The organism is Roseivirga misakiensis, from assembly GCF_001747105.1.
In the GTDB taxonomy this organism is placed as follows: Bacteria; Bacteroidota; Bacteroidia; order Cytophagales; family Cyclobacteriaceae; genus Roseivirga; species Roseivirga misakiensis.
This window is the reverse complement of the sequence record NZ_MDGQ01000005.1, coordinates 1,672,475-1,730,145: the sequence shown is the minus strand read 5'-3', so window position 1 is coordinate 1,730,145 and position 57,671 is coordinate 1,672,475. Positions and strand designations below refer to the sequence as shown.

The window sequence follows — 57,671 nt, the reverse complement described above, 5'->3', positions numbered from 1 at the left end:
GCATGGACTTTAGGCAGTCAATGGCTCAACGAATTCACTCATAGAATTGAACTGACCAGTGCTATTCCTATAAAGGTAGCAGTCGGAATGTCCGTGTTAGGGCTTTTAACAGTTTGTTTCTGCATGCTGAAATTTACCCGAAAAAACCCAGTAGACACTTTACGAGAAAATTGATATGTGGACTAACTATTTGAAAATAGCATTAAGACGATTAATCGGTAATAAGCTCTATACCCTAACAAACCTAGTTGGTTTATCTATAGGGTTTGCGGCCGTTCTAATCATCTTCCTATTTGTTCAAAAAGAAAAGTCCTTCGATAAATTTCACGATGGTAATGACCGACTCTACAGATTAATCAGAGTTACAAATTCCGAGAATGCTGATACGCGTTCAGTACGTACTTCAGCAGCAATTTCAACTTTCATAAAAAGCGATTTACCGCAAATTGAGGCAGTCACCAGATATTCCAATGGTGGGGTAGTAACTTACCCAGATTCATTGACTTACAACAAGCAAAATGTCAAACTGAATATAAAACGAGTTGATACCGACTTTTTTAATGTGTTCTCTTTTGGTTTACTACTTGGTGAATACCCAGATTATGAGTTACAGCCGAATAGCACCGTTTTAACAGAGTCGTTAGCCAAAGACATATTTGGATCAACTAAGAAGGCATTAGGAGAAAAAATAAGCATAGGTAAAAGTCAATGGACAATTGTGGGAGTACTCGAAGATGTTCCTACGAATTCATCGATTCAGTTCAACATAGCTTCTTCTTATGTAGAGGCCAATAAACAATTCCCTTTCAAATTCACTGATTGGCGGGTGCCCTCGATTGAAACCGTCTATAAGTTTTCAAAAGGCATAACTGACGAACAAAAAGCTGAAGTACTTAAAAAAATCACTGAAGAACATAACCTTCAGGATAAACAGGGATCGAATATCCAATATGCTAGCCAGGCGGTTAAAGACATCCATTTCGATGTAAAACTTGTGGATGGCGTGGCCAACAAAATAGACCCAAGTTATCTCACCATATTTAGTCTAATTGCTCTGATTGTTTTGATCAGTTCGGTTACTAATTATGCATCCCTAACACTTTCTCAATCGGTAGAAAGAGTTAAGGAAATTGGTATTAGGAAAACTATTGGTGCTGAAAAATGGCAGCTTCTGCTCATTTATTTTGTCGAATCGTTGGTTTTAACAAGCCTGTCTTTTGTTTTAGGGCTGATTATAGTCGAAGCATTGGTTCCTCAGCTAGAATTGTTGCTAGGCAGAAACTTGGGCATTGATTTATTCGGGTCGCCTAGCGTTTTGTTTGGGGCATATTGCGTGGCTATTTTAACGGCATTAATATCTACGGCTTACCCAGCGCTGATCGTCTCTAGTAAGAACCTGACGGATCTTAGGGGTTCGGCAAAACGATCCAGTTTATTCAATAAGTCGTTTTTTATTGACTTGGTCAATGGATTTCAAGTGGCAGTGTTCCTATTCTTAATTTCTGCCACTGTATTTATCAATAAACAGTTTCATTTTATACAAAATGAGAACCTTGGTTTTGACAAAGATCAAGTGGTAGTAGTAAATGTGAATACACGTGAAAGTATCTTTAAAAAAGAGGCCTTAAAGGCTGAATTTGCTAAAAGTCCGTATGTTTCATCACAGAGCTTGGCTACAACATTTCCCTCACAATCACGTGCGGTCTTCTATAATAAGGAATTGGATATTAACTATGCTGAATATCAAGTAGAAGCGGACTACGTAAATGTACTAGACTTAGAACTCATTGAAGGCCGGATGCTTGAAGATATTCCATCTAACAAGGATTATGTTTTGATTAACGAATCTGCGGCCAAGGTCTTTAGTAATGCCAGTGCTATTGGTAAAAAGTTTAATGGAAAAGAAGTGATCGGGATCGTAAAAGACTTTCACTTCGAATCAAAGCAATCGCCTATTCGACCTTTGGCTATTCGACTTTTCGACAATGATGGATTTGGAAATTTATTAGTCAAGTTGAAGGGAGAGAGTCCAAAAGAAGCGCTTGCCGATCTGTTGGATCGATTCGATAAAGTCACGGGCTCAACAAACTTTAAATATTCGTTTTTAGACGAACGCTATGACAGAATGTATAGCAGTGAAATGGTCATTTTGCGTGTTATAGGCATATTTACAAGTGTCGCGTTGCTCATCGCTGTGATGGGAATACTCGGTTCCAGTGCTTACACAGTGAAGCGAAAAATTAAAGAAGTAAGCATTAAAAAAGTACTAGGTGCCAGTTTGCTTGATATTACGAGCTCGATAAATGCTCGAGGGCTTCTGAGAATGATACTCGGTGCGCTGGTTGCTGTGCCTTTGGCTTACTTATGTATCAACAATTGGCTAAATGATTTCGCTTACCATATCGACTTGGAGTTGATAGCTTTTGTACCAATAATAGGCCTTGCAGCACTTGTTATTTTGCCTGCCATGGGTATACATACAACTCGAGCCTTTTTTGCCAACACAATTGATCACTTAAAAGAAGACTAAATTTATGTGGAGAAACTACCTTAAAGTCGCTTTACGCAACATTCGTAAGAATAGAATTTACACGATAACCAATATCATTGGATTGTCTTCGGCTATGATGGGCTTTATCATCGTAGCCTTATATATCAATTATGAGATTTCTTATGACAAATTTCATGATGATGTTGAGGATATAAAGGTTGTCAAATTAAAGTATTCCGATCGATATGGAGGTGGCTTCAATGTTTTTACTCCAGCTGTTTTCGCGGATGCCATTGAAAAGGAAGTACCAAATATTGAGGCCATTACAACCACCTCTACTGGCGTCGCTAATTTAAAAGTCATCAATGATAAAAATGAGTCGATAAGCGAGCCATATTATCAATTTCAAGAGTCGTTTTTCGATGTATTTTCATTCACGGCTGCATACGGTGACTTAGAAGGGGCCTTAAGCGATCCAAAAAGCATAGTCATTTCTAAAGAAACGGCTTTAAAGTATTTCAATGAAACTAATGTTGTTGGCAAGTCTCTAAAAATCGAAAAACAGGGTGAGTTTGTGGTCAAAGCGGTTTTGAATGACTTTCCAGCCAATTCTCAGTTTCAACCACATATAGTCATCCCATTAGTGGCGCGAAACTCAAGACAAGCTTTGCAGTCATGGGATATGAACACCTATTTCATTTACCTAAAAACTTCGAAAGGCGCTAACGAAGATGAAATTAAGGCCCAACTAGAGGCGCTATATGCTAAAAATGTACCTGAAGGCGGGATGTATAAGAGCGAGGTTCAATTAACTCCTTTTGCTGACTCATATTGGGATTGGTCGAGAAGTGGTGCATCCATGAACAACAGAAACAAAGGCCTCGGAGCCAATAAAGATGTCATGTTGATTTGCGGAATTCTAGCCGCTATCCTGATGATCATAGCCCTTACAAATTATGTGAATATGGCTGTGTCTAGAGCCATTCAAAGGGCGAAGGAGGTGGGCATAAGAAAGGTTAATGGTGCTCTGCCAAAACAGTTGATCGCTCAATTTCTGTCCGAGTCAGTTGTATTCTCTTTGATCAGTTTGGTGGTAGCCGTCATAGCATTAGAACTGATAATACCATCAGTTTCAAACCTTATGGGCATAGAAATGAGTATCGACTATTTGAAACCACTTCAAATTGTGATGCTTATTGGTTATGCAGTGCTTTGTGGCCTTTTAGCAGGAATTTATCCAGCATTTTTTCTTTCTCGTTTTGAACCGAGTAGGATATTAAAAACACGCATGATGGGTAACACGAGGAGTAAAACGCTCTTTAGAGTACTGCTTTGGTTTCAGTTTACGCTGTGTGCTTTCTTGATTACTGTCATGTCAATGATGAATGGCCAAATAGACCATTATTTCAATTACGATTTAGGCTTTACAAAGGAGCAAGTTGTCGCTGTACCATTTCCTAACCAGAATGAAGCGGAAGCCGAAAGGTTTCTAAATGCTGTCAATAGTAATTCACTGGTACTCGGAACAACGATCGGGCCTTTACCAGCTGGGGCGGCAGGCGCGAACCATGTCTTTTATGGTGAAAAGTCGGTTCGCTATGCTGAAAGTTTTCAAACGGATGAAACCTTTATCTCTACGCTCGGAATCCATATCACCGCAGGCCGAAATCTAGCCCCAGCGATCTCTACTGATTTTTCTGAAGGCGTAATCATTAATGAATTGCTTGCCAAGAAGCTCGAATTAGAGCAACCTGTCGGGGCTACGGTTCAGTTAGATATTTATGGTCAGGGTAAAGTGAATAAACGTGTCATCGCGGTTATAGAAGATGTCTTCCTCAAAGGACCTTCATCGCCAGTACGGCCACTGACTATTCTGCCTACTAAAAAATTGATATCACCACGGCAAAACTTACTAGTAAAACTAGATAAGGACAATATGAAAGAGGGACTCTCTTCTGTTGAAGCGGCTTTTGCAGGTATTTATAAAGATGAAGTGATGGCCTTTGAGTTTTTGGATGCTGCTTATGCTAAAAACTATCACCGAATACAGCGGTTGACGACAATCATCAGTGGCGTGACTACCTTAATCATAGCCGTATCTCTTTTCGGACTGTTTGCCATGATTGCCTTTAATATTTCATTCCGTATGAGAGAAATTGGTGTTAGAAAAGTACTTGGGGTTTCCTTTTTCGAATTACAATGGACGCTATCCAAACTATATCTAGCGGTCATCACCATAGCTTTGATTTCAGCTATACCAGCTGCCTATTTATTGATGGATAACCTATTAAATGCCTATTTCAACAGACTTCCACTGACATCTAGTCATGGCCTGTACGCTGGTCTGGCCATCTACTTGTTAGCAACCATTACGGTACTAGCCAAAGGCTTGTCGACCCTAAAGCTCAATCCAGTTAACATTCTTAGAAACGATTAAAAATTGCTATGCTCAAGAATTATTTAAAAGTTGCCTACAGGAATATTAAGAACAATAAGCTCTATGCAAGTCTGAATATTTTAGGCTTGGCTATCGGATTAGCGTCGTTTTTTACTATTGCGCTGTTTATTAGTAATGAATTGGCCTATGATCAGTTTCATCCTAAAAAAGATCAGGTCTTTAGAATTATTGAAAACATAAATCGAGATACAGGAATAGAGAAGAGTGGAGGGCTCAATTCTGCTTTAGCACCTGCTGCCGCCGAAGAAATTCCAGAAATTCTAGCGTTTACAAGACTAGAGAATTTCCCGAAAGGAGTGACCATCCCTGGGATTGCCGACTCCACCGATCGTATTGAATCTGCTGGAGTTGATGAGGGCTTCTTTGAATGGTTCGATTTGAAAATTATAGAGGGAAATCCAGAGAAAAAGTTTCAAACACCCAATCATATCTTACTAGCCGCGACAAAAGCACAAGCATATTTTGGGGAGGCAAGGGATGCCTTAGGTCAAATAATAAAGATTAGGAACAATGAATTCATTGTTCAAGCGGTTTTCGAAGATTTACCAAATACCAGTTCTATCAAGGCTGATATGATCGGGAACATAAAATCGATTAATTCATACAGGGGCGAAAGAGGTTTCAATCAATGGAATGCCAGCTATAGCGATCAAAGTTACTTTTTACTCAGTGAAACTGCGGATGTAGCATCAGTCGAAAAGAAGATAGACGATATAATGAATGAAAATAGCTACAAAAACCCTCAAAGGAGTATGTCGCTACAACCTTTGGCAGACATTCATTTTTCGCTGGACGTAAAAGGCCCAGTGAAAGAAAAAACAGATCGGCAATATATCTTCACTTTCACCTTAGTAGCGATTTTTATACTTGTTTGCTCCGTCTTCAATTATGTTAGTTTAGCCCTTTCTCATTCTTTAGAAAGAACAAAAGAGGTTGGCGTAAGGCGGGTCATAGGTGCTCGAAGAAACTCATTATACCAACAGTTTATTTCAGAGTCGATTATCCACGTATTTATCAGTTTCATTTTGGCAACAGTATTAGTCGAATTACTGATGCCTCAATTAGAGTTACTCATCGGACGTCAGTTGGGGAATGGCGTGCTTAGCCAACCATTATTATTGCTCAAAGGACTAGGATTCAGCTTGGTTGTGGCTGTATTATGTGCTCTTTATCCTGCTTATTTAAGTACTAGACTCTCAGTCGTTAAGATTTTTAAAAATGCGAAAGGAGGTTTTTCTCAAAAGAGGTTCATCGGAGTCATCAGTATATTTCAAATCGCCGTTTTTGTGACCTTAATCTGTGTGGCCTTTACAGCCAACAAACAGATGCATTTTATGCGAGAAGAAAACCTTGGCTTCGATAAGGAGTCTCAATTAATCATTAATCGGTTTTCAAGGGCAATGAACCTGAAAAAAGAGTCGCTAAAAAATGACCTATTAAACCTTCCGGGTGTAGTTTCTGCGTCTTACGCTACATCTATACCCTCAAGAACCTTGGGTATGAGCTCCTTCGGAGAGTACGACTTCCAATGGATAAATTTCGATATCGATGAAGACTATTTTGAGACGCTAGGAATGAAACTTCTTGAGGGAAGGAATTTCCTGCCAACAGATACGGAGGATAGCAAAGCGATTATAATTAATGCTACAGCAGCCATGAAACTAGGTTTTGAAGATGGCGCAGTGGGTAAAACTATTGAACGTAACCCAGGCGAAACACTCAGGATCATTGGTGTAGTAGATGATTTTCATATCGCTTCCAAAAAGCAACCGATTGATGCTGCCCTTTTTGAGAAGATAACCGGGTACTCGGCAGTATTAGTACTAAAACTAAGCGAAGCCAGCATAGTGAATTCAGTAGATCAAATTAAGTCCGTTTATCGTGACTTGAGCGGAGGTGAGGAGGCTAATTATATCTTTTTGGAAGATCAAATCAATTCCCAATACAAACAAGAAAGCGTAATGATCACCATGATTAATACATTCATGCTGATAGCCGCAATAGTTGCTTTTATTGGGTTGTTTGGCATTGCAGGTTATTCTACAAAGCGTCGCGCAAAGGAGATGGGAATAAGAAAAGTGCTGGGCGCAGGCTTTGTATCAATACAGAAGACGCTCAATAGAGCAAGTTTTGGCAGACTATTCTTGGCCATTGGTATTAGTGTGCCATTAGTCATCTATTGGATGGATAATTGGCTCAGCTCATTCGCATATAGAATCGAAATGCCCTTTGCTATTATCGTCGCGGCGATTCTGATCGCCTCCGTAATCATGCTATTAACAGTTTCATTCCATAGCATCAAAGCCTATTTCATCAATCCAGTTGAAATCCTAAAAGACGAATAAGGAGAAATTATGCTCAGAAACTATATAAAAATTGCTTTCAGGAATACGCTCAAGAATAAACTCTATACTGGGTTAAATATTTTGGGTATATCAATTGGATTAGCCTCCTTTTTTATCATTTACTTATTCATAGAAAATGAGTTGGCCTATGATCAATTCCATGATAAAAAGGACCGAATCTATCGGTTAGTGAAACATGAAGCGAATGGTGATGTATTGAGCAAAAGTAGTACATCCACGGCTGCATTGGCTCCTTTGGCCGCAGAACGAACACCTGAAATTGAAGCATATTCTCGTATCACGAAGAAATTCCGCTTTTTCAATTTTGAAGGCTTACAAGATTCCGTCCAACGCGTCGATTATTACGATGTTGATGAGTCATTTCTAGACATTTTCGATCTTGAGTATCATGCTGATAGAAAACCTGTTTTTCCAGATGCTCCTTCATCCATTTTAATCAGCGAATCAAAAGCGATCGCATATTACGGTTCATTGGATATTGTCGGTAAAACGATGAAGACATCGCGAGAGCAATATATCATTTCAGGTATTTTCAAAGACATACCGGAAACATCGTCTATTAAGTCAGATGTTTTCCTTTTAATTCACGATCCCGATAGCTACCGAGGTGGCAAATGGTGGAATGTTGATCTGCAAACTCAGTCTTATTTTCTACTTTCTGAAGGAGCCGACATTGAGACGGTTGAGAACAAATTGACTACAGCTTACCTAGAGAATCGGGCTGTAGAGAATATCGATTTCAGGCTTCAGGCCCTTTCAGAGGTTCATTTCTCCTTAGATGTAGATGGCCCCATTTTAGAGAAAACAGATCAGCGTTATGTACTGATATTTAGCCTTGTAGCAATTTTCATCTTGGCTTGCGCAGTTTTTAATTATGTCAGTCTGGCACTGTCGCAATCGCTAGAGCGGGTCAGAGAAATTGGTGTAAGAAAGGTTGTTGGTGCTAGGCGTTATGCACTCTACATTCAATTTACAGTAGAATCAATTTTACACATATTGATCAGTTTTGTATTGTCCATCGTTTTAATCGAAGTGCTTATGCCAAGGCTTGAAGTTTTGGTGGATAGAGAGCTGGATATCAGAGTATTTACTTCTGAAATACTAGTATTGAAAGGGTTGGGTTTTAGTCTGTTAATTGGCGTTATAGCGTCAGCTTATCCTGCCTTTGCTAGTGCAAAGAGTAGAGTAGTTTCGCTTCTGAAAGGTGGGTTTTCCTCGCCAGTGGCAAAGCGTTTTATAGATGTTGTCACGGTGTTCCAAATTATCGTTTTTATCGGTTTAGTCTGTTTGGCAGTAACTGCAAATCGTCAAATGCACTTTATGCGAAACGAGAACCTGGGTTTTGACCAAGATCAACTACTAGTGCTTCCGCAAATTAACTATCGAATGGAAAGTGTTCTCAAAAATGAGGTTCAGAATATTAGTGGTGTCAAGTCCGTAAGCCACACGGCAACACTTCCTACAAAACCGGGAAATATTACGCGTTTGACGAATTCAGGCCCCAGATATTTCATGTTCGATGTAGACGAGGATTATCTAGAAACAATGGGTATGACTTTAGTCGAAGGACGAAATTTTAATCTGCAAGACATAGAAACATCTTCTGTTGTAATGGTCAATGAGACCGCGGCTAAGGAACTCGGTGTAGACGAGAGCGTCTTGGGTAAAAATATACCCTTTGGAAGGGATAGCATGCTTTATTTTAAAGGTGGTGATAAGCGGATCATTGGTGTAGTCAAAGATTTTCACTTTGCCTCAAAAAGAGACAAGGTAGAACCAGTAATCTTTCATCCGATTGAGGTTGATGCACATCTAGTGGTCAAACTTTCTTCAAAAGAATTGACCAAGACAGTAACTGCATTAGTCGATGCCTATAAAAAGGTGAATGACGGGAGAGAACCGAAATACTACTTCCTAGACGAAGAGGTAGAGGCCCAATACAAGCAAGAACAAGTTATGATATCCATGGTCAACACATTTATGGTGGTGGCATCACTAGTGGCATTTATAGGATTGTTTGGCCTAGCGGGCTATTCGACAAAGAGAAGGACTAAGGAAGTGGGGATTAGAAAAGTATTAGGAGCGGGTTTTATGGCCATTCAAAGCACACTAAATAGTGTGAATTTGATGCGAATGCTTTTGGCCATCTCCATTAGTGTTCCTTTAGTAGTTTATTGGATGAATAGCTGGTTGAATGAATTTGCGTATCGTATACAAATACCCTATGCCTTCATATTCTTGGCTGTCATCATTGCGGCGATTATCCTATTATTAGTCGCGTCATTTCATAGTGTCAAAGTTTATTTATTGAATCCAGTGGAAGTTTTAAAAGACGAGTGATATGTTCAAGAATTACCTAAAAGTATCTTTTCGAAACCTATTAAGAAATAAGCTTTTTACCCTGCTTAATTTGTTGGGCCTTTCTGTTGGGTTGGCTTCTTTTTTTGTGATTTACTTGTTTGTTCAAAATGAATTGAGTTTTGACACGTACCATAAAAATTCAGATCGAATCTTTCGGATTACTGAATGGAAAGAAGACGGACACGGACATCATGATGGTGGACTCACAGCAGCTTTGGCAGTGCCGTTAGCTGAAAATTTTCCAGAAATTGAAGCGTATACGAGAATCGAGTTATGGAATAAAACTGTGGTTTTTCAATCACTCAACGATTCGTCAGCCACATTTAAGAACTTATCCGTTGATCCAGGGTTTTTTGATGTTTTTGATATAACAGTCGTAGATGGCAAAAAACCAGATTTTATAAATGAGCCAAACACCGCGTTGATCTCCCAACGAATGGCAACCAGGTTCTTCAATAATCAAGCGGTAGGTGAAATCATTTCTGTTCGGAAAGTGCCGTTTACCATTGTAGGCATTTATCAGGATTTACCCGCAAATAGTAGTCTTCAAGGAGATTTCATTTTTGACATCGAAGGCGTAAACCAATGGAGGAAATCGTCATTTACTAACTATTTTGAGGGATATGGCGATCAAACCTACCTATTACTGAAAGACACGGAGAACACCGAAAGTCTTACGGCTCGCATAGAGACTTTTTTTAATAATCAGTACGACATTTCGGTAAAAAGCTTGATTGGTCTCCAGCCGATCGCGGATATTCACTTTAATAGTGAAATCGAGGATGATCTTGGCCAAAAAACGGATCGTCAATACATTTATATCTTCTCAAGTGTCGCATTATTCATCTTAGTTTGCTCTTTTTTTAATTATGTGAGCATGTCAGTGGCCCAATCCTTTGAGCGCACGAAAGAGATCGGTATTCGTAAGGTGTTAGGGGCAAATAGGCAATCGGTATACAAGCAATTTCTCCTAGAATCATTAATTCTCATTATTGTTGCTACAATAGTTAGCTTGGTGCTTGTAGAGGTATTGGTACCCGAGTTAGAGACATTGATTAACCGTGAGCTGGATACTTCAATTACTAACTCCGTAATGCTTTGGGCTAAAGCCTTTGGGTTTATTCTCCTTGCCATGATAGCTTCAGCAGCTTACCCCGCATTAATTAGTGGAAAGTCACAAATTTCTACTTCACTCAGAAACTCCAATAGTCAAAGTAAGCATCTCTGGCTTAGAGGGTTCAGTATTTTCCAGATTGTAATATTCATGACGCTCACCTCTATAGTTTTTGTGTCTCAAAAGCAGTTGAAGTTCATGCAAAATGAGAATCTAGGGTTTGATAAGGATAACCAAATGATTATTCCCGCTTTCAAGACTAAAATAACCAAGTACGCAGATGTATTGAAAAATGACTTCCTGAAAATACCAGGTGTAGCGTCTGTGACTCGTGCTAGGAGTATACCAGGAAATGTTTTCGGTACGATGAGTATCAACGGTTTTGATGACGTCGAGCTTTATAACTTCCCGATCGGCATAGACTATTTCAAAACTATGGGCATGGATATAGTCGAGGGAAGAGGTTTTAAGGAAGGCGATGTGGGACTTAATAGAATCTTATTGAATGAATCTGCAGTGAGGTCACTTGGACTTGGGGAAGATGTAATCGGCAAAGTGATAAAAACTTTCAATCGAGAGTTCACCGTGATTGGAGTTGCTTCAGATTTTCATGCCATGTCAAAGAAAGAGCCTATTAAACCAATCATGTTTAATCAGATTGGCATAAATCAGGGATCTATGATTGTAAAAATCTCTAACAATAATTTTTTAGAGACTACTGAGGCTATCAAGTCTCAATATGAAGCCGTTACTGGTGAAACATTGACTTTTTCCTTTTTGGAGGAGAAGGTTGGAGCGCTATACCAGCAAGAAATGGTTATTATGAAAATGATTCAGGCAGGCACGCTCATGGCGGCTATAGTTGCTTGTTTAGGCCTGTTTGGAATGGCAGGTTATGCAACTAAAAGGCGACTCAAGGAAATGGGAATTCGAAAAGTACTAGGAGCAAGTTTCATTGATATTCAAAGCGTGCTCAACTATAGTAATCTTTTAAATCTCGCGTTGGCAGCGTTAGTGGCAATTCCTCTAATTTATTTAAGTGCCAATGATTGGTTAGACTCATTTGCTTACCGTATAGATTTTCCAATTGTCCTAGTTCTAGTAACCTTAATTATAGTGGGCGTAGTCACATTGTCAACGGCTATTTTTCATAGTATGAAGGCCTATTTGGTCAATCCAGTTGAGATTTTGAAAGACGAATAAGATGATATTATCAAAGCACTATTTCAGTTCTGCATTTACAAATTTTAAGAGTAATAAGTGGTATACCAGTCTTATGGTGTTGTCCTTAGCGGCGGGCATGTTTTGCTTTATTCTAGCCTCATCTTACATAAGTTTTGAATACACTAGGAATAGTAGCCATACGAATGCGGATCGCGTTTTTCTAATCAGTCTGGGAAAAGGAAACCCCAAGATTGGTGAGTCATTGACGGCTGATTTCGCGGAAAGACTCCAGACTATCAATCCAAATATTGAGGCGGTCAATGTGATGGACAGTGATGGTAGTTTCTATTTAAGCGCCAATGGAAAAGATTACATAGAGGAGGAACAAGCATTTTTTTCCAATAGTGAACTGTTCGATGTTTTTACCTTCCCACTCAAATATGGTGATCCGAAAACTGCCCTCTACGGTAGTAGAAAGGTGGTCATTTCAAATCAAATTGCAGAAACACTGTTTGAAGGGGTTAACCCAATTGGCAAAGAGTTGATCGTCCATGAAAAGGGAACTTACCTTATTTCGGGTGTTTTGGAAAAGGGGAGCGATAAATCGCTGATCAACCCAAAACTAATATTCCCAAGACCTCAAATTCCTGAAGAATATAAAGAGGAAGCGGGCAGTTTTGAAGTGGGCATGACGCACATTAAGATAGCAGAAGGTGCAGATATAGCCGATGTTAAAGCATCAATATTCAGTGATTATCAGAGTGTTTATAAGAATGAAAGCATCAAGGAGGTTTTGGCTGAATCTTTGACAGATACTTATTGGGGATACTCGCATAATAACTATGGTCGCGATCATTATTCGTTAACTGGAGCGAATAAAAGTATGATTAAGACAATTGGTTACATTTCAATTGGCATTCTAGTATGCTCATTTGTCGGCTACTTATCTCTTTCTTTAGGGTTATCTGTAAAACGTGCCAAAGAAATAGGGATTAGGAAAGTAAATGGCGCGAGAAAATCGGATATCAAACTACAATTACTTAGCGAATCGATTTTCTACTCCTTGTTATCGTTGGCAATTGTTTTAGTGTCTCTAGAATTATTTGGGAGCTATTTTTCAGCGCTATTTGGAATTCCTATTGGGCTGTCATATAACAGCCCTTTGGTAGTCGGTGGTATGGTCATTTTTGCTGTTTCAACCGGTTTACTGGCAGGTATTTATCCTGCTTTTGTGGTTTCAAGATTAAATCCGGTAAAAGTTCTGTCTGGTTATAATAGTCGCTCTGGGGCTGGTTTCAGACTAAAGCAAGGCTTGTTGCTTTTACAGTTTGTTATGACGATTACGCTGGTCTTTTTCGTGTATAGTCAGAACATGCAGGTGAAAAAGATGCAGCAGTTCGATTTTGGTTATGAAAAAAATGGGATTGTGGCGTTTCAGTTACTTCGCAATAAAAACCTCATTAATAACTTCGAATCTGTACTCGATGAAATAAAAAATATTCCAGGTGTTAATGAAATTTCTGGCGGACCATTTCCTTTTTCATACAATGGATTTTCAAGCTATCAGTACGATAGAGGTGATTCTCTAATTCGAAATTCGGTTTCTAAGGTGTTGGTGGAGGATAACTTCTTCGAAGTCATGCAAGTGAAATTGTCATCTGGTAGCTCTTTTTCTAATAGTAATGTCCCTTCAAGCCAAGCATGCTTAATAAACGGGCCTTTTGCGAAGGCACTAGGTGGTGATGTCGTGGGAACGGTCCTCAATGTGAGAGGACAACCATTCACGATCATTGGTGTAGTCGATAATTATGTCGATTTGGGTATTAATCATCTCGGTGTCGACCCAAGGCTTTTTTTAGTGACAAATAAACCAAGTTATCATAGTCTATTAATTGATCATGATACCGAAACCACAGCTAATTTGATCGCTCGATTAGAAGGTATTTGGCGAACTTATGAGCCAGTAATTCCTCCGAGCGTTAGCTCTCTTTTGGACAACAAGGACCCAGCAACAAGTAGTTTTCAGGATAAAACAGCTCTTTTTACATTTTTAGCCACTGTTTTACTAACCCTGTCGTTGTTTAATCTGCTTGGTGTGTCTGTAAGTCATGCAACTGATCAAATAAAGAATATCAGTATCCGAAGAGTGTTGGGAGCAGAGACATTTTCACTCTTTCTCAAGCTGCTAAGTCCATTTTTCAAAGTACTAGGAATCGGGATTGGCTTGGCTATGCCATTGGCGTATTGGTTTACAAATCAATATTTAGCTGATTACAAGGTAAGAATAGAACTAACACCAGCTTATGGTATTGCAGTAGCCGTTTTGATGGCTGTAATTCTGTTTTTTATGATCGGTTATCAACTGTTTAGAATTAGTCGCATTAACCCCGTAGAAACTTTAAAAGAGCAGTAATGAAATTATCGCTTCATTATCTTCAGTGCACATTTAAAAACTTCAAGCGAAACAAGCTATATAGTGTTTTAATGATCTTTTCGCTTGCAGCAGGGATGTTCTGTTTTCTGTTGGCAGCGATCTATATGAAGTATGAGTTTTCACGAAATTCAAATCATAAAGATGCAGATAAAATTTACCAGCTTTCTCTCAATTTTGGTGAGGAGGGAAGACATATTTATATGCCGATCGACTTTGCCGAAAAGTTAACCGAGTGGAACCCTAATATTGAAGCTGTCAGTACTTTAGATAGAGGTAAGGAAGAGTATCTAAGTGTTGATAATGAGTCTTACATCAAAGTAGACTTGGCATTATACGGAGAGCCAGGATTTTTTGAGGTTTTTACGTTTCCTCTTCTGTATGGATATGAGAAAACCGCACTGTCGAATACAAAAGATGTTATTATTTCTTCTAGGCTAGCGGAATTGCTTTACCCTAAAGTGAACCCTGTTGGAAAAAGTCTCCTTGTTCATAAAAAAGGCACTTTTCAGATAGCAGGTGTATTGGCACCGGTCTCGAATCAATCATTACTCAAGCCAGAGCTTATATTCTCCAAAGAACAGCGATACTTAGAAAGGCCAAGAACTCTGAAGTCAAATGTGTTCTTTACGCATATTCGATTAAAAGAGCCAGAGAATGTGGTCGATTTAGAGAATGCTCTTTATACCGAGTATAAAAGGCTTTATGATAGAGAGGATGTTACTGGTGTTTATGCCGAAAACTTATTAGATGCTTATTGGGGTTATTCACATTATGATTATGGTGCGCAGTATAGTGCTTTGATTGAGAACGATAAGGCCATGATTAAGAATGTAGGTTATGTGGCTTTTGCTGTGCTTAGTTGTGCCTTAATTGGGTATTTGTCGATGGCACTGAGTCTTTCTTTAAAGCGAACTAAAGAAATTGGCGTTAGGAAAGTTAATGGAGCAAATAAAAGTGACATCAAAAAACAATTACTATTAGAATCAATCGCCTATGCCTACTTGGCATTGTTAATCACACTTATCGGTCTGGAGTTATCATCAGACTATTTTTCAAACCTCTTTCAAGTTCCAATTAACGTTGATTTAACGAATTTGGAGTTTATAATTCCAGTTCTAGGATTTACACTTTTAGCTGGGGTTCTTGCAGGCGTTTATCCAGCATTTATCGTATCAAGACTAAATCCAGTAGCAATACTTTCAGGGTTAAGAGCCCCTGTAGTAGGAGGTTTTACATTAAAAAGAATGTTGCTCATTGGACAATTCGCTATTACCTCAATATTGGTGTTTGGCGTGTTGATTCAACGTTTACAAGTTCAAGAGTTAACCAGTTTTGATATTGGTCTTAACAAACAAAGCCTGCTTAGTTTTGCCATTGACAATGAACCAATGCAGCAAAATTATCAATCCGTTTTGGCGGATATTGAGAGTATTGATGAGATTGAGCAAATATCTGGAGGCCCCTTTCCTTATAATTTCGACGGTTTTTCTTCTTTACGTTTTGTTAACGGCGATACTTTGATTGAAGAAAGTTTGGCAAGAGTGTACGTCGCCGATAATTTCTTTGAAACACTAGATGTTACATTGGTATCAGGAATTGACTTTAACCCTTCTAATAACATTCCTATTGATAAGTCGTGCGTCGTGAACGAGACGACAGTTAAAAGCATACCAGGTCTTGAGTTAGGGTCTCGGATAGAATTGGACGGGAACCCTTTGACGATCATTGGAATTGCCAAGGATTATTCCGATTGGGGGGTAAGTAGTCCTGAAGCAGAACCACGCGTATTCTTGACAAATAGCGGAATACCGAAATTCGGAAGTTTCCTACTGAAGACTGAGAAAGGAAGCGAAGCAAAAGTAATGGCTGACTTACAAAATGTTTGGAGAAAGTATGATAGTGTTACAAGCCCTTTAATTCAAGATTTAGGAGCAGAAGAAGATGAAACGATAATAGACCTCAAAAAGGTTTCGCAACTCTATGGGTTTCTGGCGGTGGCTGTACTTATATTGTCTCTTTTGAATCTTTTAGGTGTGACGATCGCTTTCGGTGATGCTCAGCGTAAATCTATCAGCATTCGGAAAGTATTAGGCGCAAAAACAATAGGGCTCTTTAACCAATTGGCATCACCCTTTATTTCAGCATTGCTTTTAGGGCTACTCGTAGGATTACCAATTGCATATTGGTTAATGAAGTCTTATCTAAATGAATTTGCCATTAGAATGGAAATGAACTTGTGGCATGGCCTGGCAATATCTTCAGCATTGATGGTGATCATATTTTTGGTTATTGCCCGACAAGTTCTTCAAGTTAGTCGCATTAACCCCGTAGAAACTTTAAAAGAGCAATAGTCGACTTGTTTTTAAGCGCTGCTTAGTAACTTACTTTCTTTAAAGTATTCAACCATGCGCTTAAGGATTATTCTCACACTTGCCTTACTCGGTCTGTTCAGCCTTGTTTCGGCACAGCAATTAGATGTTTCTAAAATCACCAACCTGAACATTCGTAATGTAGGTCCCGCAAATATGAGTGGGCGGATCACAACAATTGCTGTGGAGGAGAAAAACCCCAAAGTAATGTATGTAGGTGCTGCCTCTGGTGGCGTTTGGAAATCAACAAACGGTGGATCGGCATGGGCACCAATCTTTGATGATCAGCCTACACAGAATATCGGTGCTTTGGCCATTGATCAAAAAAATCCGAGTATAATTTGGGCCGGCACAGGGGAAGGAAATCCACGAAACTCGATGAATTTAGGGATGGGCATTTTCAAGAGTCTCGATGGCGGTTCTACTTGGCAGCATATGGGGTTAAAAGATACCAAGACAATCCACAGAATCATCGTTGATCCGCGAGATGGAAACATAGTTTATGTGGGAGCTATGGGTGATCCCTTTACGCCAAATAGTCATCGAGGACTATATAAGACAACCGATGGTGGTAAAACTTGGGAGAAGATTCTTTATAGCAATGATAAGTCTGGAATTGCTGATTTAGTCATGGACCCAAAAAACCCGAATAAGCTGATTGCCGCACTTTATGAACACAGACGGACCCCATATTATTTTACTTCTGGCGGAAGTGGTTCTGGACTTTTTGTGTCTTACAATGGCGGGGAAGATTGGAAACAATTAACAGAGGATACAGGATTACCAGCAGGTGATTTAGGTAGGATAGGAATTGCAATTGCCCAAAGTGATCCAGATAGAATTTATGCAAAAGTAGAAGCTAAAAGGAACGCGCTATATCGCAGTGATGATGGTGGTTCTTCTTGGCAAATGATTAATAATAATCCTCGATTCACGAATAATCGACCCTTTTATTTCCAAGAATTGGCTGTAGATACTAAAGATCCAAATCGATTGTATAACATCTATCAACCACTTTCGGTGAGTTATGACGGCGGAAAGTCCTTTGATCCTGTACCCATGATTCCCGCGGATGAGACGAAGGGTATTCATGCAGATTTTCATGCCTTTTGGGTAAACCCTAAAGATCCAGAGCATTTCATTATCGGTGGCGATGGTGGTATTGGTATTACATATGATCATGGTAAAAGTTGGTACTTCCCCGAAACGATCCCAGTCGCCCAGTTTTACCATATTAATGTTGACAACGATAGGCCATATAATGTCTACGGTGGCATGCAGGACAATGGCAACTGGTCTGGACCTGGATATACGTGGAAAAGGGGCGGAATCAGAACTTTATACTGGCAGTATTTAGTCGGTGGCGATGGTTTTTATATTGCTCCTGACTTAGATGACTCAAGGTTTGGTTATGGAACCTCTCAGAATGGAAATTTATATCGTTATGATAAACTTACGGGTTATTATGTGAGCATAAAGCCTCCCCAAGAAGACTTGAGTACTAGATTAAGGTTTAATTGGAATGCAGGGTTTGCCAAAGATCCGCACAATCCAAGTGCGCTATACTATGGCTCCCAATTCTTACATGTAACGAAAGATAAAGGTGCTACTTGGGATGTTATCTCGCCCGATCTCACTACCAATAATCCAGCCCACCAAAAACCTGATTATGGAGGGCTAACCCTAGATGTGTCGGGTGCGGAGATGTATAACAGCATTTTGGCGATATCACCTAGCCCGATTAATGAAAGTGTCATTTGGGTTGGAACGGATGACGGTCAAGTACAGCTCACGACCAATAAAGGTAGAGCATGGAAAAACCTAACAAAGAACGTCAAGGGATTACCAAAAGAGGCGTGGATCGCACAAATAAAGGCTTCAGCGTATAAAGAAGGTACGGCTTGGCTGGTAGCAAATAATTATCGCAAAGGCGATTATGATACCTACCTTTTTAAAACAGATGATTTTGGGAAGTCTTGGATGCGCAAAGCTAATAATGAAATAGTTCAAGGCTATGCATTGTCCATAGTACAAGACCCAGTAGAGCCTAATTTGATCTTTTTAGGAACTGAAAACGGGCTATGGGTCAGTATTGACGAAGGTGATTCTTGGGTTCAATTTAAAAATGGCTTTCCATCAGTTTCTACCATGGATATGACCATCCAGAAGCCAGAATCAGCACTAATTGTCGGTACTTTTGGTCGAGCCATTTGGGTTTTAGATGATCTTTTAAGTCTGAGGGAAATTGCAGGGAAACGTCTGAAGAATGGAATAACTGCACTGCCGATGAACGATGCGGTACAGGTGAAAGGATTGTTTATTAACCCTCCTGGAAATATCTGGACTGGTTTCCATACGACTTTTGAGGGTGAGAATAAGGTTTTTCAACGCACAGAAATTCCATTCTATTTAAGTGAAAGTGCTCCATTGTCAGAATCGGTAGAGGCCAACATATATGATGCTTCTGGTAAGCGGATAAAAACCTTGCGAAGCACCGAAAAGCTTGTTGAAGGACTTAATTATATGATTTGGCAGCTTGATGAAGAGTCAGCTTTGGGGCAAAGTAGAAGAAAGGGGATACCAGTACTTCCAGGCGAGTATCGTGTCGTTTTGACGCACAATGGTAGCTCAGATGAAGCTTCAATTCGGCTCATCGAAGACCCTCGCTTTGCGCTTAATCCCGCTGTGGATATAGAATTATATGGTTTTAGAAAGGAAGTCGATGTAGAATTAGCACGAATTTCAAAGTTGTTTGAACTGATAGATGAAAGACTCACGACGGTGCAGAAAGTCAAAGAATACTTGTCTGAAGAAAAAGGGGAAGACGTTGAGAATATACTCAAACAGGCAGATGAAATTGATCAGGAACTTTTAGCGCTAAGATCGAAAGGGCAGACGACTCGTCCCGATCGGCAAGTGGGGGCATGGCAATCTTTTGAGGTTACTCCATATTCTAAGTTAATGGAGGTTAGGCGTTTGGTTGCGGCTAGAACTACTGCCATTTCTGCTCAAAATAGAGAACAATTAAAAATAGCAAAAGGGCTGATCGATGAGTTTGAAAAGGCCATTGATCAACAGACAAATTCTACTTGGAGTGAATTTCAGGCTCTTATTAAGAAGCTGAAGGTTAATTGGTTCTAAATTAGTGTGTTATGTTTTAAGAATTAATAACAGCCTCTGCTTCAATTTCCACTAAATAGCCTTCGCCAACGAGTCTTGCTTCGACTAGTGTATTCGCTGGATTGATATCCTTAAAACGATCTCCATGGGCACGTGCTACAGGTTCCCAATCATCCAGGTTATTGACGAAGATTCGAGTTCTTACTACATCTTCTAAAGATCCACCGAATGATTCTATGGCTGCTTCAATTTTGTCAATAACAAAGTGTGTTTGAGCAATTGGATCGTTACCGCCAATCATTTCGCTACCATGGGTCGCGGTAGTACCAGAAACGTGAACTCTGTTACCATCTTTTACTGCTCGGCAGTACCCAGCGTAATCTTCCCATTCCGTTCCACTAAAAATCTGCGATCTAGAATCGCTCTTTTTGATAGATTGAAATGCTTTGGGAATAGTTTCTAAATGATGGCTCAAGTCGCCTGAAGCAGTCAGAAATGGCGGTTTTCGGTATTCATCGCCACAATCGCCGGGTATCAGGTCTAACTCGGACTGTGCCGCTTTAATCAAAGCAACATCCTCTCCATCCAATTCAATGTCGAGCATTTTTTGGTTGTCCTCAATATGCTCACTTCTCCCCAGTCTGGCGCCCACGATAACCGCCCCGACGGCTGGATTTTCAAGAATAAATCGACTGGCAATGTTGGCCAAGGAAACGCCATGTTTATTTGCGACCGAATGGGTGACATTTAGCAAGCGTTGATAGGGTTCCCAACCGCCCGCGGCATCAATAAATCTCTTGTATTTCATTTCAGACCACGTTTCTAGGTCTTCCATTTTGGGTTCAGGTTTGTTCAGCCATTTATCTGTCAGAAACCCTCCAGCCAAGGTTCCGAAGGCTAAAATTTTGGTGTTGTATTGCTTACAAACGGCAACCATTTTACCCATTGCTCTTTGGTCTATCAGAGAATGACAAACTTGATTGCTAACGATCGGGATACCACTCGCCAGCGCTATTCTCAAGTGTGCAGCATCGAAATTTGTAACACCAATATGTTTGATTAGGCCTTCTTCTTTCAGCTCTTTTAAATAAAATAGACCGTCTAGCCAAGCTGGATCAGGGTAGTACCAAGCATGGAATTGCATCAAATCAATAGCGTTTTGCTGCATTCTATCCAGTGCCAATTGTATCGCTGACCTAACGGTGGCCTTATCTAATTTACCAGGCTTTGGCACCCATTTCGTAAAGAGTTGCACTCTATGGCCCAGTGCATGTGTGTTTTTGAACGTGCCAGTAATTATTTCGCTCGATCCATAATGATCGGCCATGTCGAAAGTGGTTAAGCCAGCTTCCACGTAAGGTGCCATGTATTCGGCAGTAGCAACAGGATCAAGCGTTTGACCATCACGTTCCATATCGGCAATTTGCCAAAGGCCCGTAATGACCCTCGAAATTTCTAAATCTGGTGCTAAAAATGTCCTTTTCATATTACTCAATCGGTAGTTCTTTAAATCTTTTCTTTAGGTCTACACCACTTTTCTTGAGTTGATTCCACTTAAAAGAGAAGAGAATACTGGCTAAGGCCATCACAATTAGCCAAATGGGAGTAGAGTGGTAGTACCAAACATCGGTTTCGGCAGTCAAGTCTTTGTAAGTATGTATGACCAAGAACCCAGTCAGGAAGAAAGTGCCTAACCAACCGATCAGCTTTTGGTAACTTCTGTTTTTAACAACTGAAATATCGCTGCTAATTTGTGGGTTCGCCTTTTTGATCGTTAACAATGTGATACACATGAGTAGAAAGTTCACCATCATGGAAGTGACCATGATATCGATACCCAAGAAGAAATCGCCAGCAAAATGAGACCCTAAAACACCAACGCTTGCCATTAGACCTGCTGCGATAATAGCGATGTAAGGAGTTCTGCGTTTGGGGTGAACATTGGCTATTTTTTTCGGGAAGATACCGTCTTCAGCCCAGGCGAACATTAAACGAGATACGGATAAAAGCATGGCAGGCAGATCATTTATTAGGGCTATTGCAGCGCCGATCAGTATAGCTACTCCTAAACCAGATGGTAGTACATAACTGAGCAATCCGGGTGCTGAAATATCTTTTGTCATGGCTTCTTCTGCCACAAAACTCCATGGAACAGTATGGTAGACTGCCTTAGCAAAAAGGAAATAGAAGCATCCGACCGATAAAATGGCCAAAAGGATGGCTTTGGGAAGTGATTTAGTGGGGTTTTTAGCTTCACCACCGGCTTGGGCTATTGAATCAAACCCAATAAAACTTGAAAAGAGTAGCGCGGCCGCCGAAAGAAAAATTCGCCCGTCAAAATCTGCGTTGTCGACGGGAGAGAAGCTCCTTTGCTCTTTACTGTTTAAGGCGTCCAAGAAATCATTTGTATTAAAACTGAAGCCGGCAATTATCACAATGGCTCCTAGTCCGAACATAAGAAACATCATGGGTAGAAGGGCCCTTTCGTAAGATTTTGCACCTTTTACATTGACCACAACAAAGGACCAGATGAGTAACAAAGCTATGGATACTCGTACCCAACCGATCTCAAGAGTATTCGAAAACTCATCCCAACCGAGGCTTATTGTAACATCTCGAATGAAAGGCACCGTAACATAAGAGATCACGCCAATAACTATTGACAGACCAAACCACTGGGAAAAACTTGCCACAAACCCTAAATAAGGATTTAGGCCTCTACTGGCATAAATATAACTACCACCAGCCCGAGGCATGGCTGAGGCCAAAATACCATAAGCAAAGGCTGCTAAAAGTGCCGGGACCGCCGCAAAGGCAAAAGCTGGCAATACGTATGGTCCTATGCCGGGCACGTTACGTTGAATCATAAATGGTACAACATTAATAGAAGCACCAAGCATTGAACAAACACCTGTCGCCGTTAGGGCAAGTAAGCCAAGTTTTCTGGTGAGCTTAGTAGATGTGGGTTGAGCCATTTTGACACAATCTACAAATCAAAAGCTTAATAAAAACAGAAAAAAGTGATCCATTCTTTCAGCCTTAGTGTGATCGCTGCCATTCCTATTTTATAGAAGCTTATTGAAGTCAACCGCTTTTTCAACCCAAAAATCAAGGTCATCATCGGCGTCAAAGCCTTCAGGGTCAATAAATAGAAAACCACGCATCACCGTGCCAGTAAAGTCCATTTTCCGACTTCCCTTTGTGTTTAGCAGCTCTTCATATGGAAGTTTTCCAACCCTAACCATCAAACGATCGGAATTCGTTTTTTTGTCAATATCCACACCGATACACATTTTATGATTGACCATAAATATGAGCCCACCCATCATTTTCTTTTCCTCAGTAATTCCAGCATTGCTAAGGCGTTGTCTTACGCGTTCGACTAAGTATTCACTGTATGCCATCTTTTATTCGTTTATGGTTAAAAAGCGCGCTGACGTTCGTTTTGGGGACAATGTTGGGCCGAAAAAAGCTATGATTTGTAATCTATTTGCGCATTTTGACTTTCTAACTCAGGAAGGTATTCATTAATTTTAAAGTGTTCAGGTAAAAAGTCATCGCTTCGGATGCGTGCTTCTTTTAATTGGCGCATACTTCTGGCATATCGCCTGATACTTTCCTCTGTATCTAGAATAAGCCCAGGCACTGGGGTACTATTCCCATTTTCGTCTTTCGCGACCATAGTGAAATAAGAAGAGTTACAATGCTTGATTTCACCAGTTTTGATATTTTCTGTCTCCACGCGAAGCCCCACTACCATTGAAGTTCGGCCAGTGTAGTTAATAGAGGCTTTTAAGCTTAATAATTCACCTACTTCTATAGGGTTTAAAAAATCTACACGGTTTACAGACGCTGTGACACAGTATTCTCCAGAATGTTTTGACGCACAAGCAAATGCTATTTGATCCATCAGGTTAAGGACATGACCACCGTGAATTTTACCGCTAAAATTAGCGTGAGAGGGCAGCATTAACTCGATCATAGTCACTTGAGAATCACTTACTTTTTTAAATGCCATAGCTGTATTTCAATTAAGTCATCAATTAACGAAAGACTTTGTGAAGAATCGCGTTTTGATACCACAGTTTTCTTTATACCAACATGTTGCCTATTATCATAATATGAATAGGTGGGTAATGTGATATTTTATATTTTAATACTCATGCTAAGAAGCTACTTTAAAACCGCCTTCCGAAACCTGATTAAGCATAAAGGATATTCTTTCATTAATATATCTGGCTTAGCGCTAGGCATTGCTTCCTGCTTGCTGATAATGCTCTACGTAAAGGATGAACTGACCTTTGATAAATTTCACGAGAACGGTGAAAATATTTATCGGGTGCGCTCCTCCAATCAAGTGAGTGATGGTAATTTTATTGAGTTTGTAAGGCTTCCAACAGGACCTACCGCAAAAGAAGAATTGCCGTCAGTCATTAATCAAAGTAGGTATACAAAATCTGCTTTTGATATCCGTATTGGCGATCAAGTTCAAAATCAGGGAAAGGTTTTTTACGCCGAGCCTGAATTTGTGGAGATGTTTACTTTCCCTAGCATTTATGGGGATGCAAGGGCTGTGCTTAAGAGTGATTCGCAAATTGCTTTGATAGAGAGGGCGGCCGAAAGGATTTTTGGAGATGAGATGGCTATCGGTAAGTATGTAGACCTCAATATAAAAGGGGAGTGGAAGACGTTTTCAGTCGGTGCAGTTTTAGAAAACCCACCGAGTAATTCTTCTATTGATTTTGAGGTTCTAGTGCCATTTCAAACCTATTTAACAGCTAATGATCGACAATCTAATAGCATAGATGATTGGTTTAAATTAAGTCTGACCTTCCAGACTTTTATTCAGGTTTTACCTTCCACTGATATAACAAGTTTGACCGAGGAAATGAACGCTATGGCTAAACGCAAAATGGTTAGGATGCCGGATTATGCACCTGAATTTAACCTTCAACCAATAGCGGATATTCATTTTTCAAAAAACTATGCGGTAAATCATCAGGCTGGGATGAGAAAGTCAGGCAATGAGGTATATTCTAAAATTTTGACAGGCATTGCTTTGCTGATTTTGATTCTGGCCTGTATTAATTTCACCAACTTGTCTTTAGCGAGATCACTTCCTCGGGCCAAGGAAATTGGTTTAAGAAAGGTGATTGGTGCCAAGAAGAGACAGTTAATTACGCAGTTTTTAGGGGAAGCTTTTCTGATGAGTACCGCCGCATTTTTATTAGGTATCTTGATTGCAGAGTTAGCTTTACCAGCCTTTGAATTAGCAGCCGAAAAGGAATTTAGCATTAGTGTGCTGAGTAGTCCTATCTATGTTTTGGTGTCTTTTGTAGTCGTAACGATCACAGCTTTTGTTGCTGGTAGTTATCCTGCATTAGTAATATCTAGATTCAAAACAGTGGCAGCCTTAAAGGGGAATTATGATGGTATAAGTTCTAGAGGGGGGCTCCAAAAGGTACTTATCGTTTTTCAATTTGCAGTAGCTGGCGTACTGATCATCGGTGTATTGACCATGAATAAACAAATCAACTTCTTGGTCAATATGGACCGTGGTTATGACGATACAAATTTATTGTCTATTTCGATGGGAGACATTGCGAAATCAAGTGTTTCTGATACTACTCGTAATAAAGGACAAGCACTACTGGATTTGATGAGAAATGACCTGATCCAAGTACCATCTGTAAAGCAAGTTTCAGGTGCAAGATACGGTTACACAATGTTAGGATTAAAGGAGAAGGATAAAAAAAGCGGTGAATCTAAAACCATACAAGCTCATCATAAAATTATTGATGCGGATTACTTTAAAACGATGGAAGTAACCTTACTGGCAGGAAGGAACTTTGTGGCTTCTGATCGATTTTCGGATAAAAAAGGAATTATTATCAATGCAAGATATGCCGAATACCTGAATTTAAAAGACTCAGTTAATGGAAGGTTTAATTTGGCCAACGCTCGTGATGATATTATTGGGATAGTCAATAATTTCAATCTTATATCTGTTACAAATGAAATCGTACCAACTTATTTTTCGTTAGACAAGAGTGACAGAATTAGAGAGCTGTTAGTCAAATTTGAACCTGGCACACTATCCGCAACGCTTGCTGCGCTTGAAGAAACCTGGACTAAATTCAATCCTAACAACCCATTTGATTTTACACTAGTCGAAGAATCCAATGATTCTCAGTTTGCGGAACAAAAACGCTGGCAGAGCATCATTTTAACCGCTTCCTTAATCGCTATTTGTATTTCATGCCTAGGCTTGTTTGGCTTAGCCTTTATGTCTACCCAACGCAGGACAAAAGAGATAGGTGTACGGAAGGTTTTTGGCGCACCCGTCCCCAATATCGTCTATATTTTGTCGAGAGGCTTTTCTGCTTTAGTAATTATCTCCCTATTAATTGCGACTCCTGTGGCTTATTATGCAGGAGGAGATTGGTTGTCGACTTTTCCTTATCGCATTGAGATGACTTGGGATTTGTTTCTGGTTGCTGGGCTTATTCAGTTGGTGATTGCTTTCTTGACTGTGAGCTATCATGCCATAAAAACAGCTATTTCTGATCCAGTAAAGGCTTTAAGGTATGAATAGAGGTGATGCCAGCATTAGCCTAATTGGTCATTTATAAAGATTTGCTTCAAGAAAATTATTTCCTGCGCTTTGCAAATCTAGTGGCGGGTTCCTTAGTTGGGTCATCAGGCCAGACATGTTTAGCATAACGTCGTTTGAGCTCCTTTCTAACCTCGAAATATGTGTTTTCCCAAAAACTCTTGAGGTCAGAGGTTATTTGCACGGGTTTGTACCCGGGCGACAGTAAATGCATAAGCACTCCTTTAGTACCATTATTAATCTTAGGTGTTTCGGCTAAACCGAAGACTTCTTGAATTTTGACCGCCAATACAGGCACTTCACCATTATCTCTATATTGAAGTTTTATGCGTGAACCACTTGGTACTTTCAAGTGTGTTGGTGCTTGCTTTTCTAATAGTTCCTGTTGGTCAAAGGATAAACTATGCTGTAGCACTTCCTGAAGATCTATTTTTTTGAGGTCTTCTGGTCTTTTTACGTCACTCAAGTAGGGACTTAGCCATTCGGAGCTCGTCAATAATAGGCTAGGTGTGCTTACCTCGGGCCATTCTTGCTGCGGATTCCATCTTCTTAAACTAATGACCCTATTTTGCCATTGCTGTACTTCTTCGTTAAAGTCTAGTAACCGTTCGCCTTCTTTCTTAATCGCATCGATTATCGCATTGGCTAGGTGTGAAGGATCGGGATCAGGTAGTGGGCTGCTTTTCAAAATAATACTCCCAATACACAGGTTTAGATTGGCTTCTAAGCCGCCATCCTCTGTATCCCAAGTAATTACCTCTTTCTCTTTAACAAGAGGAGCTAAGTCTCGTGGATTTAAAGGAGACGCCATAAAGATTTTACCCATACCGTCGCGGGCATCTATATGGCTGATGGCTAGCCAAGGTTCAGCTGCTAAATCTTCGCGATGTCCTGCCATGGCATATCGGCCATTTGAAAGCTGAAATTGAGCGTTATTACCAGGCCGCGCAAAGGCAATTCTTTCTGGATATGCATGGGTGAGGAGTACCCCAGTTTCATATGGATCAACGACATTGTCGTCTGGTTCTATATTGAAAAGACCACGGTATTGACTCGCGATTTTTTCAATCCGGCCTAACTTTCGACCTTCGCGATTCTCTCTTCTATGCACTCTCAGGGCATCTATCCTGGTATTTAAATCAATACCTGCCTCTCGGCCCAGCGGGTCTCTTTCTTCTAAAAGAGCAGCAATATCGGTGGCAAGTGGCAGTTGGTCTTCCTCTTCTGCTAAGAGCAACATGTGCGCAATCCTAGGGTGACAAGGCAGCTTGAGCATTCTTTTGCCATGCTCTGTAATCCTGCCGTCTTCCAAGGCCTCCAGTTGGTGCAATAAGTCCGTAGCTTGCATCAACGGCCCTTTTGGAGGTGGTGTGAGCCAAGTCATCTGCTGAATATCAACAATACCCCATTGCGCCATATCTAGCACTAATGAAGCTAAATCGGCTTCCATTATTTCTGGTACGATTTGATCCGTCAATCGCTGATGTGTCACTTTGGACCACATACGGTAACATACGCCTGCACTCAGTCTACCGGCTCTTCCTGCTCTTTGATCCGCTGAATCGCGAGAAATACGCACTGTCTCTAAACGAGAAAGACCAGAATTAGGATCGAACTTGGAAGTCCTGCCGAAGCCACTATCCACGACAATTTTAATGCCTTCTATGGTTAAACTGGTCTCCGCTATTGACGTGGCGAGGACAACTTTCCTTTTTCCATTTTTGTCTGGAAGAATAGCGGCTAATTGTTGCCTTTGGGGTAGAGAACCATACAAATTATGTATGGCAAAGCCTCGCAATTCTTTCTTGAGAATATCCCCTGTATGATGTATTTCTCTTTGTCCTGGAAGAAATACTAACACATCACCTTCATGCTTTTTGGTCGCGCTGATCACTGTTCTGGCCGTTAGGTCGGACATCACAGCTTCGTCAGTATCTCCAGCATAATGAATTTCCACAGGGTATTGTCTTCCTTTACTCACTGCTGCTGGTGCATTTAGAAGAGATGTGAGCTGCGGCATATTGAGCGTAGCAGACATGATCATGATTCTAAGATCAGGTCTGAGCACCTGTTGTGCCTCGCGGCAAAGGGCTAGGGCAACATCGGCATGGATACTCCGCTCGTGAAATTCATCAAAGATCACTAATCCTACATTTTCCAAGGCGTTATCGTTTTGGATCATTCTGGTAAGGATTCCCTCAGTCACCACTTCAATGATCGTCTGATCGGAAGTTCTGTTTTCAAAACGAATTCTAAAACCCACTGTTTGTCCCACCTTTTCACCCAAAAAGAAAGACATCCTTTCGGCAATAGTCCTGGCGGCAAGTCTTCTTGGCTCTAGCATCAATATCTTTTTTCCTTCTAGCCATGGTTCCTTAAGAAGTGCTAGGGGCAAAAGGGTGCTTTTTCCTGCTCCTGGAGGTGCATTGACTACTAGGCTATTTTTAGCCGTTAAGTGTTCTTGAACTTCCGCAATGATATCTACGACAGGAAGATCTATGGAATGGGGGTTAAAGCTATTGGTGGTCATAAAGCGCCACGAAGATAAGGCCTTAATTGATCATATTGTAAAAAGTAGAGCCGAACATAAGGCTTTATAGAACTGATTTACATGAATGTTGTCGGCAATATCTTATTGAGATTACCAATAAGCATTCTGAACAATTTTGGGCTTCAATTTGTATGTTTGTAGAAGATAAAGTCAACTATGATACACGTAATTTCTCCTGCGAAAACTTTAGATTTTGAAACGCCTTGTGATAAGGCTAAAAGCTATCCAAGATTTCAAAAAGAAACCTTAGAACTGATCGGTGTTTTGAAGGAAAAGACACCAGAAGAAATTCAACGTTTAATGGATCTGAGTGAGAATTTGGCTGAGCTAAATGCCGATAGGTATCGCAAATTCAGAAAGGCAAAGAACTCTAAAGCGGCCAAGCAGGCTGTTTATGCATTTAAAGGAGATGTATATGTGGGGCTTGAAGCTGAAGGCTTGTCAGATGATGACATTCAATATGCGCAAAATCATTTGAGGATTCTTTCAGGATTGTATGGTGTGCTGAGGCCTCTAGATCTAATTCAGCCTTATAGATTAGAAATGGGTACAAGGTTGGCTTTTGATGACTACAGAACTTTATATAATTACTGGGCTGATAAGATTGTCGCTGAGGTGAATAAAGACTTGAAAAAGCAGGGAGATAAAATACTGGTAAACTTGGCGTCAAATGAATATTTCAAAGCAATTAATCGCCCCTCTTTAAAGGCACAAATCATCAATGTGGACTTTTTAGACTACAAGAACGGCCAATACAAAGTGATCTCATTTTTTGCCAAAAAGGCTAGGGGATTAATGTCCCAATTCATTATTAAGAACCAAATCAACGAACCAGAAGGTTTAAAGGCTTTCGATTATGAAGGTTACTGGTTTGATGCTGATGCCTCAAATGATCAGCACCTTGTATTCAAAAGAGATGCCGTTTGATCCTCAAGAAATTTCTCAACGAGATTTTACATCTGAATTTGAATTTCAATCTTCTCGAAGTTCTGGTCCGGGAGGTCAGAACGTAAATAAGGTAGAAACTCGAGTTAGTCTCAAGTTTTCTATTCCAGAATCTATTCTTTTAAATGAACCTGAAAAGGATCGTTTGATGGCCAAGTGCAAAAACAGGTTGAATGCCGAAAACGTACTTTCTATTCATTCGGAAAAACACCGAAGCCAGTTAAGAAACAAAGAGGAAACAATTGCGGCATTTCGAAAACTGATTGTCGCCGCGTTTACCGATCCTAAACCTCGCAAAAAGTCCAAACCTTCAAAGGCTGCTATTCGCAAAAGGTTAGATGATAAAAAGAGGCATTCGGATAAGAAATCTAGCCGAAGGCCTCCTGAGTATTAGTCTTCTATAATTCTTTTGGCTTGTAGCCCTTGCACCTTGAATCCGGTGACCTTGCCTTCGGCTAGTTCAAATATAATCTGTGTACCATCGGCTTTATCGAAAAAGTTTGTCTCACTTTGAGGCACAATTTCTACACGTTGTTGAATGAACGGTGCTTTAAAGAGGAGTGATTTTCCCGTATTTTCTACCTCAACAACACCAAGTTCGCCCACCTGGAATTTTCCAGTGTACTTTTCGAATTCCTCTGAAGATAGTTTAGCAATCTCTCTTACATCTGCTTCTACTCCAGACAATCCGTACTCTTTGGCAATAGCTAGTTGCATTTCCTGAATAATCTGACCGTTATCTGAATTAACCATGACGACCATAGCATATGGTTCATTTTTCCAGGCAATAAGATTCGCTCTAAAGCCTTCATCTGCACCACCATGTCCAAATCTTTCTTTACCAGCTTGTGGTCCAAGGCCGTGATCATTCATACCAGGAGTCAGCATGGCTTCTATTGAGTTATAAGTTAAAACACCATCTTTTTTATCCTTGTTAATCTTCTGAACTTCGATGGCATATTGGATCAGTTGGGTAGGGGTGGTCCAAAGTCCCGCAGCTGCCATTTCGGGGTAAATCGGCCATTTACCTTCCACTTCCTGTCCGTTTCCTCTGTATCCAGTAGCCGCCATACCGTGGTACTTTTCAGGCAAAGGGTTTACAAAAGTACTTTTGGTCATCCCAAGAGGGTCTAACACATTTTTTTGCATGGTCTCTGGAAAGTTTATGCCTTCCACATCAGTAATCATTAACTGCATGATAGTGTAACCTCCACCAGAATACATCCAACTCTTACCGGGCTCTTTGTACACGCGAACTGCATCTGTATTACCCTTTCCATCTAATACTTCTGATACAGATGGAATCTTATCGCCTTTATCGTAACCTGGAAATCCCCATACTGTCAGACCGGCTGTATGGTTGAGAATTCTTCTCAAAGTGACTTTTTCTTTTGTGGTAAATTCATTTTCTGGGACCTTCCAAGACTTTAAATACTCATTTACGTCGGTATCTAGGCTTAACGAACCATTTTCTACAAGCTGATGTGCTCTGAGGGCAGCAACTGGTTTACTAATCGATCCAGCTAATAGCATAGTCTCTGTAGTCATCGGTTTGTTGCTAGCTACATCGGACATACCGTAGGCACGCGCCCATTCGACTTTTCCGTCTTTGACGAAGGCCACACTCATTCCTGGAATCCTTAATTGCTTTAGGCGTTCGTTTACATTGTAAGTAGGAATCTTTTCTCCTTTAATCTGAAGAACTGGCAGTAAGCCATTTTCAATTCTTTTAATTCTTTCCTCAATATTGGCATTTTGAGCTACGCTAATGGTAGAAATGAATAAAAGGGCGGTTGCTAGTAGATTTTTCATTTGGTTTCAAAGTAAGTCAGTAGATAGACTGCCAAGTTTGATCAAAAGTTACCAACTCAAAATAAAAAGGCCAGCACATGATTAAAAATGCGCTGGCCTCAGGTTGGGGTTAATAGTTCTTACTGACCTCCTTTACGGTTTGGATTTCTTGGCGTCGGCCAAGCACGTGGTTGTCCATTTCTTGGATTCGTACCTAACTCAGCCTTATCCCTTGGAAAGGTTTTAGGATCTTCTGACGCCATATAGACCAGAATAGCGGTTAAAATGGCGTTATTTCTCACGTCATCAAATACAATTTTATCGTAAGTATCACGGTTGGTATGCCAAGTATAGCTACCATAATCCCAACTAAGAGAACTTAAGCTAAATCCTGGGGCTCCTGCGGATACAAATGATGCATAGTCTGAGCCGCCGCCGCCTGGAGTACCAGGGAAATTCGTTCTGATTTCAGATTTATACTCTCTTGGAACTGCTCCCAACCACCTGTTAATGAATTCATAAGAGTGAAGGAATCCCTGTCCGCTAATATTTACAACTCTTCCTGTTCCATTATCTTGGTTGAAAAGTGCTTGAAGGCCTTCCACCACTTTTGGGTTATCTTGAACAAAAGCACTTGATCCGTTTAAGCCTTGCTCTTCACTTCCCCAAAGCCCAGCAAGAATCGTTCTTTTTGGGTTTGGATAGTGTTTCTTCAAGATTCTCATGGCTTCCATCATCACTAATGACCCTGTACCGTTGTCGGTAGCACCAGTACCACCATCCCAAGAATCGAAATGAGCAGAAAGCATGACGTATTCATTAGGCTTTTCGCTACCCTTAATTTCCGCCATGGTATTATAGGTTGGCATCATTCCGAGCTCTTTAGAAGTGACTTCCACTCTGATTTGAGGTGCATCACCATGCTCAACCATTCTGAAAAGTGTTCCGTAATCTTCCAGTCCGATATCAACGGTTGGCACTTTTTTGGTTCTGGCACCAAAAATCTTATTTACGCCGAATCCTCTTGACCAGTTAGAAATCAAAATTCCGACGGCCCCAGCATCTTCAAGTGCTGTAGGTAGCGTTCTACTATTATAACCTGTCTTTCTAATTCGCTGAGACCAAGCTCTTAAGATCGTATTTCGATCTTTTCTCATTTTTTCAATCGAAGCTTCGGTACCAAACTTTTCCCAGTTGTAATCTGGTCTACCTGTCGGTTGAGCGGCGTTAATCATCACGAATTTTCCTTTCACCGTAGGCAACCACGCTTCAAAAGCTGCTTGATCCGCTACATCTGGAATCATAACAACTTCTGCAGTTACCGGGCCGTTTGAAGCTGGGCTCCATGCTAAGGACATAGCTTCTAGTGTTTTTACTCTTGGTTCGATAAGGTCGACATGCGTAATTCCACGTTCCCAACCGCGCCATTCTCCCCATTGCTCATTTCTGGCGGAAATACCCCAACTTTCAAATTTATTGACAGCCCATTCATTCGCAGCTTGCATTTGAGGGCTTCCTACTAGTCGAGGTCCATTTTTGTCAAGCATCTCATAAGCAAGTTCCTCTAGCTGTGAGTTGCCATTGGCCTCTTTAATAATGTTCTCAATTACTGTTTTTTGGTCTTGCCCTTGTGCTAGGGGAGCCAAACAAAAAGTCAGCAACATTAAAAGTGTTAATAATCGTTTCATTCTGGTTAGTTTAAATTTACTGCATAAGATAAGCAGTAAAATGAACTACCCGTTGACCGACTATAAAATCATAGGGTAGATTCGAATTTATCGAGCATTCTTCCTGTCTGGTTTTGGAGCTTCTTTCTGAAGAACCCTGTCCAGCCTAATAACTTACCACTGGTGCCAAGTGCTTGAGAAGACCATCGGTGTAGGTTGAAATGATCGGTATGTTTGATGATGAGGCCATCTTTAAACTCAAACTCTGCATGAATGATATTATGAACTTTTCTGCCTGTTTTGCTAAATGTATACCACGCTTCCCAATCGGCTTGTCCAGTGTTTTCATTGGCGTTTACATTGGCATGAACCACTTTTAAGCCTTTACCTTTTTGATTGGAACATAGCATTCGCCACATATTACCAGCTTTTTCACCTTTCAGTTCGCCAAAACCCGGATCATAAAACATTATGTCTTTGTGGTAGCACGCCGCCATTGTTTCGGCATCAAGATTGGCGAATGCGGTATAAAATTTATCGATGAGTTGATTCATGGGAAGCTGTTCTGAAGGCGATACGTTTTATTTATCTTGGACTATGTAAATGGCGTTTCCGTTGAGGTCAAAGAATCCAAATTCATGGGTGCCCCATGGCGTATTTCGTTGAAATTTTTCTGGTTTGATTGTACCTCGGTCGATAAACTCTTCTACAAAAGGCATAATATCGAAGACGAATATTTTTACGACTGAGCCACCCAATAGTGGATCTTCTTCATTATCAGCATGCCATTGTAAATGAATGTATTGATTATCTCTTTTGAGCACTGCATACATCTTATCTCCGCTGCTATATTCAAAGCCTGTGTACTTTTTATGCCATGCTATATCACGGACAATATCTTGCGAAGGAAGTACGGGTTCTATACCGCGGATGCTCAAGTTTGACTCCATTTTCTTAATTTACTGAAAATGAAGCGATGGTGAAAGAAAAGAAACAAGAGTGCCCTTCGTGCGCTATGGAGATTGATGCCAAGGCGAAGGTTTGCCCGATCTGCCAGTACGAGTTTCCCACTCAGCCTGCGGGATCCAAGTGGGTGGCAATAGTTTTGATTATCGCTTTTTTACTTTGGATGATACTCTAGTCAATAGTTCTAGTATAATTAAAGGTCATTTCTTCTTTTTTACCGGCCTCGCTAATCACGACATACATGTTTAGTTTGTCATCGGCAGCCTTTTCAATTGTAAATCCATCGAAGTACACCTTGTTTTCTTCTAATTTCACTAGTGGAAAATCAACAGTTTCGTCCTTAGTTTCCCAAGACTTTAAATCACCGTTAAAGTGTTTTAATCTTAGTACCAAAGTGCCATTTTCTTCTCTGATTTGGCAGAGTTCATAAAATTGCACCTTGTTATTTACCACTAGTTTAAAGGCGCACATCATTGAGTCGCCGAGCGGCGGTGTCCAAACTTCCTGTATTTGTCCACCAAAGGCCTCTCCATGCCAGCTGCCTTGTATCCAGCTTACTTCATTAAGTGTCGCTTTGGGAGAGTCTTTTCCTTGTAGTGAAATAGTGTTCTGAGCAAAGCCTGTTAGTCAAAGTGTCAATAGTAAGGTTGAGTATAGCGTTTTCATGATTTTTACTTTATGACGCTATCCTCAAGAATCGGGGACATTTTACCGAAATTGATTTGCCCGAATATTGTCTTTTGCCAGTTCAGCGGTTTCCATTATCCTTTTTTTCCTTGTTTCAGGGCGTTTTGCATTGAAAATCCATTCTAGAATACCTCTTCTTACAGATGGAGGAAAAGCTTGAAAGTTTACTTCGGAATTAGGCCGATCACGAAACGCGATTTTTAAATCCTCAGGAATTATCAAGTTGTCAACTTCATTCAGAGCGTCCCAAGTGCCTGTTTCTTTGGCTAATTCGACCATTTTAAGTCCCGGGGGATACATTTTATTTTGGTTAATCAGCCTACTGACTTTATCCTTGTTGACTTTGCTCCAATTGCTTTTTGGGTTTCGTTTTGAGAAATATTGATAGAAACTATCTGCCGATCTTTTGTTCGGTTTGCTGTCTATCCAGCCAAATCAAAGCGCAGTATCTACCGCAGTGTCATAATTAATACTGTCGACCTTACTATCCTTTTTAAAAATGATTAACCAAACGCCTGATGTCTGTTGGTGGTTTTCTATCAGCCATTTACGCCAGGCAGACTCTGATGGAGCCTTTATTGCGATAACACCCTTATGGATTGGGATGGCCAAAATCTATTGGTCTTCTACACCTGCGGTCTCAGCTTTCTTCTTGGGTAAGAACTGTTCTACTAAAATTAGCCCTGTACCGACCATAACGGAGACATCGGCCAGGTTAAAGATGCCAGTATGGGCAAACTCTAGGTCTATATATAGCATGTCCGTTACTGATCCGTAGACAATTCTATCGTAAATATTTCCAATTCCACCGCCTACAATGAAGGACAGCGCGACCACGCTAATTTGGGTAATGTCCTTATATCTCAAGAGGTAAAAAAGGAGACCTAACATCACTACGGTCGGTAAGACAAGCAGTAAAATGGTACGCATAATAGGGGAAAGGGAAGAACCCATACCTAGAAAAGCACCAGTATTTTCCACCTTGGTTAAAATCAAGTTTTTTCCGATTACTTCTATCGTTTCATTGTATTCTATTCTATCTCTTGTGATCTTTTTTGTGATTTGATCGCAACCAATATTTGAAAGCACAATGATCAGCACTAAAGCAACTCTTGGAATTTTCTTCATCAGGTACTCAATTTTCACCAAAAGTAGTCAAAAGGTAGAAATAAGCTAGAATTGTGACTTAAAGCTTCATAGAAAAGGTGGTACCAGCAGAAGTAGAGATGAAGTCTAGTTCTCCTTTATGGAGTTGTACGATTTGCCTCGCTAAACTGAGCCCTATGCCTGAACCATCTGACTTTGTAGTATAAAAAGGCACAAAGACTTTCTCTTGAATATCTTCTGGAATTCCCCCACCATTGTCTTGAATGGTAATGAGGGTTTGATCCGTGTCTTTTTGAAACACCAAGTTTAGGTTTATTTCTCCATTGTCTGGACTTACGACCTCCTTGGCATTTTTGAGAAGGTTAATAAGTACCTGTTCCATTAAATCAGGGTCGATGAGCAGGGCGAGATCATCATGGCTGAGTTGAAAAGACCATTTTATGCCAGTACCTGCTAGCGTAGGTCTGAAAAGGGAATCAACTCTTCGCAAAAAGGTTTTAGCATCAACTTCTCTAATATTCGGCAGCGGTACTCTAGTGAGTTTTTTATAAGACTCTGTGAAGTTCATTAAGCCTTGACTTCTCGCCTCAATCGCGTCTAATCCTTCTTGAAGGCTTCGGATTTTGTCTTCATTCAAATCGTCATTAGAAACCAAATATTTCATAGTTGCCGATAAGGATGTGATTGGCGCAACTGAATTCATGATTTCATGGGTGAGTACTCTGATCAGCTTTTGCCAAGCCTCCATTTCATGTTGATCTAATTCAGAGTGAATATCTTGAATGGAGATTAGTTTGTAGCTTTTTTGGCGAAGCTTAAAACTTGATGCTGCCATAGATAGCTTTCGTGCTTGGCCCAAAAGGGTAGTGGTAAAAATGGTGTTTTCACCACTGCCAATTTCCTTCAGTTTTTCGTAGAAGGCTTCGTTTTCTACTTTGATGCTTTCCAGGTTAATGAGTTCTTTTCCGCCCAACATCTCATCGAAAGAGGCGTTCGATAAATGGATTCTTTCTCGATCGTCATAGGCGAGTACCCCAATTTGGAGTTGGTTAATTAAGGTTATAATGTATTGGTATTCAGAGGCTTCTGATTGGGAGCTTTCAATAAATTTTTGATTGACCAGGTTAAAAGTGTCGTAAAGTTGATCGAATGACTTTCCTTGCTTTTCACTTTTATATTTGACGGTAAAATCATTATTAATTATCGCTAATAGGAAGCCCATGGTCGTCTTGTTGGCCCGATTGATATAGCTAAACAAGCTTAAAAGTAAAACGATGATAAAGAGGCCAAGAAAGAATACCCTGATGTAGTTGATTTCAATATAGAGATAGTAGACTAGGCCATAAAGACCCGCAAACGTCAGTAATAATTGGATGATTATATGGAGCCTGAAGTTTTTAAATTTCATATTTCTCCATTCTTCTATATAACGCCCCTCTGCTCAGTCCTAATTCTTCTGCCGCGTTGCTAATGTTGCCTTGGTGTTTTTTGATCGAACTTTCGATTGCCCATTTTTCCAAATCTTCCAAGTTGAAAGACTCAATACCGCTTCCCTCAGTTTGATTAACGTTCTGTAAGTTAAAGTCCCCAACATGTAATTGTTTGCCATCGCTCATAATTACAGCTCTTTCGATCGCGTGCTGCAATTCTCGAATATTTCCTGGCCAATCGTATTTTGTCAATTTCTTGATGACGTAATCTGGTACAAAAAGCCCGTTTTTATGGTACTTCTTTTTAAAGCTATTCAAGAAATGATCGGCCAGTAACGGAATGTCTTCTTTGCGATCTCTGAGTGCCGGAAGGCGAATTTCGATAGTATTTATCCTGAATAATAAGTCTTGTCTGAAAGTACCTTGCTGGACCATTTTAGAAAGATGTGCATTCGTAGCACAAATAAGTCTAGCATCAAATTCTCTCGCATCGTTTGCACCAACAGGTATTACTTGTCTGTCTTGGATCACCCGGAGTAACTTTGCCTGAAGTGGTGAGCTTAAATTTCCAATTTCGTCTAAGAAAAGCGAACCACCGTTGGCTGCTTCAAATTTGCCTACCCGATCCGATTTGGCGTCTGTAAAAGCGCCTTTCTTGTGGCCAAAGAGCTCACTTTCGAAAAGGGTTTCCGTAATGGCACCCATGTCTACATTTAAAAATACTTCTTGGTTTCGGAGTGAACTTCTGTGAATTGCTCGAGCAACAAGTTCTTTTCCCGTACCATTTTCACCTGTAATTAAGACATTGGCATCAGTTTGAGCGACCTTTTCAATCTGTTCAAGTACTGACTTGATTGCATCTGATTCGCCGATAATATCTGAGAATGGTGCGTCTAAAAGTGACGTAAGGTGAGACTGTTTTGAGGTAAGTTCTTCTATTTTTTGTGCCGATCGATTGAGTTGGAAGGCAGCTGAAACAGTGGTGAGTAGCTTCTCATTTTGCCAAGGTTTTACCAAAAAATCAAAAGCACCTTCTTTTATAGCCTCTACCGCTAAGTTTATTTCTCCATAAGCCGTTATAAAAACGACACTCGTAGTTGGGGATAGCTCTTTAATTTGGCGTAGGTATTTCAGTCCATCTTTACCCTCAGTAGCTCCAGCACTGAAATTCATATCCAGTACAACCACGTCATAATGGTTTTCTTCAAAAGCCGTTTCAATCTGTAATGGATTATTGATTCCACGAACATCTTGATAATGCTGCTCCAATAAAATTCTGATAGATAGCATGACATAGTTGTCATCATCTACGATCAGGATTCTGCCTTTTTCTTTCATGGACTTTTATGTGGCTATAACTATACCAATTCCGAAATTAGTGCATCGCGACAATTTATAGCGGTATAAGTTATTGAAAAGTGCCCATTTTTGGGCGTTGCATCGGTGTGCATGGACATTAATTCCATGTTTTATCAATACTTGAATTTTGTATGTGTCAGTAAATCAGATAGATAGGGTTTTGGGCTTAAATATAGTGCAGTAAAGAGTGTAGCTTTAAATAATCCTTATGCTTAAAAACTATCTATTTACCACGCTCAGGCATATACAAAGAAATAAAGCCTTTTCGCTGATCAACTTATTGGGCCTTTCCTTCGGTGTTGCTATTACACTTTTGGTTTCCTTTTATGTCATTCAAGAAACTTCTTTTAACAAAGGTCATTCGGATAAAAACCGTGTTTTTAGATTAAATGCAAAGGGTAAGACTTTTAAAGGCGAAGAACGCGTTTCGAGTATTTTACCGATCCCTGCTGGTCCAGCTTTGGTTGAAAACTTCCCACAAATAGAATCATCACTGAGGTACAGGGGGCTTATGGATGAATCGTTAGCCTATGGGTTCAATGATTTTAAAGGGCTTAAAGTCATGAGTTTTGAAAAGAACTTGTTTGATTTTTTGGATTTAGAACTCTCTCTGGGTGATGAAAATTCATTTTTATCTGAGATTAACTCAGTAGTTCTTTCTCATGACTTGGCGAAGAGGCTTTTTAATGAGGATAACCCGTTAAATAAACTAGTAAAAGATAAGCGGGGTAAGGTTCTAAAGGTGACAGGCGTTATGTCTGAATCCAATAAGACACATTTCGAATTTGACTTTATCATCCCTTTCAAAGACTTTCTAAGTACACAGCCATCTTTCGCTTTACAATGGAGTTCCTCGAGTATTGGCACCTATGTCAAATTAAGTCCAGACTGGGATATTGACGAAGCACAAGAAAGTATATCCACTTTTCTAAATAGCAAGCAAAACCCTAAACTACTCGAACGACTTGGTCCAAAGGAGTATCAGTTACAGCCGATTGCAGATGTTTATCTAAAATCCGAGGATATTTCTTTGAGTTATGGTGAAAGGAAAGGTGACTTGGGTAAAGTTCGGTTATTCTCAATTGTGGCATTAGCCGTACTCTTGATGGCATGCATAAACTTTATTAACCTGTCCACGGCAGGCCATATCAAACGATCCAAGGAAGTAGGGCTGAGGAAAGTGATCGGGGCGAGCAGGCACCATTTGGTGATTCAATTCTTAGTTGAATCTACGTTCATGGCCTCCGTAGCTGGTGTTTTTGCGATCTTATTCGCGGACCTCATGCTTGGTGCTTTTGGTGAGATTATCCGGCAGGATTTATTGATTAAGCAGTATTCAAAAGAGATAATCGTTTCTCTAGTAGGTATTATAGGGTTGACTGGCATTGTTGCAGGACTTTATCCGGCTTGGTATCTATCATCTTTTCCGTCTACTCGTGTATTAAATAAATCAGGGAAAAACAGCCTGTTGTTAAGGAATAGCCTCGTCGTCATACAGTTTACGATCGCTATTGTATTCATAGTTGGGGCATTGGTCGTCAGCAAACAGATAAATTTTCTTAAACAGAAAGATGTCGGGTTTGATATTGAAAACCTCATGTATGTTGAGTTAGGCCGTAATATGGCTAAGGAACAAGTGACTATTCTTAATAAGCTTAATCAATCCCCTTGGGTTCAATCCGCAAGTTGGTCAGAACAAGGACCAATGCTCGGAAGGTTGCCTTCCATTTCCACGGAATGGATTCAGGGCGACGAGAAAGAAGTGGCGTCATATATGAGCGTATCTCACGAATTTATCGGAGCGGCTGGGTTAAGAATGATTGCTGGAAGGCCTTTCGAATCAGATGAGGCAAAAAACCATGTGATTATCAATGAAAGTGCTGCAATAAAGTTAGGAAAGGAAAATGTGTTAGGAGAGGTGATCGGCTTTTATGGAGACGCTGAAATTATAGGGGTGGTCGAAGATTTCCATTATCAATCGCTACACAGTGTTATTGAACCCTTGATTTTAAAGGTTGTTCCTGTGGCTGATAGAATGAATAGTCGTTCCGCTACTTTTTTACTTGTAAGGCTCAATGAGTCAAATTTAGTGAAGGGAAGAGAAGCATTAGAAGCAGCTATTTCAGCCTATTCAGATCAGTCAGAAATAAACTATGGCTTCCTTTCGGGAACTGCGCAGCGTTTTTATACAAATGAATCTAAAACGGCTAAGTCGCTTAATTATGCCGCTAGTTTTGCGATATTAATTTCGGCTATGGGCCTTTTGGGGTTAATAATTTCGGCTATCGCGAGTCGGACTAAAGAGTTTGGAATTCGTAAGGTACTCGGTGCGTCAGCGCTATCTATTGGCTATAAATTGTCTGCTCACTTTCTCTTTTTAGTGTTTCTGTCTTTATTGTTGAGTGTACCTATTGTGGTATACACTATGCGAGAGTGGCTTTCAGCATTTAGTTATAGAATCAATCTTTCTATACAAGAGTTTGTCGTTGGTGCCCTGCTTGTTTTATTGATTAGTTTTTGTGCTATAGTAGCCAGAGTCTATAAAGCTGCTCAGGCCAATCCTATTGATTCATTAAGGCACGACTAAAGCCATTGTGTTATTGAAAAGTGCCCATTTTTGGGCGATTGGTATTTACCACTGGACATGAATTATGGTATTCTTAGATTCTAAATTTTGTAAGTATCTAATTATCAGGTAAATGTGTTGTTGGTATTGAATTGGCAACAAGGTGTTCACAAAGTAAATTGAAGAATCATGTTAAAGAATTATCTGAAGACTACCTATCGTAATTTGTTGAGAAACAAAGTCTATTCCTTAATCAATGTTTTAGGGTTGACGATCGGTATTGCCTGCTTCTCTCTCATCTTTCTGTACGTTGAAAATGAAGTAAGCTTCGATAAGTTTCACCAAGAAAAGTCTTACCGCTTTTTGATCAATGAGCAAACTGGTGATGGTGAGTTTAGAAAGTATGGAATAGTTTCGGCTAAATCTATTGAGCGAATTGCGGAAAATGTTTCTGGGGTAGAAGATGCGATTTTACTTCGTAATTGGGGTGCAGGACCTCAGCAAGTGAAATACAAAGATTTTAGCTTTAAAACCCGCTCGTTATTAGGTGCTGAGTCTGACTTTTTTGATTACTTCGATTTCAACTTGATAAGAGGAGACAAGGCGACAGCCTTAAAGGGCCCAAACAATGTAATTCTAACTGAGTCTACGGCCAAAAAGATATTTGGTAACGAGGACCCAATGGGCAAAACACTTACCTCAACGGGAAGTATGAGCTTTTCTTGGGTTGTAACTGGAATTCTTGAAGATCCTAAGAATTCGCATATGGAATTTGAGTTCCTCTTCAATTTTGATCTTAGGGATGATGTCAATGATTACATCATTCTTAGAGAAGGATTTGCTAATTCTGTTTATGGATTTTTCAAGTTTTCAGAAGGTACCGATCCAGCGGCAATTGCAGAAAGGACCAAAGATTATTTCAAAGAATTCTACAAAGACAGACCAGAAGTTGTCGCTAGCTTGGATCGAGAATCATATGAATTTCAGGCCTTAGAAGATATTTATTTTGAATCTGGAGATGTTCAGTTCAATGGCTTTCGCACAGGAGACAAACAGAATCTGTTTCTGTTAGCTGCAATAGGCTTGTTTATGCTCCTGATCGCCTGTGTGAATTATATTAATGCTGCCACAGCAAAGTCAATCAATAGACGTAAGGAAATAGGCGTAAGAAAGGTCTTTGGTGCTTTCAGAGGGCATCTTGTGACGCAATTCATGGGAGAGGCCTTCTTAATATCCCTCATCTCAGTATTACTCTCAGTTTTGGTAACTGATATTGCGCTACCCTCATTTGAAAACCTGATGCAATCAGAGTTGCGACAGAGTTTGCTCAGTAACACCTTTTACTTAGGGAGTTTAGTGGGTGTCCTGCTCTTCGTAAATATTATTTCTGGTAGCTATCCGGCACTCATGCTCAGTAGGTTTAGTCCATCGGACGTACTTAAAAAATCATCTCGTAATGGTGCCTTAAAGGGGAATAATCTGAGGGCGCTCCTTGTCGGTATCCAGCTTTTCATCACTATGGTTTTGATTAGCTCGGTATTGCTTATCGTCAAGCAAAGCCAATTCATTAATGACATGGAACTGGGTTTTGATAAAGACGATATACTGATCATTCCCAATAATTCACCAAAGCTCAATGCTAGTATTCAGACCTTTGAGTCAGAGCTTATGAAGAGCCCATATATCAAAGGTGTAACAGCCGGAATGGATGTACTAGGATTCGAGTATACTAACAATTCAGGCTTAGTAATTGCCGAAGGCACTGACCCTAGTGAAGCACCAGTGGCTACCTATTTCACTGTTGGTATGGACTTTATCGATGTTCAAGGAATTGAGATTATTCAGGGAAGAGGTTTTGATAAGAATTTGAGCACTGATAGTGCAGCCATCATTGTCAACGAGGCTTTTGTAAGAGCGAGCGGAGGAATGGATTTAGTCGGAAAAAATGTAAAGCTGTTTTCGCCTGAAAATAATTCAAGCCCTGTCATCGGAGTAGTAAAAGATTTCAACTTTAGATCTTTACGTTCAGAGGTTTCTCCTGCCATTTTTCAGGTAAGTAGAGGTACAAACTGGTTTTTTACCCTAAAAGTTGATCCCGCAAACAAACAACTGGCATTAGCACACGCCAAAGATGTTTATCAGTCTATTGAATCCGACTTCCCAATGGGTTTTTGGTTCCTAGAAGATAATTTGAAGGCCTATTATGGAGATGAGGAAAGGCTCCAGGCTGCTATTAAGACATTTGCCTTCATTTGTATTTTCATAGCCTGCCTTGGCCTTTATGGAATGACCGCTTTCACAGTAGAAAGAAAATTGAAAGAAATAGGTATACGCAAGGTATTAGGGGCTAAGATTAATCACCTGGTCTGGATTGTGAATCAGCGCTTTATACTTCTGGCACTTATGGCCAGCCTCGTAGCCGTTCCGGTCGTCTATTACTTCATTAATGACTGGTTGAGCGGTTTTGCCTACAGAACCTCCATTGGTATTGGAAGTTTCGTCCTATCCATTATCATCGTGCTCATCATAGTCTTAGTAACGGTAAGTTTCCAGGCGGTAAGGGCAGGACTTGTGAACCCAGTAAAGACCCTCAGGTCTGAATAAACTCAAATTCAAAACAACAAAGTCATGTTAAAGAATTATATAAAAATCACGTTCCGATCGCTCCGCAGAAATGCTGGTTATGCCATGATTAATATCATAGGGCTAGCGATTGGCATCACAGGAGCAGCACTTTTGCTGAATTATGTAAAGAGTGAGAATTCTTATGAATCTAGGCACAGTAAAGCCGATCGTATTGTAAGACCATATGTGCAGGATTTAGGGGCAGAAAGCCCAAGTTTTTATGCTTCGAACCCAGCGATTTTAGGAAAGATTTTGGACGAAGGCCTTGCGGGTATCGAAACATACACCTCTGTGAACCGCTTTTTTAGCGGACAATTCAACTTCTCAATAGGGGGCAAGCGATATACCGAACGTGACTACTTTGTTGCTGATAATAGCTTCTTCGATGTTTTTGACTTCCCGTTTATAACAGGAAACATAAAAACAGCCTTAGCCTCCCCAAATCAAGTGGTATTAACTGAAAATAAGGCGCTGGCAATTTTCGGAACCACTAATGTGATTGGTAAAATATTGGAGTTTACAGGTCTACCAGACTTTGAAGTCGTCGGTGTAGTCGAAGGGAGTAAAGGGGATACCCATATGGAATTTGAGATGCTTATCTCACCTTCTGTACCAGGCGAAAGCTGGGATGCGCTTCAAACTAGCTGGGGAGATTTCAGTTCTTCCACCTATTTGGTATTGAAAGAAGGATACGACTTCGACAACTTTACCGAAGATGCAGATACACTCATAGCCGATCGTTTACCTGGTCCAATGAAGTCAAGAGTGAAATACTTTTTTCAGCCAATGACTGATATACACTTCAACTCTGCACAGCTACAAAGGGATATTGCTCAGAACAAAGGAGATAAGTCTTACAGCAATATATTCATCGCAATCAGTATTTTTCTTTTGCTCATCGCATGTGTCAATTACATGAATTTGGCCACCTCAAAAGCTGTATTTAGAGCAAAGGAAATTGGTATCAGAAAAGTTGTTGGTGCAGTCAAAAAGCAATTAGTGACTCAGTTTTTATTAGAATCATTTATTATATCGGCTTTCGCCATGTTGTTATCGGTTGGGTTAATCGATATTACGATGCCTTTCTTCAACACATTGACGAATAAGTCATTCGACTTCAGTTATGTCACACTTTTAGAGTACTTACCAATGCTCTTGGGAATCACTTTGTTGGTAGCGCTTATCTCAGGTATATATCCAGCCTTTTTTATGACGAGACTCAAAACAGTCAATGTTCTAAAAGGAGAGAAGTCTACAGGAGGGTCTTTTAGAGTTAGACAAGGATTAGTTATTCTTCAATTTGTCCTCGGCATTTTCATGATCATTTCCACCTTGGTGGTGAGTAATCAAATGAGCTTCATTCAGTCTAAAGACTTAGGCTTTAATGAAGAAAATTTAGTAACGATCGATATCAATAACGGAGCGGTTCGACCTGTCTTCAAGACCATGCAAAATGAATTGAACCAAATACCAGGAGTTGAAAGCGTTGGAGTGGCATCTCGCGTACCAGGAGAGTGGAAGAATATAAACGAGACTGAGGTAGCCTTATTAAACAGCAATGGAATCGTAGATACTGTCGGCATGTACTATATGGGCTTTGATCCACAAATGCTCAAGACTTTTGATTTGAGAATTGAACAAGGTGATTGGTTCAGTGGAAACGATGCGAGTGACAGTACGAAGATATTGTTGAATCAAGCTGCTGTCGAACGACTTGAGCTGGGAAGCAACCCAATTGGTTCCGTGGTCACCATGGGCTGGGCAGGCAGACCAAAAGGAGACTATACAGTAATTGGCGTTCTAGAAGATTTTAATTTTAAATCACTACACACCGAAATTGAGCCCATAATTATCGGCCCGTGGAATAATGTGAATGCCACGATTGATTATTTCATTTTAAAGATATCTGGTGATCCATCGAGTATCATTGACGCAGCGACTTTGGTTCATGAGAAGTTTGATAACCGTACCGTGATGGAGTATCATTTCTTAGACGATCAATTGGCCTTATTCTACGAACAGGAAAGACAAGCAAGCACTATCTTTAAATTAGGGGCAGGGCTCACCGTCTTGGTAGCCTGTTTAGGACTATTTGGTCTAGCGTCATTCACAGTACAGAAAAGAGTGAAAGAACTGGGCATTAGAAAAGTGCTAGGTGCTAGCGAATGGAAACTATTCTCTTTACTCTCAGGGTCCTTCCTTAAACAAGTATTCATTGCCTTTTTGTTGGCGAGTCCGCTGGCGTATTTCTTTATGCGTAACTGGCTAGACAATTTCCAATTCCGTGTAAGTATAGGAGTCGAGGTCTTTTTAATCGCCGCGATATTGACCATGTTAGTAGCCCTAATTACGGTGAGCTATAGAGCTTTAAGAGCAGCTCACTCTAACCCTGTAGATTCACTTAGGAGCGAATAAATGATGTTTTTGGGCATAAAGAGCTGAGTTTCACTAGCACTTTATGCCCTTTTACATGATGATAATTGTTATTGAAAGCTAACGCTTGTTAGTTTCTTTGCGATTCACTTACTTTCTATCGGTTTCAATGTCCAATTGAGCCAATGCGACACATGTTAATGGTTATTACTGACACCAAAATTTATCATGATGAAGCATTTATGTATTCTAATAATGGCATGCGCCATTAACGTTTCCTTAGCGGCACAAAAGCCATTCATTACAACTTGGAAAACAGACAACCCAGGTATTTCCAGAGACAATCAAATTGTTATTCCAACTATCGGTTTTGGCTATTATTATGAAGTAGACTGGGGAGATGGAACCATAGAGAAAGGCCTAACTGGAGATGCCATGCATAGCTATAAAAAGGCAGGAACTTATCAAGTATCCATAAAAGGGGAATTTCCGAGCATCTATTTTAACAGCGCAGGAGACAAGGAGAAATTACTTTCTGTTGATCAATGGGGGGATATCCAATGGAAATCAATGACTAGAGCCTTTAAAGGCTGTAGCAATTTACATGTTTGGGCTAAGGATGCTCCAAACCTTAAACATGCTGAGGATGTTTCTGGCATGTTTGAAATGGCCATATCCTTCAACGAACCGATAGCACATTGGGAAATGGCTTCGGTAAAAAACATGAGTGACATGTTTAAAGATGCCAGCGCATTCAATCAAAATATCAATGCTTGGGATGTGAGTAATGTACAAGACATGTCCGGTCTTTTTTGGCAAGCGACAGCATATAATAAGCCACTATTTAATTGGGAGGTGGACAACGTTCAAAATATGGCTTATATGTTTTGGGGAGCGTCATCCTTCAATCAAAACATTGGAAACTGGAATGTAATGCGCGTAAAGTCGATGGGTGCAATGTTTGAAGGTGCCCAAAGCTTTAATAAGGATATTTCTGGCTGGGATGTCTCTCAGGTAGATATTTTGACAGGGATGTTTATGGGCGCCATTTCCTTTGATCAAGATTTGGCCGATTGGAAGGTCAATAATGCACAAGATGTGTCGAATATGTTCTCTTTTTCTGGTCTATCGGAAGATAATTATGAGCTTATCGTCATGAACTGGAAAAAACGTTCAGTTTTTAGAGGAACCCTCAATATTGAGACACTCAGCGTCTCAGTAGAAAAACAATAGGTTAATTCAATTCAATACAGGGATTTGTAGGTTCAATACAAATCCCTTTTTCATTACTTGTACATTTGTGAAAGATATATTTCTTTTATATTTGTGTAACTAATAATTACGCTGATATGAAAGGAACGTACTTAGGTGAATTCGAGGAACTCGTACTATTAACCGTGGGGGCGCTGTATCCGGAGGCTTACGGAGTGGCGGTCATGGATGAAATAAAAAACGAGACTGGTCGCTCTGTAAATATCAGTGCGGTCCATTCAGCCATGCGCCGCTTAGACGAAAAGGGTTTCGTGAGAAGTGAAATGGGCGGAGCTACCAATGAAAGAGGAGGTAGGAGAAAACGCTACTTTGAGCTCACCGCTTTTGGCAAGAAAGCCCTAGACGACGCACAGTCGCTAAGAATGAAACTCTACAACAGAATTCCTGATATTTCTCTGGGTACATCTTGAGTAATCCTGAAAATATATCGCCACCTAAATGGGCCGATCGCTTCTTAAAGTTCTACTGTAAGCAAGAGTTTATAGAGGAGATTCAAGGAGATGCCTACGAAATATTTGAGCGATTAGTAGCCGAAAACGCAACCCGTAAAGCTAAAAGGGAATACATATGGAATGTTTTGAGGTTTTTCAGGTGGTCAAACATGAAACTAAACAACAGGTCTAATTTTAATCAACTTACAATGGTCAAAAACAACTTTAAAATCGCGTACCGCAACCTGATTAGAAACAGGTTTTATACAGGCATAAACCTAGCGGGAATATCCTTGGGGATCGCTTGTTTTATTCTTACTTCACTTTACGTTCAAGAGGAATTCTCTTTCGATAAATTCCACTCTAAATATGATAATCTGTACAGAGTTTGGGTACACGAAACATATGATGATGAAGAATATAAGGATGCTACGATTCCAGTAGTGTTGGGTCAAACCATCAAAGCGGATTTTCCTGAAATAGAGCAGACAATTCAAATGATCGGCGATGTAGGGTCTTATATATCTGATAATCAAGAGAAAACAGATTTATACTTTGAAATAGTTGGTGAATCCTTTTTGAAATCTTTCGATTTTAAAATGCTGGTCGGTGATAAAAATACCGCCTTGAGCAAGTTGGAAAACATCGTTTTGACCGAAAAACAAGCCATGAAGCAGTTTGGCAACCTAGATGTTTTGGGGAAAACAATAGAATTGACAGTAGATGATGAACAATTCAATTTTTTGGTGTCTGGTGTGGTTGAAAACCCACCATCAAATTCCTCAATAACCTATGGATCGCTAATTTCTGAGGCAAATAATGAGCGATTTTTGAATACCCAAACCAGAACGGCTTGGTACACTTCTTCATCACAATTTTATGTGGAGCTCAATTCAAACGTTACGGTTCAGGATTTAGAAAGTAAGTTTCCAGAAATGGTTAAAAAAGGTTTAGGCGATGAATATGAAGAAGACATGTTCATTGTTCATCTACAACCATTATCAGATGTCCATTTTAACAGAATTATTGAAGGCGAGACTGTTAGTGGCGACCTTAGAACCGTCAGAATTCTTGGTCTCGTGGGGTTGGTAATTCTGCTATTGGCTGGCATCAATTTCATAAACTTAGCAGTAGGTCAATCCATTAGAAGAGCCAAAGAGGTGGGGGTAAGAAAGGTAATGGGAGCTCATAAACATCAATTGATCAGTCAATTTTTAGGTGAGTCATTTTTGCTTACCACTGTGGCCATGTTCTTAAGCATTGGTGTATGTTCGTTGCTATTGCCAGCATTCAATCAATTCGCTGATAAGAACTTAACACTAGAGTTTTCATTGCCGTTAATCACTGCTTTAGGGGTATCAGTACTTGTGATAGGCCTTCTTTCTGGCATCTACCCAGCTTTTGTGTTATCGTCATTCAACCCTGTCGCTACGCTAAAAAGTGCAAAAATAAGCGGTAAAGGGAAAAATGGTTTAGCGTACAGTCTCATAGTGGTTCAGTTCTTTGCTGCAATTTTCTTCGTATCGAGTACGATTATCATGAAGAATCAATTGAGTTATCTCGCTAAAAAGAATCTAGGGTTTCAAGCCGAAGGTGTGGTTTATATGTCACTGCCTAGACCGCAAAAGTTTGAACATGGAATGGCAGGTATAATGAATGCCAGTGCACAATTGGCGGATCAATTTTTAGCTAAACTCTCACAAATTCCTGCGATAAGCGGTGCAACACACGCCAATAATTTTTTCGGTGAAGATGATTGGATGACAATCGACTATGCTGATTTGGACGACAACTGGAAATCCCTTGGCTACAACACGATTAGTGAAGATTTTGTAGATGTTTTTGATATTGAAATTGTTGAAGGAAAAGGCTTTGAAAACGCCACAGAGTATGAAAAAAGAACCGGGTTTTTGGTCAATGAATCGATGGCAAAAATGATCGGTTTGGAAACGACGGTTGGTGGTAAAATTAAGAGTAAGAGACCTTTTGGCGAACACCAGATCATTGGCGTCATGAAAGATTTTCACTTTGAATCATTACATAAGAAAATACGGCCCTTGTTACTTTCCATGAATGCTGAGCCAGTTTTTGAAGGAGTTGAAGGAATTTCTATGAGTAGAAGTGCCCGAGCCACTGTGTTGCTTAAAGTAAATCTGGAAAACTTCTCTGATGTGAGAAAGGAAATAGAATCGGCTTGGGAAGAGCGTTTTGCCGAACCCTTTGACCTCAGGTTTATCGATGCCAAACTTCAGGGACTTTACGAAAAAGAGCGCAATACTAACGCCATGGTAAACCTGATTGCCCTTTTAGCCATTACTATTGCTTGCCTAGGTTTACTCGGTTTGGCAGCGCTTACCATCAAGAATAAGTACAAGGAGATCGGCATTAGAAAAGTATTGGGCGCAAGTTCTATAGGTATTTTCAAGTTGCTTTACAGGCTATTTATGAGTCCAATTATAGTAGCTTTTGTGATCTCAGTGCCATTAACTATTTACGTGATGAATAGCTGGTTAGGTAATTTTGCCTATCAAATCAATGTGAATGCCTATCACTTCGTCATCGCGGCGATCGGCATACTCGTAATCACCCTTTTAGTGGTGAGTTATCAGGCCTTGAAGGCCGCAGCCACTAACCCTGTAGAAACTATCAGGTACGAATAGTTCTAGGGTATTTATGACAAAAGAAAAACCAATATCGCCACCAAAATGGGCAGATAAGTTTCTAGCGTTTTACTGTAAATCAGAATTTTTAGAAGAAATACAAGGTGATGCTCACGAGCTCTTTCAAGTGCGTGTGGCGAAAAAAAAGAAGACCAAAGCGAGACTGATGTTCATTTGGGATGTCTTGCGCTTTTTCAAGTGGTCAAATATTAAAAAGTCAAAAAAGGTCAACTCAAATATTATCGACATGACGAGAAACAACTTTAAAATCGCGGCACGGGTGCTGTGGAAGCAGAAAACAAACACAGCACTGAATGTAGGAAGCATAGCCATCGGAATGGCTTGTTTTATCCTCATATCTCTCTATGTACAACAAGAACTAAGTTTTGATAAATTCCACGAAAAGGGAGATCGAATTTATAGAACCTGGACTAAAGAGGATTATGGAGAAGGTCAGCAATTCTTTTACACTTCATCTCCGTTGCCACTTGCAGATGCTTTAGAGGCTAATATTCCGGAGGTAGAGGCCACTGTAAGAGTGGATTATAGCAGGTTTTTGGTGGGGGAAGGAGAAAGTCGTATAAATGAGCGAGTTGCTTTCGTGTCCCCGAATTTCTTCGATGTCTTTAGTTTCGACTTATTGAAAGGCAATACCGAAAAGCCTCTTGGCCGTCAAGATTTAGTGCTATCAGAAAGCTATGCCACCAAATATTTTGGGAATAGTGAAGCCGTGGGTAAGGATATTTTGTTGCAGATGGGTGAGGAGCAATTACCTTATCGAGTATCCGCAATAATGGCCGATTTACCTAAGAATACTGGCTTCAGAATGGATATGATCGTATCAAATGAAGACCTGACACGATTTTATAGTGAAGGGGCGCTAAATGCTTGGTTCAACATTGCGCCTGAGACTTTTGTCTTACTCAAAGAAAACACATCTCAAGCGGCAGTGGAAGATAAACTTCCGGGAATGATTAGAACTGTTTTGGCAGATGAAGTGCAAGAAGGTGAGTATGTATTGGGGCTTCAACCTTTGACCGATATACATCTCAACCCTGATTTTCCAATCGCGTCAATGCCAGTTGGAAACCCAAGTTATGTCTATGTTTTGGCCACTATCGGCATACTTGTCCTTGTAATGGCCTGCATGAATTATACTACATTATCCACAGGCCAATCGATTCGGCGGGCCAAAGAAGTGGGAATTCGCAAGGTGGTAGGAGCGCAGAAAAGGAGTTTAGTGTGGCAGTATCTTTCTGAGAGTATGTTAATTACCTTTTTTGCGGCCATGGCGGGAGTGGGGCTTGCTTATTTGCTATTACCTACCTTTAATCAGCTTGCTGGAACTGAAATTTCCATCCTATTAAACTATACAGGCGGGCTTTTCTACATAGGACTAGTTCTTGGAGTAGGGCTTCTCACAGGGCTATACCCAGCGTTTGTACTATCGAATTTAAGACTGATTAGCGTTTTAAAAGGAGCTCAAAGTAGTAGAGGGACAGGTTTGTTTCGAAAGTCACTTATGGTATTTCAGCTGCTGCTGACCATTTTCTTGATCTCTGGATCATTGGTTATGCGAAATCAACTAAACTTTCTTCAAGACTCAGACCTAGGATATGATAAAGAAGCAATGGTTTATGTAAACCTATACGCTAAGCCGGGAGTTTCAGGACTTTTTAATCGAATCAATAGTGGTTTTGAAAATGCTGAGATATTGAAATCTAAACTTGCGTCTTACCCTGAAATAACCAGCATAGGGGCCGCCAATCATATGTTTGGAAGTTCAGGCTGGACAAATCTAGGTTTTAGTGATAAACAAGGTCAGTTTAAGCAATTTTCCTTGCTAATAACAGATCCATACTACAACACAAGCTTTGATATAGAGCTTGCTGAGGGTAGGGACTTTGATGCAGCACTAGAAATTGACAAAACCGAATCAATCATCATTAATGAGGCAGCTGCAGCATACTTTTTTAATACAGAAAGCCCAATTGGGAAACAATTGCCAGGAGATAATTTTGGAACACATAGAATTGTAGGAGTAGTTAAAGACTTCAATTTCGAGTCTCTTCACACCGAAGTTCAACCTTTGGTTATTACACAAAATGCTAGTCCGATCACTGATGGTGTAAGTGACTTTAGTATTAATTCTAATCCTATTCCAAAAGTGTTTTTCAAGTATACAGGAAGTAATCTACTGGGGGTACAAAAACTATTGGAAGACGTTTGGGCTGATACATTTCCGAATGAAGAACTCAATTTTAGTTTTATCGATGAGCGTTTAAGGCTTCTTTATGAGAACGAATCACGAGTCAATCAAATTGCTGGCGTGGCCACTGTGATCAGTATTCTCATTGCGGCTTTCGGCCTTTTAGGCCTTACTATTATGGTGGTGAATACTAAGATTAAGGAGATAGGAATCAGAAAGGTACTCGGTGCTCGAACATTTACCATTCTGGGCCTACTTATGAAGCAATTTAGCCTGCAACTGCTATTAGCCTTCTTCATTTCTATACCAATCACTTGGTACCTTATGAATCAGTGGTTGAGTGACTTTGCCTATAGAGTTGACGTCGGAATTATCGTCTTTTTAGTTAGCGGAGCCCTTTCTTTTGCCATTATGCTTTCAGTGATAGGATTTCATGCGATAAGAGCAGCAAGAGCCAACCCTATTAAGGCATTAAGAGTCGAGTAATTAGGCCGATAGCTTGGGGATTTCAGAGAGTTCTTCTTCGGTTAAATCTTTTTGTATTTGCTGAAAGAGAACTCTTTCTTCTTTTCTGACATGTTTTTCGAATAGATCACCTAATTCATAAAGAATTTCAGCCGATCTGGATTGATCAAGCGCGAAAAATAGGTCATTCAACTTATTGCGCTCAATTTGTAAGTCCATTACGATATTTTTCAATAAATCAGACTTGCTAGACACGTAGTTCCACAGCTTAGATTCCATGGCAAAGTGCTCTTGAAGTGCTTGCTTGTAAAACGAATTGGCGTAATCAATTTTACCTGCCAAATCCGTTGGGTAACCTTTTACATCTGGAGCATTTTCTTTAGCAATCAGTGCTAGAAACAAGCAGGAGCGATGAAATTTAGAAAACGGAATAAGAGATTGATGCCTTTTCATTGCTTCACGGAAGGTAATAACCATGAATAACTAAACCAATGCCATTTGCCTTGACGATCGGTAACTGTAACGGTGAATAAAGTCCTTCGTTTTTTTAATTCATCTTCGGGCCAAATACTCAATTCAACATTTCCATCCTTTAATACCCTAATGGACTTTTTAGCTTTTGTTCCTTGAATAAAGCACTGCAGGTTTTTTAGATCGTATGCTCCTTCGTTAAAATTGAGTATTAATCTAGGCTTTAGACTGCTACCTTGAAACCCGTTATCAATTACGTTGATCTTCGTGACCTCAAGGGCATTCATATTTACTTTTTGCTTAAAATCTTGCAGATCCGCATAGTTGTCCGACATGGGGAATCTGGGTAGTTGGAAGGGGGGCGATTCTTTATAAATAACACCCGAGTTTTGCGCTGCAGCGTAAGTGTATCCCAAACTGTCCAGTAAATCACCCATTTTTGGGTGCCACTCCCCATACGGATATGCATAACCATCTGGTATTTCACCAAGCATATTCCTGAAAAATGCATCGCTGATGATTAAGTCACTGTAAAACGCATTAATATTAAAATTATCCATGAAATAGGGATGGGCATGCGAATGATTGGCAATTTCAATACCTTCGGCTTTTACCTCTTTCAGCTCCTCCCAAGTCATATAATCACTGGAGCCTACGGTTTTCGTATTGACAAAAAGGGTCGCCTTAAAACCGTACTTTTTCAATAATGGCCATCCGTTCTGATAGAAACTCTTGAAAGCATCGTCTATGGTGATCACCACGACATTCGAAATCGCTGTTTGCTTGGATTTTACTTGCTTGAAAGCTTCATTTAAAGTGATTACCTGATAATTGTTTTCAGCTAGAAACGCTAATTGCTCTTCGAACTTATCAAGGCTAAGGTTTGTGGATGGATATCGATCATCACCGAATCTGTGATAAACGAAGGTCGAAAAGTTCTTCTGCTGGAAACCAAACCCGCTCATAGCAACCAGAGAAATGGCGATGACGATCAAAAAGCTTCTCATTTCATGATTGCTTTGGCGACGATATATTTTGGGTCCAAGATATAACTATCGTATTGCTCAAATTCATTGAACCTGATCATTGAAAGGATTTGTCGCGTATAGGCTTCACCTCTTTCCGAATAAGACCTGAGCAAGGGGACAAGCTCTTGAACATTATTGGAGGTCTTTCTTTTCTCAACAAATGCTTTGTACCCTCTGTGTCGCGCAATGGTTTTAAAATAGTCTTTTATAGACTCCGAAATATCATCGTATTTCCGAAGGTAGACTTGAAAATCCGGTCGAGCGACAGAAGCTGGAATCCGAGGTTCTTTTGGGTCGAATGACCAAACGCCAAACAAGTTGTTTGCCCTTCGGAAAAATCTAGAAGTGCCCCAACCTGACTCTACCGCAGCCTGTGCTAAAACTATAGAATTAGGGTGAGTGAGCAGCCTTTCTTGGAGCAAGTCGATCTTATCTGTTTTGTATTGTTTAGAAAGTGCTTTTAGAAAAAGACTGTCTTCAGAAGACCATGTCTGTGCCGCTAAAAGGCTGTTTAGGCGCGTTAAATCTTGATCTAATTCGTATTTAGCAACTAAAATGGCAGGTAAAATAATGTTGATAAACCGATTCTTTTCTTCAAAAGGTGGTAGGGAAGGGAGTTTACTTATTTTAGTATAAAGGACTGGTTGAACTAAACCAGAACTGATTTTTACGATATCATCATCAGTGATGATCTCTCGTTGTTCAGTCATTAAAACCGTCTCGTATTCGGTAGGTTCTTCTGTCTTACGTTTCTTAGCCAAATTGACTATCAGTAAGCCTAGAAAAAGAGTAATAAGAATGACTTTTACCTTAGTTTCCCCTGACATTAGTCAAAGATATTCTTTTGCCGCTTAAGTGGCTAAAAGAATAATAGAATTCAAGTTTAAAGTCATCGCCGTTTTACAAACTCAAAAGCCATTTTTTTGTCCTTACCGTCCGAAATGATCGCGGACATTTTGTTAGCATTTAATTGGTATGAAATCACTTTTGGGAAGTCGTGATCAGGATTTTTACTGATGAATCCATTTTTTGTGATCTCATCAATTCTAAAATAAATCGGTGTGGCGTTTTCACGCACATCTGCCACGTAAACAATTTTTTGATCCTTGAACTCTAAACGTAAGTGCTCTACGAATGTCGTATCCGAACCGCGAGTATTCACGCCGATGCCTTCATAGCGATTATTAGATACTTTACGCCAAGATTCGGTTGCACTTGTACCTGATCTGGTATTAGTCCTTTCCCATTGACCTAGAATCCAATGTAAACTGTCAAAATCCTTTTGAGTCATCTGCTGTTGCTCTTGTGCAAAGCTTGTTTTTGCCAAAAGGGAAACTAATAATAGGCTAAGGGATAATTTGAGCATTTTTTTGCTTTCAAAACTAAGGTGACGCAGGGCAGGGGTATTGTAAAAAACCGACAGATTTACTTATTCATGTGAAAATTGGCCATCGTTTGATCATTGAAACCATATGCCGAAGGGTCTTCGCCAGTGAATTCTTGAAAGTTTTTAATGAAATGAGATTGATCGTAAAATCCAGCTTGAAATACAAGGTCACTCCATGTTTGATCTTCGGCCTGCATGAGTTTAAAAATTGACGTTAGTCTGATAATTCGGGCATAAAACTTAGGACTTAACCCTATTTGCTTTAAAAAAAGTCGTTCCAATTTTCTTTCGCTCATATTCGATAATTCTGCAAGGGTGCTGACCTTCACATTACCTTTCGATTCTATTATATTTTCAATCGCTGACTCAATTTCCGTGTAGTATGAAGTGCCTTGATGGCGTTTTAAGAGGATGTTTTCTAAAGTGCCGATAAAGGCATCTTTTTCATGAAAGCTATTGAGAGAAATTGATGATAAATCAGGTATATAATCCTCTAAGGGAACCACACGATCTGTAATACTGGCCATATTAATACCAAAGAGATTGGCAAGTGCTAATGGTTTAAATTTAATGCCAACCATTCCCGATACTCCCGTGTTTTCCAGGTAAAAGTGATTCTTGATCTGACCGGCAAGAAGCTTTTTCTCTTGGCTGTACCATTGCCCAGAAATATTAATGCGAAATGGATCACCATAGTGGTAGATAACTTCTGGATAACCGTCTGGGACTATTTTTTGGCGGTCAATCTGGCTGTCACCTTCACTATCGACAACCCAAAAAGATTGAACAATGCCTTCTAAACCATTTGATGGAGCTATATGCTCGTAAACCATACCATTTCTTTAGATGAATCTAAAATAGTTGAATTTATTTTCTATTGGTCGGTAACGTTTTTCAATTGGTGAAGTATAATGTTTACAAATGTTATGAAAAATGATTCCATAATGTTTACAATTGTTATGAATATAACTTTCTTTACCCTATGAAAGGTATACATCTCGGCGAATTCGAAGAGCTAGTTTTATTGGCTGTTGCTACTTTAGAAGACAATGCTTATGCAGTGAGCATTCAGTCTGAACTCCACGAAAGAGTAGATCGTAAGGCAAACATCTCGGCTATTCATACGGCCTTGTATAGAATGGAAGACAAGGGTTTTCTAGAATCTACAAGGGGTGGAGCAGAGGCTAAACG

The 57,671-nt window shown here is 40.1% G+C and carries 40 protein-coding genes (2 of these 40 running past the window's edge); 20 read left to right on the top strand and 20 right to left on the bottom strand.

Features of this window, described 5'->3' with window-relative positions; all coding sequences use genetic code 11:
* The 9 genes in view from BFP71_RS15065 to BFP71_RS15025 are tightly spaced (at most 54 nt apart) and all read left to right on the top strand, a layout consistent with a single transcriptional unit that may run on beyond the window.
* Positions 1-174, top strand: partial view of an ABC transporter permease gene (locus tag BFP71_RS15065; protein WP_176723374.1) — the end only. The gene continues 2,226 nt to the left of window position 1, outside the view; 174 of the gene's 2,400 nt are visible here — the last part of the coding sequence; its start codon lies beyond the left edge, outside the window; the stop codon is at positions 172-174.
* Between the two features lies 1 nt (position 175).
* Positions 176-2,530 (top strand): ABC transporter permease, encoded by a 2,355-nt coding sequence (locus tag BFP71_RS15060; RefSeq protein ID WP_069836268.1) that lies wholly within the window; start codon positions 176-178, stop codon positions 2,528-2,530.
* A 4-nt stretch (positions 2,531-2,534) separates the two neighbouring features.
* Positions 2,535-4,928 carry an ABC transporter permease gene (locus BFP71_RS15055; RefSeq protein ID WP_069836267.1) on the top strand — a complete coding sequence of 798 codons (2,394 nt, stop codon included), beginning with the start codon at positions 2,535-2,537 and terminating at the stop codon, positions 4,926-4,928.
* An 8-nt stretch (positions 4,929-4,936) separates the two neighbouring features.
* The gene (locus BFP71_RS15050) at positions 4,937-7,294 is read left to right on the top strand and encodes an ABC transporter permease (protein ID WP_069836266.1); all 2,358 of its coding nucleotides are present in this window, start codon (positions 4,937-4,939) and stop codon (positions 7,292-7,294) included.
* 9 nt (positions 7,295-7,303) lie between these two features.
* Positions 7,304-9,655, top strand: coding sequence for an ABC transporter permease (locus BFP71_RS15045; RefSeq protein ID WP_069836265.1), 2,352 nt, complete (start codon positions 7,304-7,306; stop codon positions 9,653-9,655).
* A 1-nt stretch (position 9,656) separates the two neighbouring features.
* Complete coding sequence (locus tag BFP71_RS15040; protein WP_069836264.1) at positions 9,657-11,993, top strand: ABC transporter permease; 2,337 nt, start codon at positions 9,657-9,659, stop codon at positions 11,991-11,993.
* Between the two features lies 1 nt (position 11,994).
* Positions 11,995-14,367, top strand: a complete 2,373-nt coding sequence (locus BFP71_RS15035; protein ID WP_069836263.1) for an ABC transporter permease — start codon at positions 11,995-11,997, stop codon at positions 14,365-14,367.
* Positions 14,367-16,739, top strand: coding sequence for an ABC transporter permease (locus BFP71_RS15030; RefSeq protein WP_069836262.1), 2,373 nt, complete (start codon positions 14,367-14,369; stop codon positions 16,737-16,739). The genes BFP71_RS15035 and BFP71_RS15030 overlap by 1 nt, the downstream gene beginning before the upstream one ends.
* A gap of 54 nt (positions 16,740-16,793) precedes the next feature.
* Positions 16,794-19,898, top strand: a complete 3,105-nt coding sequence (locus tag BFP71_RS15025) for a WD40/YVTN/BNR-like repeat-containing protein (protein WP_069836261.1) — start codon at positions 16,794-16,796, stop codon at positions 19,896-19,898.
* 16 nt (positions 19,899-19,914) lie between these two features.
* On the opposite strand, the gene BFP71_RS15020 is transcribed toward BFP71_RS15025, so the two are convergent.
* The 4 genes from BFP71_RS15020 to BFP71_RS15005 form a co-directional block, all read right to left on the bottom strand.
* Positions 19,915-21,363 carry an aldo/keto reductase gene (locus BFP71_RS15020; protein WP_069836260.1) on the bottom strand — a complete coding sequence of 483 codons (1,449 nt, stop codon included), beginning with the start codon at positions 21,361-21,363 and terminating at the stop codon, positions 19,915-19,917.
* Between the two features lies 1 nt (position 21,364).
* Entirely contained in the window at positions 21,365-22,852 is a 1,488-nt protein-coding gene (locus BFP71_RS15015; RefSeq protein WP_069836259.1) for an APC family permease, read from the bottom strand.
* Positions 22,853-22,942: 90 nt separating this feature from the next.
* Positions 22,943-23,281, bottom strand: a complete 339-nt coding sequence (locus BFP71_RS15010) for a TfoX/Sxy family protein (RefSeq protein WP_069836258.1) — start codon at positions 23,279-23,281, stop codon at positions 22,943-22,945.
* 68 nt (positions 23,282-23,349) lie between these two features.
* Entirely contained in the window at positions 23,350-23,895 is a 546-nt protein-coding gene (locus BFP71_RS15005) for an acyl-CoA thioesterase (protein ID WP_069836257.1), read from the bottom strand.
* 144 nt (positions 23,896-24,039) lie between these two features.
* Here BFP71_RS15005 and BFP71_RS15000 point away from each other — a divergent pair, with 144 nt between their 5' ends.
* The gene (locus BFP71_RS15000) at positions 24,040-26,472 is read left to right on the top strand and encodes an ABC transporter permease (RefSeq protein ID WP_069836256.1); all 2,433 of its coding nucleotides are present in this window, start codon (positions 24,040-24,042) and stop codon (positions 26,470-26,472) included.
* Between the two features lie 55 nt (positions 26,473-26,527).
* On the opposite strand, the gene hrpB is transcribed toward BFP71_RS15000, so the two are convergent.
* Positions 26,528-29,020 carry an ATP-dependent helicase HrpB gene (hrpB, locus tag BFP71_RS14995; RefSeq protein ID WP_069836255.1) on the bottom strand — a complete coding sequence of 831 codons (2,493 nt, stop codon included), beginning with the start codon at positions 29,018-29,020 and terminating at the stop codon, positions 26,528-26,530.
* A 177-nt stretch (positions 29,021-29,197) separates the two neighbouring features.
* On the opposite strand from hrpB, the gene yaaA reads away from it, so the two are divergent.
* Both yaaA and arfB read left to right on the top strand, forming a co-directional pair.
* Positions 29,198-29,968 carry a peroxide stress protein YaaA gene (yaaA, locus tag BFP71_RS14990; protein ID WP_069836254.1) on the top strand — a complete coding sequence of 257 codons (771 nt, stop codon included), beginning with the start codon at positions 29,198-29,200 and terminating at the stop codon, positions 29,966-29,968.
* A complete protein-coding gene (gene arfB, locus BFP71_RS14985) occupies positions 29,943-30,380 on the top strand; it encodes an alternative ribosome rescue aminoacyl-tRNA hydrolase ArfB (RefSeq protein ID WP_245701855.1) in 438 nt (145 codons plus the stop codon). The genes yaaA and arfB overlap by 26 nt, the downstream gene beginning before the upstream one ends.
* On the opposite strand, the gene BFP71_RS14980 is transcribed toward arfB, so the two are convergent.
* The 10 genes from BFP71_RS14980 to BFP71_RS14940 all read right to left on the bottom strand — a co-directional run bounded on the left by BFP71_RS14980 (position 30,377) and on the right by BFP71_RS14940 (position 38,972).
* Positions 30,377-31,798 carry a serine hydrolase gene (locus BFP71_RS14980; RefSeq protein WP_069836252.1) on the bottom strand — a complete coding sequence of 474 codons (1,422 nt, stop codon included), beginning with the start codon at positions 31,796-31,798 and terminating at the stop codon, positions 30,377-30,379. The two genes, arfB and BFP71_RS14980, sit on opposite strands and share 4 nt — an antisense overlap.
* 119 nt (positions 31,799-31,917) lie before the next feature.
* The gene (locus BFP71_RS14975; protein WP_069836251.1) at positions 31,918-33,465 is read right to left on the bottom strand and encodes a M20/M25/M40 family metallo-hydrolase; all 1,548 of its coding nucleotides are present in this window, start codon (positions 33,463-33,465) and stop codon (positions 31,918-31,920) included.
* A 68-nt stretch (positions 33,466-33,533) separates the two neighbouring features.
* On the bottom strand, positions 33,534-33,998 hold the full coding sequence (locus BFP71_RS14970) for a nuclear transport factor 2 family protein (protein WP_069836250.1): 465 nt from the start codon (positions 33,996-33,998) through the stop codon (positions 33,534-33,536).
* 27 nt (positions 33,999-34,025) lie between these two features.
* Entirely contained in the window at positions 34,026-34,394 is a 369-nt protein-coding gene (locus BFP71_RS14965; protein WP_069836249.1) for a VOC family protein, read from the bottom strand.
* 187 nt (positions 34,395-34,581) lie between these two features.
* Complete coding sequence (locus BFP71_RS14960; RefSeq protein ID WP_262501535.1) at positions 34,582-34,959, bottom strand: DUF6265 family protein; 378 nt, start codon at positions 34,957-34,959, stop codon at positions 34,582-34,584.
* Positions 34,960-35,118: 159 nt separating this feature from the next.
* Entirely contained in the window at positions 35,119-35,397 is a 279-nt protein-coding gene (locus BFP71_RS19455; protein ID WP_245701854.1) for a YdeI/OmpD-associated family protein, read from the bottom strand.
* 135 nt (positions 35,398-35,532) lie between these two features.
* Positions 35,533-35,709 (bottom strand): YdeI/OmpD-associated family protein, encoded by a 177-nt coding sequence (locus BFP71_RS19450; RefSeq protein ID WP_245701853.1) that lies wholly within the window; start codon positions 35,707-35,709, stop codon positions 35,533-35,535.
* Between the two features lie 3 nt (positions 35,710-35,712).
* Positions 35,713-36,225 carry a signal peptidase II gene (gene lspA, locus BFP71_RS14950; RefSeq protein ID WP_069836248.1) on the bottom strand — a complete coding sequence of 171 codons (513 nt, stop codon included), beginning with the start codon at positions 36,223-36,225 and terminating at the stop codon, positions 35,713-35,715.
* 58 nt (positions 36,226-36,283) lie between these two features.
* Positions 36,284-37,612 (bottom strand): sensor histidine kinase, encoded by a 1,329-nt coding sequence (locus BFP71_RS14945; protein WP_069836247.1) that lies wholly within the window; start codon positions 37,610-37,612, stop codon positions 36,284-36,286.
* Positions 37,602-38,972, bottom strand: coding sequence for a sigma-54-dependent transcriptional regulator (locus BFP71_RS14940; RefSeq protein WP_069836246.1), 1,371 nt, complete (start codon positions 38,970-38,972; stop codon positions 37,602-37,604). Before BFP71_RS14940 ends, BFP71_RS14945 begins: the two co-directional genes overlap by 11 nt.
* A gap of 229 nt (positions 38,973-39,201) precedes the next feature.
* Between BFP71_RS14940 and BFP71_RS14935 the strand changes: the two genes are divergently transcribed.
* The 7 genes from BFP71_RS14935 (at position 39,202) to BFP71_RS14905 (ending at position 53,615) form a co-directional block, all read left to right on the top strand.
* Complete coding sequence (locus tag BFP71_RS14935; RefSeq protein ID WP_069836245.1) at positions 39,202-41,580, top strand: ABC transporter permease; 2,379 nt, start codon at positions 39,202-39,204, stop codon at positions 41,578-41,580.
* Between the two features lie 168 nt (positions 41,581-41,748).
* A complete protein-coding gene (locus tag BFP71_RS14930; RefSeq protein ID WP_069836244.1) occupies positions 41,749-44,163 on the top strand; it encodes an ABC transporter permease in 2,415 nt (804 codons plus the stop codon).
* A 24-nt stretch (positions 44,164-44,187) separates the two neighbouring features.
* Positions 44,188-46,599 carry an ABC transporter permease gene (locus tag BFP71_RS14925; protein ID WP_069836243.1) on the top strand — a complete coding sequence of 804 codons (2,412 nt, stop codon included), beginning with the start codon at positions 44,188-44,190 and terminating at the stop codon, positions 46,597-46,599.
* 186 nt (positions 46,600-46,785) lie between these two features.
* Positions 46,786-47,790: a BspA family leucine-rich repeat surface protein gene (locus tag BFP71_RS14920; RefSeq protein ID WP_088125064.1), complete on the top strand. Its 1,005-nt coding sequence runs from the start codon at positions 46,786-46,788 to the stop codon at positions 47,788-47,790.
* A 116-nt stretch (positions 47,791-47,906) separates the two neighbouring features.
* On the top strand, positions 47,907-48,239 hold the full coding sequence (locus tag BFP71_RS14915) for a PadR family transcriptional regulator (protein ID WP_069836241.1): 333 nt from the start codon (positions 47,907-47,909) through the stop codon (positions 48,237-48,239).
* Positions 48,236-50,920 carry an ABC transporter permease gene (locus tag BFP71_RS14910; RefSeq protein ID WP_069836240.1) on the top strand — a complete coding sequence of 895 codons (2,685 nt, stop codon included), beginning with the start codon at positions 48,236-48,238 and terminating at the stop codon, positions 50,918-50,920. The genes BFP71_RS14915 and BFP71_RS14910 overlap by 4 nt, the downstream gene beginning before the upstream one ends.
* 13 nt (positions 50,921-50,933) lie before the next feature.
* Positions 50,934-53,615, top strand: coding sequence for an ABC transporter permease (locus BFP71_RS14905; protein ID WP_069836239.1), 2,682 nt, complete (start codon positions 50,934-50,936; stop codon positions 53,613-53,615).
* Here the strand turns inward: BFP71_RS14905 and BFP71_RS14900 are convergent, their stop codons facing one another.
* From BFP71_RS14900 to BFP71_RS14880, 5 genes are all read right to left on the bottom strand, one after another.
* Positions 53,616-54,047: a hypothetical protein gene (locus BFP71_RS14900; RefSeq protein WP_069836238.1), complete on the bottom strand. Its 432-nt coding sequence runs from the start codon at positions 54,045-54,047 to the stop codon at positions 53,616-53,618.
* Positions 54,044-55,072, bottom strand: a complete 1,029-nt coding sequence (locus BFP71_RS14895) for a polysaccharide deacetylase family protein (RefSeq protein WP_069836237.1) — start codon at positions 55,070-55,072, stop codon at positions 54,044-54,046. Before BFP71_RS14895 ends, BFP71_RS14900 begins: the two co-directional genes overlap by 4 nt.
* Entirely contained in the window at positions 55,069-55,920 is an 852-nt protein-coding gene (locus BFP71_RS14890; RefSeq protein ID WP_069836236.1) for a glucosaminidase domain-containing protein, read from the bottom strand. The genes BFP71_RS14895 and BFP71_RS14890 overlap by 4 nt, the downstream gene beginning before the upstream one ends.
* Positions 55,921-55,982: 62 nt before the next feature.
* Positions 55,983-56,459, bottom strand: coding sequence for a DUF6265 family protein (locus BFP71_RS14885; protein WP_069836235.1), 477 nt, complete (start codon positions 56,457-56,459; stop codon positions 55,983-55,985).
* Positions 56,460-56,518: 59 nt separating this feature from the next.
* Positions 56,519-57,313 carry a helix-turn-helix transcriptional regulator gene (locus BFP71_RS14880; protein ID WP_069836234.1) on the bottom strand — a complete coding sequence of 265 codons (795 nt, stop codon included), beginning with the start codon at positions 57,311-57,313 and terminating at the stop codon, positions 56,519-56,521.
* A 149-nt stretch (positions 57,314-57,462) separates the two neighbouring features.
* Between BFP71_RS14880 and BFP71_RS14875 the strand changes: the two genes are divergently transcribed.
* Positions 57,463-57,671: the 5' portion of a helix-turn-helix transcriptional regulator gene (locus BFP71_RS14875; protein WP_069836233.1), read on the top strand. It continues 118 nt past the right edge of the window; 209 of the gene's 327 nt are visible here — the first part of the coding sequence; it begins with the start codon at positions 57,463-57,465; the stop codon falls past the right edge of the window.

Bases quoted from the DNA above. Each gene is read 5' to 3' on its own strand.
- BFP71_RS15060 (WP_069836268.1), top strand. From the start codon at position 176: ATGTGGACTAACTATTTGAAAATAGCATTAAGACGATTAATCGGTAAT.
- BFP71_RS15055 (WP_069836267.1), top strand. From the start codon at position 2,535: ATGTGGAGAAACTACCTTAAAGTCGCTTTACGCAACATTCGTAAGAAT.
- BFP71_RS15050 (WP_069836266.1), top strand. From the start codon at position 4,937: ATGCTCAAGAATTATTTAAAAGTTGCCTACAGGAATATTAAGAACAAT.
- BFP71_RS15045 (WP_069836265.1), top strand. From the start codon at position 7,304: ATGCTCAGAAACTATATAAAAATTGCTTTCAGGAATACGCTCAAGAAT.
- BFP71_RS15040 (WP_069836264.1), top strand. From the start codon at position 9,657: ATGTTCAAGAATTACCTAAAAGTATCTTTTCGAAACCTATTAAGAAAT.
- BFP71_RS15035 (WP_069836263.1), top strand. From the start codon at position 11,995: ATGATATTATCAAAGCACTATTTCAGTTCTGCATTTACAAATTTTAAG.
- BFP71_RS15030 (WP_069836262.1), top strand. From the start codon at position 14,367: ATGAAATTATCGCTTCATTATCTTCAGTGCACATTTAAAAACTTCAAG.
- BFP71_RS15025 (WP_069836261.1), top strand. From the start codon at position 16,794: ATGCGCTTAAGGATTATTCTCACACTTGCCTTACTCGGTCTGTTCAGC.
- BFP71_RS15020 (WP_069836260.1), bottom strand. From the start codon at position 21,363: ATGAAAAGGACATTTTTAGCACCAGATTTAGAAATTTCGAGGGTCATT.
- BFP71_RS15015 (WP_069836259.1), bottom strand. From the start codon at position 22,852: ATGGCTCAACCCACATCTACTAAGCTCACCAGAAAACTTGGCTTACTT.
- BFP71_RS15010 (WP_069836258.1), bottom strand. From the start codon at position 23,281: ATGGCATACAGTGAATACTTAGTCGAACGCGTAAGACAACGCCTTAGC.
- BFP71_RS15005 (WP_069836257.1), bottom strand. From the start codon at position 23,895: ATGGCATTTAAAAAAGTAAGTGATTCTCAAGTGACTATGATCGAGTTA.
- BFP71_RS15000 (WP_069836256.1), top strand. From the start codon at position 24,040: ATGCTAAGAAGCTACTTTAAAACCGCCTTCCGAAACCTGATTAAGCAT.
- hrpB (WP_069836255.1), bottom strand. From the start codon at position 29,020: ATGACCACCAATAGCTTTAACCCCCATTCCATAGATCTTCCTGTCGTA.
- yaaA (WP_069836254.1), top strand. From the start codon at position 29,198: ATGATACACGTAATTTCTCCTGCGAAAACTTTAGATTTTGAAACGCCT.
- BFP71_RS14980 (WP_069836252.1), bottom strand. From the start codon at position 31,798: ATGAAAAATCTACTAGCAACCGCCCTTTTATTCATTTCTACCATTAGC.
- BFP71_RS14975 (WP_069836251.1), bottom strand. From the start codon at position 33,465: ATGAAACGATTATTAACACTTTTAATGTTGCTGACTTTTTGTTTGGCT.
- BFP71_RS14970 (WP_069836250.1), bottom strand. From the start codon at position 33,998: ATGAATCAACTCATCGATAAATTTTATACCGCATTCGCCAATCTTGAT.
- BFP71_RS14965 (WP_069836249.1), bottom strand. From the start codon at position 34,394: ATGGAGTCAAACTTGAGCATCCGCGGTATAGAACCCGTACTTCCTTCG.
- BFP71_RS19455 (WP_245701854.1), bottom strand. From the start codon at position 35,397: ATGTATCCCCCGGGACTTAAAATGGTCGAATTAGCCAAAGAAACAGGC.
- lspA (WP_069836248.1), bottom strand. From the start codon at position 36,225: ATGAAGAAAATTCCAAGAGTTGCTTTAGTGCTGATCATTGTGCTTTCA.
- BFP71_RS14945 (WP_069836247.1), bottom strand. From the start codon at position 37,612: ATGAAATTTAAAAACTTCAGGCTCCATATAATCATCCAATTATTACTG.
- BFP71_RS14940 (WP_069836246.1), bottom strand. From the start codon at position 38,972: ATGAAAGAAAAAGGCAGAATCCTGATCGTAGATGATGACAACTATGTC.
- BFP71_RS14935 (WP_069836245.1), top strand. From the start codon at position 39,202: ATGCTTAAAAACTATCTATTTACCACGCTCAGGCATATACAAAGAAAT.
- BFP71_RS14930 (WP_069836244.1), top strand. From the start codon at position 41,749: ATGTTAAAGAATTATCTGAAGACTACCTATCGTAATTTGTTGAGAAAC.
- BFP71_RS14925 (WP_069836243.1), top strand. From the start codon at position 44,188: ATGTTAAAGAATTATATAAAAATCACGTTCCGATCGCTCCGCAGAAAT.
- BFP71_RS14920 (WP_088125064.1), top strand. From the start codon at position 46,786: ATGATGAAGCATTTATGTATTCTAATAATGGCATGCGCCATTAACGTT.
- BFP71_RS14915 (WP_069836241.1), top strand. From the start codon at position 47,907: ATGAAAGGAACGTACTTAGGTGAATTCGAGGAACTCGTACTATTAACC.
- BFP71_RS14905 (WP_069836239.1), top strand. From the start codon at position 50,934: ATGACAAAAGAAAAACCAATATCGCCACCAAAATGGGCAGATAAGTTT.
- BFP71_RS14900 (WP_069836238.1), bottom strand. From the start codon at position 54,047: ATGAAAAGGCATCAATCTCTTATTCCGTTTTCTAAATTTCATCGCTCC.
- BFP71_RS14895 (WP_069836237.1), bottom strand. From the start codon at position 55,072: ATGAGAAGCTTTTTGATCGTCATCGCCATTTCTCTGGTTGCTATGAGC.
- BFP71_RS14890 (WP_069836236.1), bottom strand. From the start codon at position 55,920: ATGTCAGGGGAAACTAAGGTAAAAGTCATTCTTATTACTCTTTTTCTA.
- BFP71_RS14885 (WP_069836235.1), bottom strand. From the start codon at position 56,459: ATGCTCAAATTATCCCTTAGCCTATTATTAGTTTCCCTTTTGGCAAAA.
- BFP71_RS14880 (WP_069836234.1), bottom strand. From the start codon at position 57,313: ATGGTTTACGAGCATATAGCTCCATCAAATGGTTTAGAAGGCATTGTT.